The 57671-nt window shown below is 35.8% G+C and carries 42 protein-coding genes and 1 pseudogene (1 of these 43 running past the window's edge); 14 read left to right on the top strand and 29 right to left on the bottom strand.

Features of this window, described 5'->3' with window-relative positions; genetic code table 11:
* Positions 1-151 precede the first annotated feature (151 nt).
* The 5 genes from HGC4_RS07300 to HGC4_RS07320 all read right to left on the bottom strand — a co-directional run bounded on the left by HGC4_RS07300 (position 152) and on the right by HGC4_RS07320 (position 11062).
* Complete coding sequence (locus HGC4_RS07300; protein WP_050709470.1) at positions 152-2248, bottom strand: glycoside hydrolase family 97 protein; 2097 nt, start codon at positions 2246-2248, stop codon at positions 152-154.
* A gap of 175 nt (positions 2249-2423) precedes the next feature.
* Complete coding sequence (locus HGC4_RS07305; protein WP_050709471.1) at positions 2424-5159, bottom strand: alpha-amylase family glycosyl hydrolase; 2736 nt, start codon at positions 5157-5159, stop codon at positions 2424-2426.
* A gap of 112 nt (positions 5160-5271) precedes the next feature.
* Positions 5272-6414, bottom strand: coding sequence for a SusE domain-containing protein (locus tag HGC4_RS07310; RefSeq protein WP_050709472.1), 1143 nt, complete (start codon positions 6412-6414; stop codon positions 5272-5274).
* A 30-nt stretch (positions 6415-6444) separates the two neighbouring features.
* The gene (locus tag HGC4_RS07315; RefSeq protein ID WP_050709473.1) at positions 6445-8004 is read right to left on the bottom strand and encodes a RagB/SusD family nutrient uptake outer membrane protein; all 1560 of its coding nucleotides are present in this window, start codon (positions 8002-8004) and stop codon (positions 6445-6447) included.
* 13 nt (positions 8005-8017) lie between these two features.
* The gene (locus HGC4_RS07320) at positions 8018-11062 is read right to left on the bottom strand and encodes a SusC/RagA family TonB-linked outer membrane protein (protein ID WP_050709474.1); all 3045 of its coding nucleotides are present in this window, start codon (positions 11060-11062) and stop codon (positions 8018-8020) included.
* A gap of 505 nt (positions 11063-11567) precedes the next feature.
* Here HGC4_RS07320 and HGC4_RS07325 point away from each other — a divergent pair.
* Positions 11568-13823, top strand: a complete 2256-nt coding sequence (locus HGC4_RS07325; RefSeq protein ID WP_242047102.1) for a GH92 family glycosyl hydrolase — start codon at positions 11568-11570, stop codon at positions 13821-13823.
* A gap of 173 nt (positions 13824-13996) precedes the next feature.
* Here the strand turns inward: HGC4_RS07325 and HGC4_RS07330 are convergent, their stop codons facing one another.
* Together HGC4_RS07330 and HGC4_RS18620 are read right to left on the bottom strand one after the other, a co-directional pair.
* Positions 13997-14233 carry a YecH family metal-binding protein gene (locus HGC4_RS07330; RefSeq protein WP_050709476.1) on the bottom strand — a complete coding sequence of 79 codons (237 nt, stop codon included), beginning with the start codon at positions 14231-14233 and terminating at the stop codon, positions 13997-13999.
* Positions 14234-14828: 595 nt separating this feature from the next.
* Positions 14829-14966 carry a hypothetical protein gene (locus tag HGC4_RS18620; protein ID WP_157258176.1) on the bottom strand — a complete coding sequence of 46 codons (138 nt, stop codon included), beginning with the start codon at positions 14964-14966 and terminating at the stop codon, positions 14829-14831.
* Positions 14967-15368: 402 nt separating this feature from the next.
* Here HGC4_RS18620 and HGC4_RS07335 point away from each other — a divergent pair, with 402 nt between their 5' ends.
* Entirely contained in the window at positions 15369-15917 is a 549-nt protein-coding gene (locus HGC4_RS07335; protein ID WP_050709477.1) for a hypothetical protein, read from the top strand.
* A 162-nt stretch (positions 15918-16079) separates the two neighbouring features.
* Here HGC4_RS07335 and HGC4_RS07340 read toward each other — a convergent pair whose 3' ends face one another.
* The gene (locus HGC4_RS07340) at positions 16080-17048 is read right to left on the bottom strand and encodes a YihY/virulence factor BrkB family protein (protein ID WP_050709478.1); all 969 of its coding nucleotides are present in this window, start codon (positions 17046-17048) and stop codon (positions 16080-16082) included.
* Between the two features lie 206 nt (positions 17049-17254).
* Here HGC4_RS07340 and HGC4_RS07345 point away from each other — a divergent pair, with 206 nt between their 5' ends.
* Both HGC4_RS07345 and HGC4_RS07350 read left to right on the top strand, forming a co-directional pair.
* Entirely contained in the window at positions 17255-17551 is a 297-nt protein-coding gene (locus HGC4_RS07345; RefSeq protein ID WP_157258178.1) for a hypothetical protein, read from the top strand.
* 49 nt (positions 17552-17600) lie between these two features.
* A complete protein-coding gene (locus tag HGC4_RS07350) occupies positions 17601-17897 on the top strand; it encodes a hypothetical protein (RefSeq protein ID WP_050709480.1) in 297 nt (98 codons plus the stop codon).
* 226 nt (positions 17898-18123) lie between these two features.
* On the opposite strand, the gene HGC4_RS07355 is transcribed toward HGC4_RS07350, so the two are convergent.
* From HGC4_RS07355 to HGC4_RS18625, 3 genes are all read right to left on the bottom strand, one after another.
* On the bottom strand, positions 18124-18903 hold the full coding sequence (locus HGC4_RS07355; RefSeq protein ID WP_157258180.1) for a hypothetical protein: 780 nt from the start codon (positions 18901-18903) through the stop codon (positions 18124-18126).
* 1540 nt (positions 18904-20443) lie between these two features.
* A complete protein-coding gene (gene tyrS, locus HGC4_RS07370; protein WP_050709483.1) occupies positions 20444-21736 on the bottom strand; it encodes a tyrosine--tRNA ligase in 1293 nt (430 codons plus the stop codon).
* A gap of 660 nt (positions 21737-22396) precedes the next feature.
* Positions 22397-22642 carry a hypothetical protein gene (locus HGC4_RS18625; RefSeq protein ID WP_157258182.1) on the bottom strand — a complete coding sequence of 82 codons (246 nt, stop codon included), beginning with the start codon at positions 22640-22642 and terminating at the stop codon, positions 22397-22399.
* Between the two features lie 46 nt (positions 22643-22688).
* On the opposite strand from HGC4_RS18625, the gene HGC4_RS18630 reads away from it, so the two are divergent.
* Complete coding sequence (locus tag HGC4_RS18630; protein ID WP_157258184.1) at positions 22689-23162, top strand: hypothetical protein; 474 nt, start codon at positions 22689-22691, stop codon at positions 23160-23162.
* Between the two features lie 7 nt (positions 23163-23169).
* Entirely contained in the window at positions 23170-23946 is a 777-nt protein-coding gene (locus HGC4_RS07380; RefSeq protein WP_050709485.1) for a hypothetical protein, read from the top strand.
* 74 nt (positions 23947-24020) lie between these two features.
* On the opposite strand, the gene rplI is transcribed toward HGC4_RS07380, so the two are convergent.
* From rplI to rpsF, 3 genes are read right to left on the bottom strand one after another with little or no spacing between them, the layout of a single operon-like run.
* The gene (gene rplI / locus HGC4_RS07385) at positions 24021-24464 is read right to left on the bottom strand and encodes a 50S ribosomal protein L9 (protein WP_050709486.1); all 444 of its coding nucleotides are present in this window, start codon (positions 24462-24464) and stop codon (positions 24021-24023) included.
* Between the two features lie 22 nt (positions 24465-24486).
* On the bottom strand, positions 24487-24756 hold the full coding sequence (rpsR, locus tag HGC4_RS07390) for a 30S ribosomal protein S18 (protein ID WP_185099960.1): 270 nt from the start codon (positions 24754-24756) through the stop codon (positions 24487-24489).
* Entirely contained in the window at positions 24756-25103 is a 348-nt protein-coding gene (gene rpsF / locus HGC4_RS07395; protein WP_050709488.1) for a 30S ribosomal protein S6, read from the bottom strand. Before rpsF ends, rpsR begins: the two co-directional genes overlap by 1 nt.
* Positions 25104-25267: 164 nt before the next feature.
* Here rpsF and HGC4_RS07400 point away from each other — a divergent pair, with 164 nt between their 5' ends.
* Positions 25268-25732 (top strand): MarR family winged helix-turn-helix transcriptional regulator, encoded by a 465-nt coding sequence (locus tag HGC4_RS07400; protein ID WP_050709489.1) that lies wholly within the window; start codon positions 25268-25270, stop codon positions 25730-25732.
* Positions 25733-25820: 88 nt separating this feature from the next.
* Here HGC4_RS07400 and trxA read toward each other — a convergent pair whose 3' ends face one another.
* Positions 25821-26207 carry a thioredoxin gene (trxA, locus tag HGC4_RS07405; RefSeq protein WP_082204110.1) on the bottom strand — a complete coding sequence of 129 codons (387 nt, stop codon included), beginning with the start codon at positions 26205-26207 and terminating at the stop codon, positions 25821-25823.
* 109 nt (positions 26208-26316) lie between these two features.
* The gene (locus HGC4_RS07410) at positions 26317-26850 is read right to left on the bottom strand and encodes an RNA polymerase sigma factor (RefSeq protein ID WP_050709490.1); all 534 of its coding nucleotides are present in this window, start codon (positions 26848-26850) and stop codon (positions 26317-26319) included.
* A 361-nt stretch (positions 26851-27211) separates the two neighbouring features.
* Here HGC4_RS07410 and htpG point away from each other — a divergent pair, with 361 nt between their 5' ends.
* The 5 genes from htpG (at position 27212) to HGC4_RS07435 (ending at position 35004) form a co-directional block, all read left to right on the top strand.
* Positions 27212-29113 (top strand): molecular chaperone HtpG, encoded by a 1902-nt coding sequence (gene htpG / locus HGC4_RS07415; protein WP_050709491.1) that lies wholly within the window; start codon positions 27212-27214, stop codon positions 29111-29113.
* 551 nt (positions 29114-29664) lie between these two features.
* Positions 29665-31683 carry a protein-disulfide reductase DsbD family protein gene (locus HGC4_RS07420; RefSeq protein WP_050709492.1) on the top strand — a complete coding sequence of 673 codons (2019 nt, stop codon included), beginning with the start codon at positions 29665-29667 and terminating at the stop codon, positions 31681-31683.
* Positions 31684-31754: 71 nt separating this feature from the next.
* Complete coding sequence (gene mazG, locus HGC4_RS07425; RefSeq protein ID WP_050709493.1) at positions 31755-32540, top strand: nucleoside triphosphate pyrophosphohydrolase; 786 nt, start codon at positions 31755-31757, stop codon at positions 32538-32540.
* Positions 32541-32644: 104 nt separating this feature from the next.
* Positions 32645-33139 (top strand): dihydrofolate reductase, encoded by a 495-nt coding sequence (locus HGC4_RS07430; RefSeq protein ID WP_050709494.1) that lies wholly within the window; start codon positions 32645-32647, stop codon positions 33137-33139.
* Positions 33140-33555: 416 nt separating this feature from the next.
* Positions 33556-35004, top strand: a complete 1449-nt coding sequence (locus tag HGC4_RS07435; RefSeq protein WP_157258186.1) for an MBL fold metallo-hydrolase — start codon at positions 33556-33558, stop codon at positions 35002-35004.
* A gap of 46 nt (positions 35005-35050) precedes the next feature.
* Here the strand turns inward: HGC4_RS07435 and HGC4_RS07440 are convergent, their stop codons facing one another.
* The 8 genes and pseudogenes from HGC4_RS07440 to HGC4_RS07480 all read right to left on the bottom strand — a co-directional run bounded on the left by HGC4_RS07440 (position 35051) and on the right by HGC4_RS07480 (position 50369).
* Entirely contained in the window at positions 35051-36286 is a 1236-nt protein-coding gene (locus HGC4_RS07440; RefSeq protein ID WP_050709496.1) for a DUF5009 domain-containing protein, read from the bottom strand.
* 42 nt (positions 36287-36328) lie between these two features.
* A complete protein-coding gene (locus HGC4_RS07445) occupies positions 36329-37141 on the bottom strand; it encodes a ThuA domain-containing protein (RefSeq protein WP_050709497.1) in 813 nt (270 codons plus the stop codon).
* Between the two features lie 21 nt (positions 37142-37162).
* Positions 37163-38960: pseudogene (locus HGC4_RS19050) on the bottom strand (glycosyl hydrolase family 18 protein).
* 136 nt (positions 38961-39096) lie between these two features.
* Entirely contained in the window at positions 39097-41310 is a 2214-nt protein-coding gene (locus HGC4_RS07460; RefSeq protein ID WP_050709499.1) for a glycoside hydrolase family 3 C-terminal domain-containing protein, read from the bottom strand.
* A 59-nt stretch (positions 41311-41369) separates the two neighbouring features.
* Positions 41370-42626: a glycoside hydrolase family 5 protein gene (locus tag HGC4_RS07465; RefSeq protein WP_050709500.1), complete on the bottom strand. Its 1257-nt coding sequence runs from the start codon at positions 42624-42626 to the stop codon at positions 41370-41372.
* Positions 42627-42664: 38 nt separating this feature from the next.
* Positions 42665-44983 (bottom strand): alginate lyase family protein, encoded by a 2319-nt coding sequence (locus HGC4_RS07470; protein WP_050709501.1) that lies wholly within the window; start codon positions 44981-44983, stop codon positions 42665-42667.
* Positions 44984-45143: 160 nt separating this feature from the next.
* The gene (locus tag HGC4_RS07475; protein WP_050709502.1) at positions 45144-47144 is read right to left on the bottom strand and encodes a RagB/SusD family nutrient uptake outer membrane protein; all 2001 of its coding nucleotides are present in this window, start codon (positions 47142-47144) and stop codon (positions 45144-45146) included.
* A 12-nt stretch (positions 47145-47156) separates the two neighbouring features.
* The gene (locus HGC4_RS07480; RefSeq protein WP_050709503.1) at positions 47157-50369 is read right to left on the bottom strand and encodes a SusC/RagA family TonB-linked outer membrane protein; all 3213 of its coding nucleotides are present in this window, start codon (positions 50367-50369) and stop codon (positions 47157-47159) included.
* A gap of 411 nt (positions 50370-50780) precedes the next feature.
* Between HGC4_RS07480 and HGC4_RS07485 the strand changes: the two genes are divergently transcribed.
* Complete coding sequence (locus HGC4_RS07485) at positions 50781-52436, top strand: DUF6377 domain-containing protein (RefSeq protein WP_050709504.1); 1656 nt, start codon at positions 50781-50783, stop codon at positions 52434-52436.
* Positions 52437-52478: 42 nt separating this feature from the next.
* On the opposite strand, the gene HGC4_RS07490 is transcribed toward HGC4_RS07485, so the two are convergent.
* Entirely contained in the window at positions 52479-53183 is a 705-nt protein-coding gene (locus tag HGC4_RS07490) for an SAM-dependent methyltransferase (RefSeq protein WP_050709505.1), read from the bottom strand.
* A gap of 174 nt (positions 53184-53357) precedes the next feature.
* On the opposite strand from HGC4_RS07490, the gene HGC4_RS07495 reads away from it, so the two are divergent.
* Entirely contained in the window at positions 53358-54533 is a 1176-nt protein-coding gene (locus HGC4_RS07495) for an MFS transporter (RefSeq protein WP_050709506.1), read from the top strand.
* Between the two features lie 484 nt (positions 54534-55017).
* Here HGC4_RS07495 and HGC4_RS07500 read toward each other — a convergent pair whose 3' ends face one another.
* The 4 genes from HGC4_RS07500 to galK form a co-directional block, all read right to left on the bottom strand.
* Entirely contained in the window at positions 55018-55959 is a 942-nt protein-coding gene (locus HGC4_RS07500; protein ID WP_050709507.1) for a hydrogen peroxide-inducible genes activator, read from the bottom strand.
* Between the two features lie 138 nt (positions 55960-56097).
* Positions 56098-56766: a YggS family pyridoxal phosphate-dependent enzyme gene (locus HGC4_RS07505; RefSeq protein ID WP_050709508.1), complete on the bottom strand. Its 669-nt coding sequence runs from the start codon at positions 56764-56766 to the stop codon at positions 56098-56100.
* 2 nt (positions 56767-56768) lie between these two features.
* The gene (locus HGC4_RS07510; protein ID WP_050709509.1) at positions 56769-57233 is read right to left on the bottom strand and encodes a DUF4494 domain-containing protein; all 465 of its coding nucleotides are present in this window, start codon (positions 57231-57233) and stop codon (positions 56769-56771) included.
* A 356-nt stretch (positions 57234-57589) separates the two neighbouring features.
* Positions 57590-57671, bottom strand: the final stretch of a protein-coding gene (galK, locus tag HGC4_RS07515) for a galactokinase (protein WP_050709510.1). The gene runs 1061 nt beyond the window's last position; only the last 82 of its 1143 coding nucleotides appear in the window; its start codon lies beyond the right edge, outside the window; its stop codon occupies positions 57590-57592.

A 57671-nucleotide genomic window follows, 5' to 3' on the forward strand; every position in this document is an offset into this window, starting at 1 on the left:
GCATTATCAAGGCACTATTTCGCTATATATAAATGTTAATTAATATATTCTCGATAATTATGATCAGACTTGAAACTGAAAAAAGAGGAAGCATACGTAAACATATACTCCCTCCTTTACCATGAAAAAAAAGAACTATTTCCTAGATTGATTATTTTACACTAATAGCAATACCTCCACCTGGTGCAAGTCTTTGCTTTAGTTTTGTTTTATGAGTTACCGGAACGCTCTTGATAGTATAGCTTTGTGGGTTCTTTTCCCAATCAGCTTCTTTTCCATCAGCGTAGATAGTAGCTGTATATTTAGCACCTGCAGGTAGGAAGCTAAAGTCGATAACTGCCTCACGAGCATTTTCGTCTGTTACTCCACCAATAAACCATTCGTTTTTACCTTTTGCTTTACGAGCAATAGTTACGTAATCGCCTGGCTCAGCTTCAAGAATATATGTATTATCCCAATCTACTGCTACGTCTTTGATGAATTGGAATGCATCGGGAAAACGTTCGTAGTTTTCGGGTAAATCGGCAGCCATTTGAAGTGGACTGTAAATAGTCACATAATAAGCCAATTGTTTTACCAATGTAGTACGTACTCTATTGTGATTATCAGCACTGTAATAAGTAAAATCGGTTTGGAATATACCAGGAGTATAATCCATAGGACCACCCATCATACGTGTAAATGGTAGAATAGTTGTATGCTCAGGAGGTAATCCACCCATAGATTCAAATTCTGTTCCACGAGCCGACTCTTGAGCCAACCAGTTAGGATATGTACGATACAATCCCGTAGGACGTACTGCTTCGTGAGAATTCACCATCACCTTATATTTAGCAGCAAGTTTAGCTGTGTTTATATAGTGGTTTACCATAGCTTGTCCGTCATGATGCTCTCCTTTAGGTCTGATTCTGCTTACATAACCAGTTTTTACTGCATTGTAACCGTTGTCAGCCATAAACTGGAATGCATCTTGCTGATGACGTTCGTAGTTAGCTACCGAGCCTCCGGTTTCGTGGTGCATCATTACTTTCACACCTTTAGATGCTGCATAACGTTGCAATTCTTTTACATCAAAATCAGGATATGGGGTTACAAAATCGAATAAGTATTCTCTTACCGGATTAATCCAGTCTTCCCAACCAATATTCCATCCTTCAACTAATACCTGATCGAATCCGTTTGCTGCTGCAAAGTCAATATATTTTTTCACATTTGCAGTATTGGCTGCATGTCTGCCATTAGGAGTTAATTTAGCGAAATCGGTTACTCCCAATTTGATATTGGTTTCGTCAGAATATGCCCAAGAACCTCTTCCCGTAAACATTTGCCACCATACGCCGATATATTTTGTAGGTTTAATCCACGATACATCTTCGTAAGTACAAGGCTCATTTAAGTTTACAATTATTCTCGAAGAAAGAATATTACGTGCATCGTCACTCACTACAATTGTACGCCAAGGTGTTTGAGCAGGCGTATTCATATCTCCCTTGTTACCAAAAACATCGGGAACAAGATGTGCACTAAATGCTAATTTCTTATCATCTACATTCAGTTGCATAGCTGGATAATCTACCAACGCAGCTTCATGAATATTGATATACAAACCATTATCAGATTTCATCATCAAAGGAGTTTGCACTGCTAATGTTTTGATTGGGAACTGATCTAACACATGATGAGTTGCCTCTTTCATGGCACCTGCTATACCTGTAATTTTTGTAGTAGTATAGGTATATTCATTGGTATCGTAATCTCCTGGAATCCAAAAAGTTTTATTATCACCAGCCATATTGAACTCGGTCAACTCTTCTTTTATGACAAAAGTAAAGAGGTTCTCTTGCTTTGGAAATTCATATCTGAATCCTAAACCATCATTAAAGAGTCTGAATCTTAGATTAATCATTCGATTATCCTGAGTCAAATTCACAAACATTTCATTATAGTTGTTGCGGATTTCTTTTTGCTCGCCCCAAATAGGTTCCCAAGCGGTATCTTCCGAACTGTATTGAACATCTGCAACTTTAAAATTTTTATCGAGTTGCGCCGTACCCGATGCAATAGCAAATCCTAACTTACTTTCCTTGATAACATCTTTAGTTTTGTAAGTAAGTTTATAAGTTGGAACGCCTTGGTCTGTCAATTGAAAATTTAGAACCAGATTTCCATCCGGCGACTTTAGCTCCTGAGCTTGTATGATTCCACACAGGAAACATAAGCCAATAAGTAAAAGGGATTTTTTAAACATATCTATTATTTTTGATTTTGAGGTCTCAAGGTCTCAGACCTTTTTATTATTGTGAGTTAATCGTATTACAAAAAAAGCTTATTTAACTCTGATTAGCGTTGAGGAATAGTGCCTAACTAACAATAAAAGGTTGCAAACGTTTGCAACCTTCTATTTATATGAAGCAACCCTCCACTTATCTCTTGATAAACTTTTGAGAGACTATCTTATCTGCTAATTTTAGCTTTACAATATAAATACCTTTCGATAATGTTGATGTTCCGATAGATTCTGTATTTGTCTTCTTTAAAAGGGCACCCCCCGACAAATCATAAACAGTTATCGATTTTGCAGTACCATCTGTATATTCTATACGATCCTCAAGAATAGTGAGAAATTTATTATTCTCGTACATATCTTCTTCAATAGAAGCAACACTACCTTTATCCAGATAGAACTTATATTCTCCGGGATTTAGTGTTACCGAATAATTTGTTGACGGAATAGTTACCATTGCACCCGTAAAGGCATCATACCAGTCTCCACTGCGAGGTAATGTTACATTGGCAGTAGCACTCACTACATCAAAATTACCAACAACAAAAGCATTCATATCTGTACCTTTCCAAACTACATATTTTTGACTTCCAGCCAAAGAATGCTCTATGTTTGCAGATTCAAATACTTTATTCTCGGTTTTTAGATTGATCAGTTTCGAGTAAGTAGTATAAAGAGCTTTACGTTCCTTATCGTCTGCATACTCCCATCTAATAGGTTTTTCCGATACACGACAGTCGTTCGAAATAGTTGTACCATCGCTGCATGTATTAATAGAATAGTCATAACCCAACTCTCCAAATTGCCAGATCATTTTAGGCCCGGGCAAAGTTAGATAAAATGCCGCAGCCAATCCTGCACGCTCCAAAGCTGTAGATTGGTTCTTGATATTATAAGTTCCCGACGAGTTTCCATATGCCTTTGCTTTAAACACCATACGCTCTTCATCGTGACTTTCCATATAAGCAACTAAGTTCGATTTTGCCCAACCTCGTTTCGAATATAAGGCCCACGACAAATCTGACTTATTGTTTTCAGTGTATCCCATAACGGCCTCACAGTAGTTATTATTGATATTTCCCCAAAGCATAATATCGGCATCCGAAAGTACTTTTTCTTCCGAATTATCTGCTAAGTGTTCCATTATTACAATTGCATCCGAGTTACGTTTATAAATTTCAGAAGTCATTCGTTTCAAAATATCAATACGTGCCTGATCGTACACCCATCCGTCACCTTTGGTATTGGTGAATCCTTTTGTGAAATCGAATCGGAAACCATCTACCTGATATTCTTTCATCCAATAACTATTGATGCTATCAACTAAAGCCTTGGTTTGATCTGATTCGTGATTAAAGTCATACCCCCAACTGTAATCTGTATTTGGTGACTCTATATTATACCAAGGATTATCTGTCGAAGGACGGTTGTTTGCATTATCCCAATACATCTTCACGAATGGAGATTGACCATAAGAATGGTTCAATACCATATCTATAATTACAGCCATACCTCTACTGTGACATTCATCAACAAATGCTTTGAAGGCATCTTTTGTTCCATAATACTTATCTACTGCGAAATAAAACGATGGATTATATCCCCAGCTGCTGTTTCCTTCGAATTCGTTGATCGGCAATAATTCAATTGCATTTATTCCTAGTGATTGTAGATAGTCAAGCTTTTGCATAGTCGATTCAAAACTATGTTCTTTTGTAAAATCACGAATAAGAAGTTCATAAATTACGAGTTTCTCTTTTTCAGCCGGTGTGAAGTTTTTCGTTTTCCAAGTATATGGAGTTTGTCCTGTTTGCATTACAGAAATTATGCCTTCTGTTTTCCCCGTTGGATATGGTTTCAAATTAGGATATACAGTTGTCGGGATATATGAATCGTTCCAAGGATCGAGAACTTTATCAGTATACGGGTCTGCAATTTTCACCGTTCCATCAATCAAATACTGAAATGCATATTCTTTATTCTTTTCTAAATTTGAGACTGTTATCCACCAATAATCACCTGCTTTATTAAGCATATAATTATTATCGATCTTCCAATCATTGAAATCTCCAATCAAGTATACACTTTGCTTGTTAGGCGCATACAATACAACAGTCGCAGTATTATTATCTACATAGTTAACACCTGCTCTTGTATTTGCCGGAAGAGGCAAATTAACCTGATCTTTCTTTACATTTATATAAATACTATCCCTAACTGTTGATGGATTAATGCCCGCCTCAGCTATTAACCAAAAGGTCCCTTCTTTATCAAATTTATGAGTATAAGATATAGAGGTTACATTATCGGATTTAACCAATTGTGTATCATTCAAAAACAGTTTGAGTGTAGTTATCTCAGAACTTTTAGCTTTTATAGCTAACGAAGCATTCTTTTCTAATAATTGATCTCCAATAGGTGTTTCGAAACTTACTATTAAGCCTTTCTCATGTACATCAACTAATATGTCTTTGCCATTGTCTTTTCCTTCTTTTGATCCGTCAGCATTACGAAAAACAAAAGCGAGCTTAAGTATTTTCTCTCCTGCGGGAACTCCATAGTAAGAACGAATACCCGAAGGCATGCTCAATTTCCATTTATTACTTCCAAGTGCGCTTAATTTATATTTATCACTATTGTCGAGCCAATTAGGAGCATACTTCCAATCTGAACTGGATGCACTTTTATCAGTAATGACTCCTGTATGTGCATATACATCATTCCCCGTATAATTATTGAGAGCTGTTGTAGATGCATCGAAAATGATTTCTACGGCAACATCGTCCGTCAGAAAAGTAGGATTTGTTGTAATAATCTGCGCCTGTATCCATAGCGGGATAAACAAGAACAGAATAAAGTAGATAGATTTTTTCATGGTAATAATTATTAATAAGTAGTTTGTGGTCTTTCGCTTTAAATAAGGAAAGGAGCAAATAAACTCACTCCTTTCCTATTATACTATCTAACAAATTAAATCGATTGGCTTTTTATGGTAATCTATCCTCATCGATAATTACATAATGTTTAGTCAAGTCATTAAATGAGATGAAATACGTTGATTCTCTTGCAATTCCAATATTATCACCACTGTCACTTATTCCAAATGGCAGATTAGTTGAATTTCCACCCCAACTTACAGCCCAACCTTCATTGGCTCTGAACTTAATTTCAGCAGCAGTTAATTTGATTCCTTTAACTACCCAAACATGCGGTGTAATCTGAGTCATTGGAGTATCAGAATTCCAATCGCCAGCTGTAGCACTACCAATCACTCCTATTTTATCATAAGCAGTGGCTGTAGCTCCTTCGGCATAAGGTTTAAAACTGTATGTTAATGCTTTAAGATCAACAGAGAATGTATAATAACCACTTGTTGCAGGTGTCAGTATATTATCTTGACTATTTACAACCAAGCTTCCACCAGCTCCAGAGCCATAAGCTGTATTCCAGTCACCGGCTGTTATTACCACTTTCACTCCTGCACCTCCTTTGAAAAATCCGGTATAGGTATATTGACCTAGTGATACTTCTAAGTTAGTATTGCCAAAGAATACTTGTAGGTCACGACCTATAGCACCTGCACTATTATCCCATCCTACTAATCCATCTCCTACAATATATACAACAGGAGTATCTAGGGCTTTGTAAGGAATAACTCTCGCTTTAAACACGTTAGATGCAGATGATGGAACCACCACATTACCAACGCGAGTAATTACACGAAACTCTACATTTGCAATAGTATCTGCCGGCACACGGAAGCCATTCATCAGTACTTTATTCACGTCCTCCACCTTAAGTGAAGTAGTATAATCTGAAGATTCTGCATCAACAGTTACTCCGGGAACAGGAGTAAAAGTTCGCGCTTGCGAAAAATCATTTCCTGCCAAGTCCATCTGTACCACATAAGATACAGCTCCTACTAAAAGATCTGTTTGCTTATAAGCAGTCCAATCCAATGTTAATAAAACCTTCGATGCATTCACTTGCTCTAATACATAAAGCGTATCATTTGCAGGGTGTGTCAATACCGAAGCTTTGTATTGAGGAAGAACGGGATCTGTATCGTCGTTACATGAGACAAAAGCAAATATAACGGCCATTAAGAATAATATATTTTTTATTTTCATAATGCTTTTCTTTTTCTTTATTAGACAATCTTACTTATATAATTCATTTTGAACCAAAGCTGGGTTACCTGTAAGATGTTTTGTACTGATCGGAAGAAGATTGTATTTATCATCTATATCTCCTCCATTTTGCGATCCACCTTTCCAAGCCCAATTGTAACCTTTGGTAAATTTACCAAAACGAATCAAGTCAGTTCTTCTTTGTCCTTCCCAATACAACTCACGTCCTCTTTCGTTAAGTATATCTTGCAACGTAATAGATGTTGCAGCACTTAAACCTGTTCTTGGATGAGCGTGAACTTTATTATATGTAGTTAACGCATTTGTTGCATCACCCAATCTTAATTCCGCTTCAGCTTGTATAAGTATAACGTCAGCTAATCTGAATAAAGGAAAATCTGTATCCGCCCATTGGCCAGGACCATTTACATTTGTAGCTCCATCCCATCCTTTATTAGTAAATTTCATAACAGACCATCCTTTATTAAAGTTACCAAGATCGGTCATGTTCTGATCTCTGTCTGTTTTGAAGAATAGTGCTCGTTTATCATTATTAGCAAAAAGACTCGATAATTGTTGAGTTGCTCTATTTCCACTCCATGAAGCAGTGAAATCTAATAAACTAAGCATGTCACCACCAGTTGAAGATGCCATCACAAAAACGATCCCTCCCCAGTCTGTAGCTAGTTTATTATCATAAGGCAGCGTAAATATAATTTCTTTTGATCTGTCATTATCTGCACAGAAAAGATTTTGATATGTACCTTCCAACTGTAAGTTTGAATATGAAGTTACTTTCTTAGCATATGTCAAAGCATCATTCCAACGAGCTTTTCCTGTATAAACTTCTGCATTAATATACAATTTAGCTAAAACAGTTTGTAAAACCTGATTGGTTATCAACCCGTATGTTGATGCAGACTGATCTAATAACAAGCCACTTTTTTCAATATCAAGAAGTTCGCTCTCTATCCATTCAAACATACCCTCTCTACCTAATTGTTGAGGTATATATGTTACAGGATGATCTTCTGTAACCCAACCCGGGTTTCCATAAACATCTAGTAGGAAGTAATAATTCATTGCTCTCAAAACACGAACTTCGGCTCTCGAACGATCCAAATGATCTACCTCTACTCTTGGAACCTGAGTATTTTTCAAAAATTCATTTGCAAATACAATATTTAGCATACAACGTTGATAAAGCATATATCCGATGTAGTTATCAGGAGTCAAAAATGTTTGAGAGTAATTTCTTTCATCGATATCACTCCATGCACATTTAGCTTCATCAGAAGTAAGTTCTTGTATGTTGAAATAAGTTCTTAGGAATGTTGTTTTCCCCTGATCGGAAGAAGAAGGTATATCTCCATCTCCATCTGGTCCCGTTATACCCAGTTTACTAAAACCTGCATATACTTTTGCTATTAACATCGGATAGTTCGAAGCATCAGCATAAGGGTCTAGCTCAATATTGGGACCCTGTGGTACTGTATTCAAGTCATCTAGACACGAGGTAAATGATACTGCCAGAGCTATTGACAATATTGCATATAGTAGTTTTCTACTTTTTATTATTCTATCTTTCATAAGTCTTCAGTTATTAAAAATTCAGATTTAAACCCAGCATAAAGATCAATGGTCTTGGATAGAAATTATAATCTATACCATCATACACCTCAGGATCTAAACCTCTGTATTTAGTTATAACAATTGGGTTCTGAACAATTCCATACACTCTGGCTTTAGTTTGACCTCTAAACAAGTTATCAAATGTATATCCTAAAGTAATGTTATCGATTTTAAGGAATGACGCATTCTGCACATAATGGTCAGACAGAGCTTGTTTCGACATGAAATTAGTATTTAATGCTGATGTTGGTCTATTAGTAAGAAAAACACTATTCGCATAAATAGCTTCTAAGCTGATATCTGCACTATTGGCTTCGGTAGCATTATAAACATAATTACCAAAAGAAGCACGTCCGTTAAATGCGAAATCCCAGTTTTTATATAACCATTTCGAATTGAATCCCATAACTACGTCTGCAGCAGGTTTCTTATGGTAATATAAGTCAGACTCATCTATTACACCATCTCCATTTCTATCAACATATACACCTTCCAATGGTTTTCCATTGCTATCATATACTTGTTCGTATACATAATATGTTTTAGGAGCATATCCGGTTGCATAGATCTGAACTTCTTTTCCACCATCTCCACCTGAAGAACCTGTACTAATACCTACAAATCCAGGATCCTGAGTAGCTGTCAACTGTGTTATCTTACTTTTATTGTAAGCAACATTGAATCCTACTTGCCACTCAAAGTCTTTTGATACAATTGGACGACCATTGATAGCGAATTCAAAACCTTTATTTTCCATTGTTCCTATATTCTGAGGTAATCTCTCAGCTGGACTTGTTCCTGCAATTACCGGAGCCTCTCTATTCAATAGGTCTGTTGTTTCACGGAAGTATACATCTACAGCTCCACTGATTCGGTTATTTAAAAATCCATAATCAACCCCAAAGTTCCAAGTTGTAGTAGTTTCCCACTTAAGATCAGGATTATAACCATTTGGTCTCATTAGGTTAACCCAATTAGTTGATCCGTCAGGATTCAATCCCATTGGATAATAAGCTTGTCCTTTACCAATATTATAAGAAGGTGTTGAAGGATAGTAATAATCATCACCTAAATCTTGTTGGCCTGTTTTACCCCATCCCACACGTGCTTTAAGATCACTCAATACAGATATATCTCTTAAGAATGATTCTTCTTTCAGTTTCCAAGCTAATGCTACTGAAGGGAATACACTCCAACGATTGTCTTTGTTGAAACGAGATGATCCATCTCGACGAACTGTTGCTGTTAACAGATATTTATCATTGAATGTATAGTTTAAACGTCCGAAGAAAGATATCAGATAGTTTTCTTTGAAATCATAGTAGTTTACACCTGGATTCATCTCACCTAAACTAGAGTTATCTTCTTTTGAAACAAACCACAGTCCTTGATCGCTTGTTTTCTTATTATGTTGCCATGAGTAACCACCCATTACATCAATCTTACTCTTCAAAGAGGTCACATCTTTTATATATTGACCATAGAACTCCATCAGCTGATTGTTTCTGAAGTTTGTGAAATCTTTTCTCTGACCGCTTCTTTCATTGTTTTCACTATAAGAGGTAGGGTTGAATGGATCTTTAAAGTCTGTACCACCGGTGGTGGCAATATCCATACCTAAATTCAGGTTTAATCTTAAATCAGGGAAAAAGTGTAATTTATAATCAGCCTGAACATTACCTACGAAGTTACGAACATTAGCTCTGTTATTTTGCATTTCAAGCATAGCTACAGGATTCTTTCCTGCAATAGGAGCAAGAGCTCCTTTGCTGTCTGTCCAAGTGAAGAATCCACCCCATTGGCTCCCATTCATAACTGGCTGTGTAGGATCGAAGCTTACTGCCGAACCAATAGCACCTGTATCTGCAAAACGAGTATGAGAATACATTCCCTTACCGTTAATATTTAATTTTAAATGATCGTCAAATAAAGAAGGAGTTAAAGACACATTGGCTGTAACCCTTTCCATACCGGAAGTTCTAAGGATACCTTCTTCGTTGGTGTAACCTACTGAAGTACGGAATGGAACCGCTTTACCGATAGAACCATATACACTTATGTTTTGGTCGGTATTGAAACCTGTTTGAAATATTTCATCTTGCCAGTTGGTATTTGCTTTTCCAAGCTTAGCCATAACAACATCATATCTGTCATCACCTCTAAAACGAGACTCAACAAAGTTTCGGTACTCATTTGCACCCAAAACATCAACACTGTTTCTTCTAGTACTTAACGAGAAGTTACCATCGTATGTAACTCTTAACTTACCACCACTAGTTCCTTTCTTTGTTGTAATTAAAATAACACCATTAGAAGCTCGCGAACCATAAATAGCTGTTGCCGAAGCATCTTTTAGTACTGTAAATGTTTCGATGTCATTTGGGTTTAATAAACTAAGAGGGTTCGAAGATCCTGCAAGGTCATTACTCATAAATACTCCATCGATTATTATCAACGGATCATTAGTAGCTGTTAATGAAGAACCTCCACGAATACGGATAGTAGCTCCGTCACCTGGTCTACCTCCACCAGTTGTAACTGCTACCCCAGCAATTTTACCTTGTAACAGGTCTTGAGCTGTAGTTGCAAATCCGTGCTCTTTCTCGTCGATTTTAACAGCAACAACCGATCCTGTAGCATCATTCTTTTTCACGCTACCATAACCAATTACTACTACTTCACTCAACAATTCAGTATCATCTTGTAATACTATACTGATGTTTTTTTGATTTCCTACGGCAATCTCTTGTGGCTTGAACCCTATGTAAGAGATAACAAGAGTATTGCCTGCCGAGGCATTAATTTGAAAATTACCATCAAAATCTGTTACTGTACCGATTGTTGATCCTTTTACAACAACACTCGCTCCAATAATAGTTTCGCCCTGTGAATCTTTTACATTTCCGCGGATAGTTCCTGCGGAACCACTTTGGGCATACGTTGTTGATAACGACAATATTCCCATCAAGCAAAAGATGAACATTGACACACAACTTTTTCTTACCTTTTCTTTCATGTGCAAATTATTAAGATTAACATTAATATGTTATTAATTTCATGGATAAAGCCTGTTTTACTTTTTTAACTAGCCTAAATCATATTACAAATATGAGATGTAGCAGTTGTATTTTATCATTCAATAACAATAAAACAAGCTTTTTGTTATGCAAACGTTTGCACAAATTAGATTCCAGAACCGATAACTCTCTTATTCTTAAATATTCACACAAAAATTACAATTTAACATTTTTTAAACACATGTCAAAATAACAAGAAAAGGAGAGATTACACTATTCAATGATATAGGATAATAAAGGGATATATAGTCAATGCTTTTTTAATTTTTGAGGAATTATACTTAGATTTGCTATCTAAATGACACGAAACCTTCTATCTAATTATATAGCATAGAAATTATTTATAACAAAAGTCGGAGATTTTACTTAATCCTGAATTAAATGAAACAAAATCAAACTAAATAATAAATCATGAAGAAAATAAGTATTTACTTGTTTATCAGTATGTTTTGTATTTTAAGCATAAAAGCAGCAGATACAAAAAGCCCGGTTGATTATGTCAATCCTCTTGTAGGAACTCAATCAAAACATTCACTATCAAACGGAAACACCTATCCTGCAATTGCTATGCCTTGGGGCATGAATTTCTGGATGCCACAAACCGGAAAAATGGGTGACGGATGGTCATATAGTTACGATGCTGACAAAATCAGAGGTTTCAAGCAAACTCACCAACCGAGTCCATGGATCAACGATTATGGACAGTTCTCAATAATGCCCACAACAGGCAAAGCTATTTTTGATGAGAACGAAAGGGCAAGTTGGTTTTCTCACAAAGCAGAAGTTGCAAGTCCTCATTATTACAGAGTTTATCTAGCAGATTATGATGTAGTAACAGAAATGGCTCCAACTGAAAGAGCAGTTATGTTCCGATTTACATTCCCAGAGAATAATAAATCGTTTGTAACCATAGATGCCTTTGATAATGGGTCTTACGTTAAAGTAATTCCAGAGGAAAATAAAATAATTGGATATACTACAAAAAATAGCGGAGGAGTTCCTGATAATTTCAAGAATTACTTTGTTATTATTTTCGACAAGCCTTTTACATATGTATCAGCCGTAGCTGACCAAAAGATTCTTGAAAAACAAACTGAATCTAAAGCAAATCATGCAGGAGCTATTATTGGCTTCTCAACTAAAAAAGGAGAAAAAGTACACGCAAGAGTAGCATCTTCATTCATTAGTCCCGAACAAGCTGAACTTAATTTAAGAGAATTAGGTAATAATGATTTCGAGACAGTGAAAGCTAATGGCAAAAATACATGGAACGAAGTATTAGGTAAAATAGAGGTAGAAGATGATGATATTGACAATCTTCGTACTTTTTACTCATGTCTGTATCGTTCGGTTCTATTCCCAAGAAAATTTCATGAGGTAGATGCAGCAGGCAAAACTATGCATTATAGTCCATATAACGGAAAGGTATTACCCGGATATATGTTTACTGATACTGGTTTTTGGGATACTTTCCGATGCCTATTTCCATTCTTGAATCTTATGTATCCTTCTATTAATACACAAATGCAGGAAGGACTTGTAAACACTTACAAAGAAAGTGGTTTCTTACCCGAATGGGCAAGCCCTGGACATAGAGATTGCATGGTTGGAAACAACTCTGCGTCTGTTGTAGCCGATGCTTATCTGAAAGGTTTAAGAGGTTATGATATTGAGACTTTATACAAAGGTTTGTTGCATGGCACTGAGAATGTACATCCTGATGTAAGTTCTACCGGACGTTTAGGACACGAGTTTTACAACAAACTTGGTTATGTGCCTTACAATGTAGGTATCAGAGAAAGTGCTGCACGTACTTTAGAATATGCTTACAATGACTGGACTATCTACAAATTAGGAAAAGCGTTGAATCGTCCTGAGAAAGAACTTCAAGTTTTTGCAAAAAGAGCAATGAATTATAAAAACTTATTCGACCATTCATCTAAATTGATGAGAGGAAAGAACGAAGACGGAACTTTCCAATCACCATTCAATCCTTTGAAATGGGGAGATGCTTTCACCGAAGGAAATAGCTGGCATTACACATGGTCGGTATTCCACGATCCTCAAGGATTAATCGATTTGATGGGTGGTAAAAAGGAATTCAATATTATGATGGATTCTGTATTTATAATGCCTCCTTTATTTGATGATAGCTATTACGGAACAGTAATTCACGAAATACGCGAGATGCAGATTATGAACATGGGACAATATGCGCATGGCAACCAACCGATACAGCATATGGTATATATGTACAATTATTCGGGCGAACCTTGGAAAGCTCAGTTCTGGACTCGTGAGATTATGGATAAGCTTTATTTTGCAACTCCTGACGGATATTGCGGAGACGAAGATAATGGACAGACCTCAGCATGGTATGTATTCTCAGCTCTAGGATTTTATACAGTATGCCCAGGAACAGATCAATATGTCATTGGTTCACCGTTATTTAAAAGTGTAAAACTCAATTTGGAAAACGGAAAACAAGTTGTAATAAAAGCCGATAATAACAACAGAGACAACAGATACATATCTACTATGACTGTAAACGGACAGCCTTATAGCAAGAACTACGTAACGCATGAGCAATTGCAAAATGGTGCTGTTATAGAATATAAGATGTCACCAACACCTAATAAGCAAAGAGGAATCCAAGACAACGATTTCCCCTACTCTTTCTCTAAAGACAAAAAGTTCTAAGAAATATACATATACTGAAAGCCTCGAAATTTTAGATTTCGAGGCTTTTCTTTTTTTGTTCCAAAATAGAAAATAATAAACTCTCAAAAGAACAAACTATTCATATACAAAATACAGTTAAGTATAAGTTGAAAAACTTAAACCTAACTGTATTAATATGACAAGATGTATATTTAGTGATTACAAACTTTCGTTACATCTACCGTGAAGCCATCATTATCCACAGCCATAAATTTGCCCTTATTCTTTAGAAATTCAACAAGTTCATCTAAATCCATATTTTCTGCTGAACAAGCATAAAAGCGTTGCTCTTTCCCGAATTTCTGAATTATAGCTTCTTTCAACGAAGACTCTGTATAGCTGTTTCCTTCCATCATGTGAAGGACTTCATGTGCATGCAATTGTTCCATAAGAATATATCTTTAATTATTAGGTACAAATCTAAGAATTTAACAGGCAATAAACATGTAACAATTGTTACACTACAAGATCATAAATCAAGAAATGAAGAAGGCGGTTAACCCGCCCTTTATTATTTACTCTTTTTTTTAGCCTTATCTTCTTTTGACATCGGAGGATTAGCAGCAATTACTTTTTCTTTGACCTTCTTGGGCTTTTTAGCTTCTTTTCCTTCTTTTTTTGCCATAATACTATATTTTTTGGTGATAACGTAAATGTAAGGTATTATAAAGCCAGAAGAGCATTGATATGATTAATTAATTGAGTATTAAGTTAAAGATGTACAATAGAAGAGAAAGACCAGCCTAAATAGGCAAGAGGGAAACTATAACTTTTATAATTATAAATTCCCTCTCTACGTAACATTGAATTATCTCGTGTACGTATGATGAAAACGCCACAAAGCTATATAATGTTTTATGTATTATTTTTTATTAAGCATTAATAGAAAATTTTAATTAGAGAGACAAAAACAGATATTATACACCACTTTAATTACCTACAACAGAAAAAAGCCCGTAATTATACAAGCTCCCTTCAAGTTAGTTATTCATACTTTGCGATTACTGCTGATACACGTTCATATAAGTCATCAAAACTATACGTATAATCTTCAGAATCCATTAATCTTTTTACTCCTTTTAGAGTTTCCAATAATTCGATTTTGTCTTTTTCTAGTTTCATAATTATCTTGTTTTGATCTATCATGTAATTATAACACATTGATACTTCTAATTGTTTTTATAATAGATACTTAAAATATAAACGAAATGTTAAAATGGAGATAAAGACAATAATATAACGACAAATGACCTCCGCTAACAAATCACATTATCACAGAAAACTCTTCGTTTAAGGAACAATTATGAAGGTATCTACAAAACTTATGCGGAGAATGGAACAAAATCACCTCAAAAGTTGTTACAACCTAATCAATTTTACTTTTATTCTAAAATAAGATTTTTGTTATATCATTCTTTGAATCCCTATTTTATGGAGTTTATATAAATAGAAAAAATACAAAGTTCTTATTCGCTCTATCGATTAATATTCTTTTATAGTTTTATCAACATAAAAACTACAATTATGCAAAAGCTACTTACGTTTTTATTGCTGTCTGCCATATTTATTTCTTGTGGTAAGACTAAAACACATACCGAAGATATACAAGGCACAGCTATACCCAACGATACTATTGTGTATAAATACAAACTTGGAGACTCTTTTGAGAATGTAAACAAACATACTGAGTCATTGTTATCACATCAGGTATTAAAGCCTTTTACGGAGCTTACAATACGTCGTGCAGGAACTCAAGAAGATTTTAAAATAGAAGGATACCCATGTACCTTATTTGTAGGAAGCGACTCTATACCTTCAATTATGAGCTTAGTGTTTCATAATGACAGTTTATTGAGGCAAGAATTCTTTATGTATAACAGGTTCCCATACAAAGAGCTAATAAACTTATATGGATCGCCCAAAATTGTAAAAGGGTATCCAATTGAATCAAATAAAGATTTAACCACATTCTGGAGTATAGGAGACAAAGCAATATATGTAGCTGATAATGTTAAGAGTTACACTCTATATATAGAAAAGATAAGCAGTAAATTGCGTCTACTTCAAGAATAGGTCAATATACTAAATATAGAAAGACTGCTAATTCTTCAAAGCAAAAGATATTATTGGCTTTCAAAATTTACTCCTTATATTTTACCCACAAAAGAACAACCGTTACTCATTTCTACAAGTAGCGGTTGTTCTTTTATATGGCTGCATCATTAGTATCAGAATCTATGTTTTCTCTACTTCTATCTTATTTACAGACTCTACAGCTTTATCCTCTTCATGAATCTCTATAATTTTAGTTGTTACAGCAAACTCATCAGGAAAAATCTTTCCTCCCATTTCATTAGCCCACGCTTCCGTAAATTCGGCACCAATATATATAATGATAGCAGAATAATAAATCCATGTAATAAGAATGGCTATAAACGCTGCTGCTCCATATACAGTTCCTACATGGGCAATGCCTATATAAAGAGATATACCCCACTGTCCAACTATAAATAGTATTGTGGTTACGAGTGCACCAACAAAAACATCTTTACTTTTTATTTTGGCATCAGGCAATATTTTGAAGATTAATACAAATATAAAAGTTGTTACACTGATGTTTATAATTACACCCACTATCCTCACTAATGATTCGGCTACATCCGGATAATTAGACATAAACCTTCCGCTTAAATTGCTAATAACATTAGTAATAGTAAATGTTATTAATAAAATAAAAGCAAACACAAGAATTATAGAAAAAGAGAGTAACCTGTTCTGAATATATTTAAGCCAGCTTTTTTTAGGAATAGGTTTTATGCCCCAAATAGTATTTAAGGAACCTTGCATTTCGGCAAAAATAGCTGTCGCCCCAAAAATAGTAACTCCTAGCGTAACAATTGTAGCAAATGTAGAGGAATCTGTTTTTTCCGCATTTTGTATGATCGATTTAAGCTGTTCAACAGCCTCCATGCCCACAATTGGTTGTAGCTGAACATACAACTGACTGGCTAAGTCCATATTAAAAAACGTACCAATCGTAATTAGAAATGACAGAAAAGGTATCATTGAAAACAATGTGGCATAAGCCAACGAAGCACTCAATCGTGTAACATTATCATCCCCAAATCCTTGAATTGTTTCCTTTAGGATCTTTATAAGTACGGAAAAACTAATTTTTTTTTTATTTTTTGACTCATCCTCCATAGATATAGCTTTAATTATAGAAACAATATATTATTTGGTTTTGTTCGAACTCCCTATCTAAAAGAGATAGCATCTTGATCAATAGATTCCCTTTATCAATCTTTAAGGATCATTAAAGGCATCAATCCAATTAATAAACTTAACTTTAGGCTATAACCTAGTTGTTCTTGCAAACCATCTTATAAAAACAGTAATAAAAAACAAATATGTCAATTAATATAATGCCATCGGATAGTAGAATTGAAGAAGTAATAACTTTAATTCAAAATTGCATGAAGAATAAATCGATGAATAGATCCGTTAATATAGATGCTAAAGAAGGCTATGCTAAAGCATTAGAAATATTGATATCAAGAGAAAATAGTTTTGTAAAATCAGGAGCCGGAAAACTTAAATCTCTAAAAGGGCAATCTATTGCATATCATGCCATCAATTATATAAAGGGTGAATGTGATGAAAAAGTTTTACTATCAAACTTGGTTGAAGATACTAATCTCAAATAACTGAGATACGACTACAATATTAAGGGACTCTTTAATTCATCGTTACACTATGGACAGCCGATTAGAAAATATAGTTAACAAATTATCAAGGCAGAGAAATACGAATGATCCACTTGATATTATATCTTATGCGGTTAATCTCGAAACGGTATTGCAAAGGATACTTTTTCTTCGCTATTTGGATAACGATTCTATGACTGAGTTAGAAACCTTAGGTGTATCAATGATTGCATACATTAGTGAGTATAAAAATATAAAGAAAGAGGAAGCAAAAGATTTGATTGATTATAAATACATAACATCTGATGTAGTATTAGATGTGTTGAACTTTATTTTAGACAGATAAAGCAACTGATCGGTAGTAAAGTCTACCCCATTAAATATTCTAGGGCCTGAATATAATTAAAGCAATATATCTAAAATATGATACTAACCTTAATTCCTAAAGATAGTGTATTCTATATCTTATATATTTTGTGATATCAACTATTATTCTGAATAAACGTTCCTCTACAAGTTCAAAGCTAAATAAAATAGCACTTATGCATTATATAGCCAACAAGTGTAAATATTTAATCATTTACCTGATAAGGAACTCCGACAAAATCAATACTTATCATTCTTTCAGGAGATGATAAGAAACGATTTTCATTGTAATCGACAGAATCTAACAGTTTCTTTTGTAACTGTTTTAAATCGGCTGTTTGGTAGTCAAAACCGGGTTCGAAATAAAACTCGCGAGGGATAAAAGGCTCTTTTATCATCTGATAGGGATCGAAATCTTCATCTTCATTGAACTGGAAGACTCCCTTTTCATCTAAATCATCCTTTGGAACAGGAAATAACTCAGTAGATTGACCTATTATTGAATTGAACCAACTATCAAAGAAATCAGTATCATCTGAGACATAACGAGCCAATTCAATCATGTTTACTGCATTATAGTATATCGATGGATGATGAACATTATAGTTGAGCCTTATGTCATTATAGTAATAATTAATAAGCTCCATGGGTTCCTCTTCCTTAGATAGTTTTGATCCAACTGTTGAACCGACTTCTTCCTTTGTAGTATATTCTTTACTTATGAGGCTTATCCACAATGCTTGCAAGTATTCTTTTTGTAGGTTTGAATCTTTTTCCCGCCAACTTTCCAACCGCCATAGAATCCATTCGCAGGCAGCTATTGTCAGACCTGTTGCTGCTTTACAATTTAATTTTATCAGCTGATTATACAATCTAGGGTTACGTTGCTCCATAAATCGAATATCTATTCCCTGATACCATATGTATTTAAGCTTTGCGTTACCAAAGTTATGTTCAATAAATAATTGAGGTTTATCTAATTGCATAGTTATTTTTGCTTTTGGTTCGTATTTGTAGTGCATTTTCTAAACAAAAGTACGAATTTAACAAAAACAAAAGAGAAAAGAATATAGCAGACTTATATAACGAGCTAAAGAAAATCAAAATACAGACTATATTTTCACAGAAAAAAAGGCTATACATTTAGTCGACCCAAAGGATTTGAGAATATTCTAATTAACACAAGTCTGAATATAGACGGACTTATTGTAAACGAAGGAGAATCTACAGACTTGTACAGTTGGTTTCGTACTCCTGTTTTGTTTTGCGAATTCTTAGAAACAAACGAAGCAATATTCTACTTAGGTAAAGGAGATTCTAATTTATTCAATAAAGACGGCTTCTATTATTAATGTAACTTTCATCTTAACACCTAACAGAATAGAAAAACCTTAATAGCAAGCAAATAGCGATTGCTAAAATTACGAGTATTAATTGTTGTCGTGTTCAGTTAATCAGTTTATGGAAACCGAACAAAGATGAGATTTATTAGAATATAAACGGACGTGCTTTAGATTCCTTAAATGATTATGTAACCGAACTAAACAAAGAATAGAAGAAGTTAAATCCCAAATATAAGAACATATAAAATATAAAGAATCATGAGTACAACGACAATAGAGGTTATATATAGCTGAAATACAAGTTTCCTTACAAAGGGGCTTTCCTCCCTTTTTTCTTTAATATAATCTATAAAGTCGCTGATATGTTCTTTTAATTTACTCATGACGCAAATATAGCAAATACTCTTTGTTAATAACTCTCTACTATTAGTAGAATAAGACATATTATTACATATTAATTTCAAAATTATGGCAATATATATTGATTGGATTAATGGCTTCTATTATTGTCGGTTGCTCATCTCAAAGGAAAAACTTTGAGGATGAATGGATTAGCATGATCCAATATGATTATGAAAATCAGATTGAATATGTCTTCACTAATGATAAATATCAAGTAATTATAAATGGAGAAAATATAGAGTTACATTTTTCATATAAAATAAATGGTGATACGATAATTATAGATAGGGGTGAACATTAGATTCCAAGCGTAGGAGTTCAAAATAGATATATAAAAGAATCGTATTCCATATCTAAAGGAATAGACACTTATATTGGGCAATTTAATATTGAAAAAGTGAAATAATAGAAACGATTGGTTTGGCTGAAAAATATGCTAGAGAAAACGAATTGAGTTTTAATGCTACTTTAGATAACTTAGACGGGTATATAACCGAACTGAATAAATAGAACAACCAGAACAACCTTTTCTTAGTGTATCAATCTTTACAAACAAAATAACTCCCACCATAACTCTCCTAAAAAAAGAAACCGCTGTACATCTTATCGATGTACAGCGGTAATATTCTCTATTTGTTGTCTCACCAGGATTCGAACCTAGACAGGCAGTACCAAAAACTGCAGTGCTACCATTACACCATGAGACAAACATTTGCTTTTCAAAAGCGATACAAAAGTATATAATCAATTTGATATATGCAATACCTCATCGACATTTTTTTCATTTTGCAATCAGTAAATAGTAGTTTTTCTTGCCTTTTTGAGCCAAAATATATTTACCATCAATTAGATACGAATGATCAATAATTTCATCAGAATTTTCTAATTTATTTTTATTTATCATCACACCACCCGCTTGTACCATTTTACGCATCTCACCTTTCGATGGAAACACGGTAGTAACCTGCGTCAACAAATCAATAACAGCAATACCATCTTCTAATTCAACCTTGCTTACATCGAACTGAGGAACTCCTTCAAAAACCTGTAATAAAGTCTCCTCATCAAGAGTTTTAAGAGCATCTGCAGTAGAACCTCCAAACAAGATACCTGATGCGCTTACAGCAGCCTCATAATCTTCAACCGAGTGAACCATTATAGTTAGCTCTTCTGCTAATTTCTTCTGCAAAGGACGAAGATGTGGAGCTTCTTTCTGAGCATGAACCAAAGCTTCTATTTCCTCTTTAGACAAAGCTGTGAATATCTTTATATATTTGGCAGCATCGTCATCACTAACATTCAGCCAAAACTGATAGAATTTATAAGGTGAAGTATATCTACGATCTAACCAAACATTACCCGATTCGGTTTTACCAAATTTAGTACCATCTGCTTTAGTAATCAATGGACAAACAAGAGCAAAAGCCTCACCTCCCGTTTTACGACGAATAAGTTCTGTACCAGTAGTTATATTACCCCACTGATCGGATCCTCCCATTTGTATACGACATCCAAGTTCGCTATATAGGTGTAAGAAGTCATAACCTTGTAATAACTGATATGAAAATTCGGTAAATGACATTCCGTCAGCCGACTCTCCACTCAATCTTTTCTTTACTGAATCCTTCGCCATCATATAATTTACGGTAATGTGCTTACCTATATCGCGAATGAAATCCAGAAAAGTAAAGTCTTTCATCCAGTCATAATTATTAACAAGCAAAGCTTTGTTAGGCTTATCAGATTCGAAATCTAAAAATTTAGCCAACTGTTTTTTGATACTTTCTTGGTTGTGACGGAGAGTTTTCTCGTCCAACAGATTTCTCTCTTGTGATTTCATAGACGGATCTCCAATCATACCAGTTGCACCACCAATCAGAGCAATAGGACGATGTCCTGCACGCTGAAAGTGCTTTAATATCATCACCCCTACTAGGTGACCTATATGCAACGAATCGGCAGTCGGATCGATCCCTAAATAGCCTGAGGTTAATTCTTTTTGTAGCTGTTCTTCCGTACCCGGCATGATTTCCTGAATCATACCACGCCATCTTAATTCTTCAACAAAATTCATCTAATTAATTTATTGTTAAGGTCACAGACCCAATTATTATTCTCGCAAACTTTATTTTACACAGACATAAATATCTGCGTCAAAAATAAAGAAACAAATAGGGCTACAACCTTAAATGTTTTCGTTATCACAAAAGTACGACTTCTTTTTTGATTCTTTAGAAGCCTGAGCTAATAAAACAGTAACAGAACTACATGGAATACATTTTTAAGAGAAAAGGCTTGATTTCAAAAACATTTCCTATATTTGCCTCTGTAAAATAACTCTTTAAGTAAAAAAAGTGTATCATTTAACAAACATATCAGGCAATAACAATCTAAATTTTAACCATTTAGATTTGGCTATTCATGCTGAAATATGAGAGAGAGAGAGAGAGAGAGAGAGAGAGACTAACTAGCAGCCATGTTACTTATAGAAATATCTTAGGCGGAACTTTCCGTCTTTTCTTGTTCCTATTCTCCAAAAGACGAGAATTTCACAAGATACAACATTCCCCTAATAAATACAATTATAGTTTTGCCTATACACTTGTCCTTATAACTGATTTGTTTTTTTGTTGTCGTTCAAAATCAATTATAACTAGAGTTTATATACAGCACAACTATGTCCCGCAGTGGCGTGTAGAGATTACATGCCACTGCTTTTCATTTTTAAATCACACTAATTATTAATGATAACAACAATGAAGAAAAGCATTCTATTATTCATGGGACTATTTTCCATTGGGTTACTGCAAGCCCAAGTCGGAATAAACACCCGAACCCCACAAAACATATTCCATATCGATGCACAAAACAACACCAATGGCAACCTCAACACGAGCGACGACATCTCAGTAGACAAGTCTGGGAATATGGGAGTAGGAACAACAACCCCACAAAGGAAGCTGGAAATAATAAGTTCCACAGCAGGGGCTATTCGAATAGCAGACACAAGTCAGGGCACCACAAAGGTGCTCACTAGCAGCTCAAACGGATCTGCCACTTGGGTAAATATCATTGGAAGTTGGAATGCCTCTCTCACTGGGGGAAACCTCGCTTACACTACTGCACTAGGCACCAGAAAAATCAACTTCACAGGTGGAACTATATCCAAGCCTGGCACCGGAAGTATAAACATTACTAACGGAAGCATAACAGTTCCCTATGCAGGCACTTATAGACTTACATTATTTGGGACATCCTTAATGAATCGCGGTAATGGATATTTTATTGCCGGATATTACAATGTTAGAAAAAATGGATCATCTCTATGGGGCCCACATTCATTGGGATCAACCCTAATATCCAGCTCCCCATACGTCAGCTACTACTCATTTACATACCTTAATCAAAATGATGTGTTGGACATTTATAGTATGGAAAACACTGTAGGCTTCGCGAATGGCGTATCTAATTTAACCCTCTTTATAGAATTTGTAAAATAAAAAAGACATGACTAAACTAACATCTACATTTATTATATTGTTATTCTGCAATATATGCGCTGCCCAAATTGGGATAAACACAGAAAACCCCAAAGCTTTACTCCATATTGATGGAGCTTCAACCTCAGCTACAACAAACCCATCAACAGGCAGCATTACGGCTACTCAAACTGTCGATGACATAGTTGTAACAAATCAAGGAAACATAGGCATAGGAACTCTCAGTCCTGTTACGAAAGTGGATATTATTAGCCAATCCGCAGGAGGAGCTATAAGAATAGTGGATACCACGGAAGGTGTAGGAAAAATGCTCGTTTCGGACGCAAACGGAGTAGGCACTTGGGCATCCGTTATTGGTTCTTGGTATGCTCTATTAACCGGCAATTGGACTGTAACATATCAAACGACAACCACAATCCGACAATTAACCGGCTTCAGCAGCAGCTCTATCTCCAGCGCTCTACAAGGAAGCGTTAATATGTCTACTGGAACTATACAAGTTCCATACACAGGCAAATACAGAGTCACCATCGCAGGACACTGGGGTACAAACAGAGTCGGAAACAACCCCTATTTAGTAGCACCACACATATATGCAAATGGAGTTTCGATATGGAATGGCACCATTGTTGGATACAGCAATGGCTGGGGAATAAGTCCTACTTTTGTATCGATACTTAACCTCACAGCGGGAAGCAACATTACAGTACGCACCAACGAAACTGCTGCAAACAATGCAAACATGGTAGATCAATGCTCTCTCATCATTGAGTTCATACAATAAACTCATAATCTCACAACACAAAAGAGGCTGACCCTTATAGGATCAGCCTCTTCTTATTTTGTATCTAGAATTTCTTATTCAGAAACTACTTCGAAAGGAATTTCTACAGACACTTCTTTGTGAAGTTTAAGTAGAGCTTTATAAGAACCAACTTCTTTTACAGCTTCTTTTATAACGATTACCTTACGGTCAACATTATAACCTTTCTTTTCCAAAGCCTCAGCTATTTGGATATTAGTAACAGATCCGAAGATTGTTCCTGTTGAACTTGTTTTTGCACCGATAGATAGAGTTACTCCTTCAAGTTTCGCAGCAATTTCTTGAGCGTCTTGTTTGATTTTCTCTAATTTATGAGCACGTTGCTTCAAGTTTTCAGCCAACATCTTCTTAGCAGATACTGTCGCCATTACCGCTTTTCCTTGTGGCAAAAGGTAGTTACGTCCATAACCATCTTTTACAGTTACTACGTCATCTTTGTAACCAAGATTGGCAACGTCTTCTTTTAATATAACTTGCATATCTTTTTCCTCCTTTTTTTAATTATTTCATCATATCAGTTACGTAAGGAAGCAATGCCAAGTGACGAGATCTCTTAACAGCTTGTGCTATACGACGTTGAAACTTCAACGATGTTCCAGTAATACGACGAGGTAAAATTTTACCTTGCTCGTTTAAGAATTTTTTCAAGAACTCAGGATCTTTGTAATCGATATACTTGATACCATTCTTTTTGAAACGACAGTATTTCTTCTTTTTGACATCAACTGAAGGAGGAGTCAAATATCTGATTTCTGATTGTTGTGCCATGATTAATTTTCTTTTTTAGTTGATGATTTAAGATTTCTTCTTTTTTCAGCATACTGATGAGCGTACTTATCCTGACGGAAAGTTAAGAAACGAATAACTTTTTCGTCACGACGAAATTGTAGTTCTAACTTAGCAATAACCGAAGGGTCTGCATCAAACTCAACAAATGCGTAAAATCCTGTAGATTTCTTTTGAATAGGATAAGCTAATTTTTTTAGCCCCCAATTCTCCTCACTAACAATCGTAGCACCTTCCTCAGTCAGAATGCCTTTGAATTTTTCTACCGCTTCCTTCATCTGAACGTCAGACAAAACGGGAGTCAAAATGAAAACGGTTTCGTAATGATTCATAAATAATTTAATATAAACTTGTTAAACAATAAAGTTTTTCGAGCCGCAAAGGTAAGATAATATGCTCTAAAAACAAAATATGAAGTTAAATATTTTATCTAATCTAAAGATATTATACCTTTGCGAATACCTAGAAGTAATTTAATTGAGTAATAAGTTAAGATATGGATCACGAAAGCGAAAATAGCGAACTAATAGAACTAGAGTATATCTTTCCTATAATCAATGGAAAAGTTTCGATGGCTATTAATCGGAAAATGTATCGTAATTTCAGAAAGCACGGTTTGGATATTACTCCCGAGCAATGGACAGTACTTTCTTTCTTGTGGCGTCAGGATGGCGTTTCACAGCAAACCCTTTGTGATGCAACATTCAAAGACAAGCCGAGCATGACCCGATTAGTAGACAACCTCACTAAACTTGAATTAGTTGAACGCCGCTCAACCCCTACCGACCGTAGATCTAACCAAATCTATCTAACAGAAAAAGGAGCAAGTATAAAAGAGAAAGCCAACGAAGCAGTAAACGAAACCATGCAATACGCCTTTGCTGGAATAGATCAAGAGGGACTTAACCAAGCACGGTCCATTTTAAAAATAGTATTCAACAATATACAAGAATCTTTATAGGCCCTATGCAGCAATAACAGATACGACATAAAACAAAAAGGGAGGATAATTTGCATTATCCTCTCTTTTTGTTTTCTTCACCTTACTTTCACTTATAACTATTTAAAACCTTAAGTAATTCATCCTTCGTATATACACCTACTAATCGTTGCATCTCCTTACCATCCTTATAAATAAACATAGTAGGGATAGTCGAAACTCCTTTAGCTCGCGCAACAGCTTTATAATCATCAACATTTAGCTTACCAACCTTCACATCTGTTTCTTCTGCAACTTGCTTTAAAACAGGTTCCATTTTACGACAAGGACCACACCAAACTGCCCAATAATCAACCAGCACAAGTCCTTTTGATACTTCCTCATCATACGACTTAGAAGTAAGAGTAACTATTTTGTTTTTTGTATCTTTTTTATCTTGAGCCACAATAACTAGAGAAAATACAAACAAGAGAGATAATACAATACTTTTTTTCATTTCATTCAACTGATTTATATTGAGTAAAAAGAGTCACATTGATTACTCAAATGCGACTCTCATGTTATGGTCTAAAGAAAATAATTATTCTTAGCTATAAGAATTTAACTTATTCTCTGTCTTGAAATTTATAATCTTTCAACATTTCCTGTAATCTCTTTCGAGCAAAGAAGATACGACTCTTAACAGTTCCGATGGGTAAAGTCAGAGTTTGAGCGATTTCTTCGTATTTGTAACCTGAAACGTGCATAGTAAATGGTACTTTATATTCGTCAGAGAAACTGTTAATTGATTTTGTTATCTCTGCAATAGTATATGCACCCTCCGGGGTATCAAATCCCGAATCCTGTGGCAAATTAAGATGATATAGATTTTCTGTTTGATCTACAACTGTTTGCGTACGAACGATTCTTCTGTAGTTATTTACAAATATGTTATGCATAATTGTAAACACCCATCCTTTGAAGTTTACGTTTTCATAATACTTTTCTTTATTATCTAAAGCACGAAGAGTTGTTTCTTGCAGCAAATCCTTAGCTTCTTCTCTGTTTGTTGTTAGAGTCAAAGCAAAATTCATCATATTGTTTTGAAGTGCGATTAGTTTGCCTTCGAAGCCATTTGCGTTGTTTTCATCATTTTTCATAACCTTATCTTTTCTAGTGTTAAAGAAAGAACAATCCTTTATATTATAATAAAATACTTGGATAATCCTACACCACAAATATACAATCTTTTTACACGTTTAAAAATAAAATAAAGTTTTTTTCATTCAACAAATGTTAACTCCACTCACACAAACAACACAACCAACTGTATATCAACAACAATTACGGTGACACAATAAAGATAAAGTTAGTTAAATAAGGCATAAACTTAATCTATCAACAAATTTGGAAAATAGAAATTAATCATAAACATTTGACAAAATGACAGTCTTTTCGAGTATGGCATCCTTTTTGGTTTAACCTTCGAGAGAATCATAACAAAATATAAAATATAACATCATGGAAGAAAGAAAAGGTCATATTGGGGTTACCACAGACAACATATTCCCCATTATCAAGAAATTTTTGTACAGCGATCACGAAATCTTTTTAAGAGAGCTCGTTTCTAACGCAGTAGACGCCACACAAAAGCTTAAAACACTATCATCTTTAGGTGAATTTAAAGGTGAGTTGGGAGATACAGCAGTAAGAGTATTATTAGATAAAGAAAATGGTACAATTACCATCTCTGACCGAGGTATAGGTATGACAGAAGAGGAGATCAATAAATACATCAATCAGATTGCTCTATCTTCAGCCAACGAATTTTTAGATAAGTATAAAAATGATGCCAATGCAATCATAGGTCACTTCGGACTAGGTTTCTATTCAGCATTCATGGTTTCTAAACAAGTTGAAATTGTGACTCTTTCTCACAAAGAAGGTTCTGAAACTGTAAAATGGAGCTGTGATGGTACTCCTGAGTTCACCATAAGCAAAGCTGACAAAACCGAAAGAGGTACAGATATTATATTATATATAGACGACGAAAATAAGAACTTCCTTGAACAAGGCGAAATAGATAAGTTACTTAAAAAGTATTGTCGTTTCTTACCTGTACCTATTGTATTTGGTAAGAAAACTGAATGGAAAGACGGCAAATCGGTAGAAACAGAGGAAGACAATGTTATTAATGACACAACTCCTTTGTGGACTCGCAAGCCTGCTGACTTAAAAGACGAAGATTACAAGAAATTTTATCAGGACTTGTACCCTTTTACTGATGAACCCTTGTTCTGGATACATCTTAATGTAGATTACCCGTTCAAATTGACAGGAGTACTTTATTTCCCTAAATTGAAGAGTAATGTAGATCCTCACAAGAATAAGATACAGCTATATTCTAATCAGGTATTTATTACTGATTCGGTAGAAGGTATCGTTCCTGAATTCCTTACATTGATGCATGGAGTTATAGACTCTCCGGATATTCCTCTGAATGTTTCGAGATCTTACCTTCAAAGCGACCACAATGTGAAGAAAATCTCGTCACACATTACTAAAAAGGTAGCCGATCGCCTAGAAGATATATTCAAAAACGACCGCCCTCAGTTCGAAGAGAAATGGGATGATCTTAAAGTATTCATCGAATATGGTATGCTTACCGATGAGAAATTCTACGATCGTGCTCAGAAATTCTGCTTATTAAAGAATACTGATGGTAACATCTTCACATTCGAAGAATATAAAACTCTTATTTCAGGAAATCAAACAGACAAAGAAGGTACACTGATCTATCTGTACACAAACAACAGAGAGGAGCAATACTCATATATCAATGCAGCAAAAGATCATGGTTACGATGTTCTTTTACTTGACGGACAACTAGACGTGCATTTAGCAGGAATGCTGGAAAGCAAATTTGAGAAGAGCCGCTTTGTACGTGTTGACAGTGATATAGTTGACAATCTGATTAAGAAAGAAGACATTGCTGATGCAGACTTGACTGATAAACAAAAAGAAGAATTGAATGAGACTTTCAAATCTCAATTACCTAAAATAGAAAAAGTAGAATTTACGTTCGATTATAAACCATTGAACGAAAACATTCAACCAATTCAGATTACACAAAACGAGTATACTCGTCGTATGAAAGAAATGGCTGCTATGCAAACAGGAATGTCGTTCTACGGAGAAATGCCCGACAATTTTACAATGGTTATAAACACCAACCACCCATTAGTAAAACAAATTATTACTGATGTAGATGGTAAAGATGCCGAAGCTGTTGGTAAATATGCCTCCGAAAATCCTATTATCAAGCAATTGGTCGACTTGGCACTACTTTCAAACAACATGTTGAAGGGTGAGAGCCTAAGCAATTTCATCAAACGTAGTACTGAACTGATTGCAGGTAAATAAGGTCACAGACCTTCTTTTAATACAGAGTTACATATTATAAAAAATAGGATACTCTATAATAATAATGAAAGCTGGTCGAGTATATCGATCAGCTTTTTTTATATATCATCATTCAGACTAATAAGTAATTCAATAATACTCTTTTATCTATAAATCAAAATAAAGTATTATATGACAAACCATAATACAAATGAGAATAAAGGAGCAAAAACAAAAGTTCCTCTCTTACCACCAACAAAGAAAATAAAACACTCACAAACAAACAATTAACAAAACAAACAGAGATACAAACAATGTGTACTTTAGAATTAAACAGTAAACATAAACGTCTCTTTTTTTGAACAACTATGCCCAATACAATAAAAGAAAGAAACAATAAACACAAAGACATTGTTTGAAGTACTTGTGCTATACATTTTCTCAAAAAAATACAAATAACAAGGAGGATATCTTAATCAATATAAAAATTGATAAACGGGGAATCATCCTATACACATTTTGTTAACTTTGTATCTCTTAATTTTAAACAAAAAAGTAGATAGATAAAACATATGAAAAAAGGAATATTAGTTCTAGTATTTATATTGTCTTTCTTTTCGGGAAAGCTATTAGCAGACGGACCTGTGTCCTGGAAAATGAGTATAGCAGATAAAGGCAATGGCGAAATAGAATTAGTAGCCAACGCAACTGTTGCCCCAGGATGGCACCTGTACGATACACAAATACCCGATGGAGGACCTTTCCCTACATCAATATCTATTGATGAAATAAAGGGAGCCGTAGCAGTGGGCACATTCCACGCTGTGAACTCTAAATTACATAAAGATTTTGATAAAGTCTTTGAAATGGAAATTGGCTACTATGAAAAGACAGCCACTTTCGTTCAGAAATTCAAAATAACTGACAAAAGTAAATTTGTACTAAAAGGAGATATCAGAGCACAAGCTTGTAACGATAGAGAGTGTACACCTCCAATCCCTATTGATTTTAGCTTTACTTCGGGAAATTTACCTGCAAGTGTAACAGTATCAACTGATGCTAAAGATGTTCAAGCAACTACATCTGAATCAACAGATACTATCACCACAGCAAACACCGACAGTATTTCGCAAGCTCAAACAACAGACTCTCAAAACAGCGATCTTTGGACACCTGTTATAGAAGAGGTTAAAGCTTTTGGTGCAGCAGGTGATACTTCTAACAGATCGCTTCTGTATATTTTCGGTGCTGGATTTATCGGAGGGCTTATTGCCTTAATGACTCCTTGCGTATGGCCTATGATACCTATGACTGTAAGTTTCTTCTTGAAAAGAAATAAGAAAAACAGAGGCAAGGCTATTAAAGATGCCATTATATATGGTCTGTCTATTATCGTAATATATGTATTGCTAGGATTATTAGTTACCGCAATATTTGGAGCTAGTGCCTTGAATGACTTGTCTACAAGTGCATTATTCAACCTCATATTCTTTGGATTACTTGTATTCTTTGCAATATCGTTTCTCGGTGCATTCGAGCTGGTGCTACCTGCCTCTTGGACTAACAAGATAGATAGCAAAGCCGATTCTACAACGGGAATCATTAGTATATTCTTCATGGCATTTACACTTGCCTTAGTATCATTCTCTTGTACCGGGCCTATCATCGGCACATTACTTGTTGATGCTGCCAGTTCGGGCGATGTTATAGCACCTGCAGTAGGTATGTTTGCATTTGCATTTGCATTATCCATACCATTTGCCTTGTTTGCTATTTTTCCTTCTTTACTAGAGAGCATGCCTAAATCGGGAGGATGGCTCAACTCGGTTAAAGTAGTTTTAGGATTCCTTGAACTTGCTTTAGCTCTTAAATTTCTATCGGTTGCAGATCTTGCCTACAAATGGGGGATTCTCGATCGTGAAGTATTCTTAGTATTATGGATCATCATTTTCGCATTGCTAGGTTTATACCTATTAGGCAAACTGAAATTTGCACACGATAGCGATCTCAAATATGTATCTGTACCCAGATTATTCATGGCAATTATATCGCTTTCTTTTGCCCTTTATCTTGTTCCGGGACTTTGGGGAGCACCACTAAAATCTGTAAGTGCATTTGCCCCACCATTGTTCACACAAGATTTCAATCTGTATGACGGAGCCGTTCATGCTAAGTTTGACGATTATGAGGCTGGAATGGAATATGCAAAGAAAAACAACAAACCTGTTATGATTGACTTCTCAGGATTCGGTTGTGTAAATTGCCGTAAAATGGAAGCATCGGTTTGGACAGATCCTCGTGTAAAACATTCTTTGGAAAACGACTATGTATTGATTACATTGATGGTGGATGACAAAGAAAAACTACCCGAAGTGATAGAGGTTCAGGAAAATGGTAAAACCACTAAACTGAAAACTATCGGCGACAAATGGAGTTATTTGCAAAGACATAAATTTGGAACTAATTCTCAACCTTACTATGTATTGCTTGACAATGCAGGTACGCCTATCGGTCCATCTTATGCATACGACGAAGATGTAGATAAATACTTAAACTTCTTGAAAATAGGAGTCGACAATTATAAAAAATAAGGTCATAAACCTTTTACTATAATTTAAAATAGCAGATCTAGAATCTGCTATTTTCTTTCATAAACATTACGATGAATACAAGAGAGCAAAAAATGGAAGCTTTTGGACGTTTACTCGACATTATGGATGAGTTGCGTGTAAAATGCCCTTGGGATGTGAAACAAACAAACGAAAGTCTCAGAACAAACACAATAGAAGAAACCTACGAATTGTGCGAGGCAATCATTAAAGACGATAATCAGGAGATTAAAAAAGAACTGGGCGATGTTCTGCTTCATATTGTCTTCTACTCTAAAATAGGTGAAGAGAAAGGCGAATTTGATGTTGCCGACGTATGTAATTCTCTTTGTGATAAACTTATTTACCGCCATCCACACGTATTTGGAGACGATGCTGCTAAAACAGCAGGCGAAGTTGAGCAATCGTGGGAGCAATTGAAGCTGAAAGAAAAAGGAGGTAACAAAACAGTACTCGAAGGAGTTCCTGCCTCACTACCTTCAATAGCTAAAGCACACCGCATACAAGATAAAGCTCGTAATGCAGGTTTCGACTGGGAACAGAAAGAAGATGTATGGACAAAGGTAAAAGAAGAGATTAACGAATTCGAAACCGAAATAAGCTCTATGGATGCCCATAAAATGGAAGCCGAATTTGGAGACTTATTCTTCAGCCTCATAAATGCAGCCCGTCTATATAAAGTAAATCCTGATAATGCATTGGAGCGTACCAATCAGAAATTTATTTACAGATTCAATCATATAGAGCAGGGAGCCAAAAGGCTAGGCAAGAATCTAAAAGATATGACTCTTGAAGAAATGGATATTCTTTGGAACGAAGCTAAAAACATAGTCCTATAAATAAGGTTGTAGACCTTTTTATTGCTTTAGCTGAGCTAACAACCAGAGACAGTTAGGGTGATAAAATATCGCATTAAATATTTAACATTACTAAATTCCAGATTATGGCTATCATATCTATCATAGTAGCAATAGACGAAAAAAACGCTATTGGGAAAGACAATCAACTACTGTGTCATTTACCTAATGATCTTAAATACTTCAAAAGTGTAACACAAGGTCATACAGTAATTATGGGGAGAAACACTTATGAATCTCTACCCAATGGGGCATTACCCAATCGCAGAAATATAGTATTAAGCCGAAACAAAGATCTACAACTTGATAGATGTGAAATGTCCTCATCTTTAGAAGATGCGATAGCTTTATGCGACAGCGAAACTGAGGTCTTTATAATAGGAGGGGCAACTGTATATGCCAAAGCCATAGATTTAGCAGACAAGCTTTACATCACTTACATTCACCATCAATTTGAGGGTACTGATGCATTCTTTCCAAAAGTAGATAAGAATAAATGGATAGAAAGTTCACGCATTGAAAATGACGCTGATGAGAAGAACAAATATGCTCATACTTTTGTTGTATACAATAAGATTTAAGGATCAACAGCATAGCTAAAAAATGAAGGAGGCTATATCAATAATTGATAATTACCTCCTTCTCATAGCATTAAATATATTTCATTAATACACACTAGGTGTATTATCTACATTAACCGATAAAGACACAAACTCACACAAAAGACAGATTTACGACTTTAAATAAATCATTTTGAGCTACAAATATAGAGTTATTAAACCACAAAGTCAAAATAAAATCAAATAAACTATAAAAAAGAAATATTCAAGAACTTCTTTTTTTATAAAACTATTGCTGTTTCTACATTGTTTTATATTTGTAACGAATAATCTTACTCATTAAGGTCTCAGATCTTTTTATTTTTTGGCTAATAAATCCACTGTAAGAAGTTATAGCATAAAATATTTAGTATTACTAAATTACTCAAATTCATCCCATGAAATATATAATATACTTATTAATAACACTTTGTGGCTCTACGCTAAACATTCATGCTCAGGGAAATCTAAACAAATCTTGGACAAAGCAAAACAGACTACTGAGAAATAAAGTTCTCACATTCTCATTCACAGAGTCTAGAAATGAATTAAGGCATAGCTACCAGCCATGGGATCAAACAAATTACCAGATCAAAGGTGATGTGTGGATTACTCTCCAAAGTTTATACAAAAAAGAAAACATGTTTATTAATGGTAAACCTGCTTCATCATTATTACAGTACGATCAAAACACGATGCTATTCTCCGATTATGGAAGCGATACTCTAGCAACAATTACTAAAGATGAGCATCGCAAACAACTATATCAGTCAGCAAGATACACTCCTACCCTTTTACTCGAATATTTTTACAATAGAAAAACCAAACTAGAATCGAATACTGATTCTATTTACAACACATATCTGGAGGTAATAAATGAAGCTCGAATAAGACTCTTTATAAACAAAACTACAGACTTGGTCGATAAAATAGATATACTAGAGAATGATGATTTCTTTGGTAATATTAATTCGACTTTCGAATATCGTAATTACATAAATCACCAGACATTATTTATACCGAAAGAGATTTTGATCTCTAAGATAAATGGAAAGTTAAGAGACTCTATTTCTATAAACTCATTCAAAATCGAAAATAAGCTACCTGTATTACTTACAGTTCCTCTCAAATACACTCTCAAAGAAAGTCTCCACGACAATACATCTATAAGCTTAGAGAAATATAACGACCACATCTACTTTTTATATTTAGAACATACCGATAGTAAAAGTTTAGTAGTAGAATTTAAAGATTTCTTATTGGTTGCAGAAGCTCCCCTGAATAGTAAAAACGGAGAGATGATTATTAACGAGATAAAGAAAGCGTTCCCTGATAAACCAATTAAGTTTTTTGCTTTTGGGCACCACCATCCTCATTATCTGGGAGGTGTAAGACCATTTATACATGAAGGTGCAAATATTCTATCATCAATGGGCGATTTCGATTATCTCACCTATTTGACTAGAAACTCTCGGACGCTTAAGCCTGACAGCTTAGAATTAGACCGAAAAAGACTCAATGTAAATATTCTAGGAGAAAGCAGAACAATTACCGATGATAATTATTCGATGCAAGTTATCAATATAGGAGAAGACTCACATCACACTAAAGATTATATTATATTCTATTTCCCTAAAGAGAAGATTATTTTTGAAGGGAATTTAGTTTGGATACCTAGCAACGGCAGAGCAACAGACAAGGTAAGCAGCAGACAGAAAGGGCTGTATGAAGCCATACAGAAGTTGAATCTCAATGTAGACACTATTTTTCAATCATGGCCTATCAAAGAATTCAGCTATAAATCTAAAATATCCTTTAGAGAATTAGAAGAGTCAGTTAAGGAATGATTATATGATGGAAAGGAGTCATAAAAACAACTCCCTTCCCAAAGCATTATATCTTTAATTTGATATGTATCTTGCCTAATAAATAAGTACACCCAATCACCAAGAAAGAAAATACAATAGAGTTGAGTACACCCATCGTACCCACTTTAGCCCATTGGGGTAAACTAATATTTACCAAAGCAAAAATACTATACAAAATATAGGGTATTAAGTAGCAAGTAAGGGTAGCGGTTCCGGCAGGCTCTATAAACTTGAACCAACCAGTAAGATCTTTTTTGTCGAGCCAATATAGAAAGAAATAAGCCCCGACACCAATAGCTAAACAATAAAATACCCAACTAGGTGTCTCGCTGAGTTTCGAGATAATCCAATATTGATGTGAGACAAATCCTGCAATACAAAATAGTAAACTCGCTGCAATCCCTCCAAGAATCCATTGAGAAGGCTTCTCATTTATTTTTTCGGCATACTTCACTCCTATAACAGAAAGCAACATACCACCCATAGTAAATGCAGGCAGTGCGCCATTACCAACATGTAATATGCTTAATATTTGATTGAAGAAATTACCACTAGGCAAATTTAGAATAGCTATTCCCTCTCTCGTTGTAGAGAGCAATATACAAATGAGAACAAATAGCAACCAAGCACCGAACAGATATTTTAATCTGTCGCGACTAAATAAGTATATGAATGCACACAAAAAATATGTCCAACCAATAAGTCCTAAGATTCCCCACCAACGAGCAGAAAATACACCTTCGTCATTATCCCTAAATATAATTGCCAGAATTAGTAGAATGATCATTCCTAAGATTTTCAAACCTGCGTATAAGTTTCGAACAGACTCTTTCTCCGTCCTTCTATATATATTCCATATAAGGAAAAAGCCTGCAACCATAAGTAAACGGTAAACAGGAAGAGACAAACCTGTGGAAGAAGAAACACCACTTTCGGTATTAACAATAAACACGCCCATGATCAGAAGTGCAGCAGTACGACTAAGTATATGAGCAACTGTACTCACCCCTGTTTCGCCTTTCGAAAAACGTCTTTCGATGGCAAAAGGGATAGACATCCCTACTGAAAACAGAAAACAAGGGAAAACAATATCTGCCAAGCCCAACATATCTTCGCCTAAAGCAGCATGCCCCAACCATGCAGGAACATCGCTCACAGTCCATAAATCGTTCACAAAAATCATCAATAGCATAGTTACTGCCCTAAGCATATCTATCGCATGATTTCGTTGAGAAAAATCATTCACTCCATTTTTTATCATAACCAATTGTTGCTATTATATATAAATAGATCTATGACCTCCTTACTTAAAAGGGTCACCTTTTTTATTCGAACTTAACACCCATTTGAAAGCATTGATGAATAATAGCTTCTGAGTAGCATCAGTAAATTCATCATCACCATGCCCCATATTGAGATATATCATTCTATATTTTTTATTAGTCCACACAATAGGCCAATCACCATGAGTAACTACATCTTTTATACCTAATGGATAATTGTCTTCCGAAATACTTACTAATACTTCAACATCTTTATTCAACCTCGGACTTGGAAACCATTGATACCATTCGCTCTCAGGAGCAATAAACGAAACGGGTAAATTCTTAGTCACAGCATGAGAGGGATTGTCCATCTCCAATTTTACAGGTTGTGGAGGCCAGTTGTTACAATAGAAAACTCCACCACCCAGAAATTGAACAAACCACGGCCAATTGGTATTCTTGTCGTTATATGCCGACACATGAAAACCCATCCAGCCACCGCCATTCTCCATATACTTTTCGAAAGCTGCTCGCTGTTCTTCAGATTCGGGATACCCATTGAGCATAATTACAATATCGTATTCTTTAAGTTTCTCATAAGTATATCCAGAAAAAGTATCGGTTACATCCAATATAAAGCCATCGCCATAGTTGAGTCGCTTAAAAAAACTGAGTCCTTCTTTGGCAAAATCAACATGTGCCTCTTCGGCATTAGTAGTCCAATACACCAAAGCCTTGAATCGTGGCTTAGATGCGTAATTACCGGGATAATTATCTGGAATCTGCGCATGTAAGCATAAGCTCAGAATAAAGAGAGATAAGGTAAGAATAATCACCTTTGTATTTTTCATAATCAATATTTATATCATTATTTATTCAGATGCCCATAACAAGGCATTGCGAAACATAGTCGTGAAGTCTTCGGATGCAAATAGCGAATTGCTATGTCCAATTAGAAAATAAACATTTCGGGCTTTTACTTTTTCGTTGATCCATATTACAGGATGATCGCCCATCTTAATATCCGATTTCGGCTGGTAAGTAGATTCATCCACATGCGCCAATACCTTTACATTACGGCGAGGATTGACATCGAAAGTATACCACTCATCATTAGGTATCAGAAAAGAATCGTGTACCCCTTTCATAATTGGATGTTCTCTATCCTCCACTCTTACTGTTGCCGAAGCCAGAGGAGCAATGTAGTTTTTAAACTTAATACCTCCCAAGAAGTCAGAAAACCATTGCCATAAAGGATAGCCATCGAATTCGCCCAAAAGAGAAGCATGATGAAAGCCAACCCAGCCTCCTCGTCCATTTTCAATATAGTCAACAAAAGCTGTTTCAGCTTCCTTTGTCCATGTATAGGGTGGAAAATCGAGTTGCAAAAACACTTGGTATTCCGACAAATATTCTTTAGTAATATTCTGAGTATTATTAATCTCGGTAAATTCGAAATTGAGCTCCACACTCTCCTCACTCAACCAACTGAGTGCAGCATCAGTAAAACCTCCATGCTGTCCTCCCCTTTCGGTTAGCACCAATACTTTGAAGGTTTCCTTTTCAGCAGAGCTTCCTTCCGAGGCATTCATCTCAAAAACAGCAAGTAAGCAAATAGACAAAACAATAAAAACAATACGAATATTCATAATCATTTTATTATTTATCCATTACACCTCTATATACAGCCTTACGTAATGTACCATCAGCATCGTCTCCTGCATATTCCCAATACATAGCACCTCGTAACCCCATCTCTTTAATATAATTGCATTTGAGTTTTATCGACTGCTCATTTTCGTATCCACAGATAAAAGCTCCCGCACTATCCGAAATATAAGGAGCTTGGGCTTGTGCATCCCATTGCCTGATATAATTGTCGTCTAGTTTTATTATTTTCTTATAGTCTATAAAGTCTGCAAAATCTTTTGTGCCACGTCCATAAAAAGGAATACCTAACACCAATTGGTCGGGAGACATACCCGCAGCTATATGAGCTTGTACAGCCTCATCTGCCGATTGACGTACATTTTCTGATTTATAGAGGGCTGAATGATGCCAAGGAGCGCTACCCATATCGTATGACATGATATTAACAAAATCAAGAGACTTACTTACCGATCTGAAATCAATATATTTACCATTAGCAGCAGTGGCTATTGTTAACAATTTGTTATCCCCTATGGCAGCCCGAATATCTCTCATCAATAAAGTGAAGTTTTCAGTATCATCGGGAGAGGACGATATACCACCCACACTCGATGTAGGATATTCCCAATCGATATCTATTCCATCGAGTTGGAACTGAGAGACTACACGTTGACAATCTTTAGCAAAAGATTTGCGTTTAGCTTCATCCGCTGCCATTTCGCTAAACCGTCCACTACCCCATCCTCCTATTGAAAGCAGGATATTCAACGACTTATTTTCCTTTTTCAGAGCTACTATCTCTTTCAATCGATTTTCATTATCAATTCTGACCCCATCAAAAGTATCGGAGACGTGCCCAAAAGCATAATTGATATGTGTGATATAGTGAGGATCGGGCATATCTTCTGTCCACGAAGTGACATAGGCAATAACCACTTTAGGTGGATTGGCTTGAAGATACGGACTACTCGAAATATAACATAACAAGCATAAAATAAATAATGTAAAGTGTCTTTTCATGTTCTTTGTGCTTTTGGTTTCAATATAAAGATATATAAAATATAAGTTCGAAGTCTAAAAATTGATAAATGACAACAGGATTCAAGCATAATTTCCTGAATCCTGTCATACTAGTAAATTAAATAAAAAGCGGAAATTATTTCAAACTAAATGAAATCTTACTTTTAATATCGGTTGACGATGCTCCAATCAGAGCCTCAAAATCGCCATTCTCGGCAACCCAATCGTGCTTATCAGCATCAAAAAAGCTCAATGCTTCTTTATCGATGGTAAAGGATACTGTTTTCTCTTCACCCGCTTTTAAGAATACTTTCTCAAATCCCTTCAATTCCTTTACCGGACGTGGTAAAGACGATTTAAGATCGCTAATATACAATTGCACTATTTCGGCACCATCGCGACTACCCGTATTCTTCACGTTTACACTCAGTGTTACTTGGTCGTTTATGCCCATTTCTTTCTTATCACCAGAAACTTTCCCGTAAGCAAAGGTGCTATAACTAAGTCCATGACCAAACGAAAATAAAGGTTTTATCTTTTCTTTATCAGCCCAACGGTATCCCACAAAAATGCCTTCTCGGTAAGTAACCTCATTGTCTACTCCTGGATATTCTTTCAGCGCATGAGCTCCATTATCCTCCAGTTTCACCGGAAAAGTAAAAGGTAATTTACCCGATGGATTAACGTCTCCCACAAGTACCGAAGCAATAGCATTGCCTGCTTCTGTACCCAAATACCATACCTGAACAATAGATGCCACTTCATTCACCCAAGGCATGGCAACCGCATTGCCCGAAACATTTACGACTACTATATTTTTGTTCACTTTAGCCAGTTCTGAGATTATTTTGTCTTGTTCGTAAGGCAAGCCTAACCCCAGACGATCATCTCCTTCGCTATCTTGGTGTTTATTTTTGTTTAACCCACCAACAAACAAAACAATATCTGCTTCTTTAGCCGCACTTAAAGCCTCATCCAATAGTTCTTGAAAACTACGATTATCGAAAGTATCTCCAGCACTTAATCCATCTTGCCTCTGTCCTTTTTCGCCTACATAACCTCTGGCATAGATAACTTCGGCTTGAGAACCTACTCTGGCTTTGATACCATCTAAAGGAGATATTTCATATTTCGCTTTTAACGAAGAACTTCCACCTCCTACGGTCATCGCTTTTATAGCATTTTCGCCTATTATGGCTATCTTTTTTGTTTTACTCAAATCGATAGGAAGTACATTATTTTTGTTTTGCAACAACACAATACCCTCTTCAGCAATTTTCTTTCCAGCCAAAGCATGCTCCTGAGTTCCGAAAGAACCCGAAGGGCGATTTGCACTCATATTGGTACGAAAAACCATACGCAGAATATTGCGAACCTTTTTGTCGACTTCTTCTTCCTTCACCTCTCCCGATTTTAATAGCTTGAGAAAGGGTTGAGCCAAATAATAATTATCATAAGCATTACTAGCTCCTTCACTAAGTCCATTAGTCCATGTTCCAAACTCCATATCAAGCCCATGATAGATAGCTTCTTTGGTATTTGACACACCACCCCAATCAGAAACTACAACTCCATCGAATTTCCATTCATCTCTCAGAATATCATTCAAAAGATACTGATTATGACATGCCCATTGTCCTTTGTATTTGTTATATGCTCCCATTATCGCCCATGCTTTACCCTCTTGCACAGCGGCTTTGAAAGCAGGCAGATAAATTTCGTACAATGTACGATCATCTACATTAACATTCACAGTATGACGATCTACCTCCTGATTATTCAGAGCAAAGTGTTTTACACAAGCCGCAACACCATTCGATTGAACTCCCTGTATATAAGGCACAACCATTTTAGATGCCAAAAACGGGTCTTCACCCATATATTCGAAGTTACGACCATTGAGTGGCGTACGATAGATATTAACACCGGGAGCTAATAGTATATTCTTGTTACGATAGCGAGCTTCTTCACCTATTACCTTTCCATAAAGTACTGACATCTCAGGACTCCATGTTGCAGCTAAACAAGTTAGTGCCGGAAAGGCGATACAAGAATCGTTAGTCCATCCTGCTTGATTCCACTGATCCCAAAACACTTCGGCTCTTATTCCGTGTGGTCCATCGGATGTCCAATTCTCAGGAATACCCAATCGGGGAACTCCTGCCGAACTAAACTTAGATTGTGCATGACACATTGCAACCTTTTCTTCTAAAGTCATGCGAGACAGTGCATCTTCTACTCTTTTCTCTATATCGGCATTCGGGTCGAGATACACAGGTTTCTGCTGTGCTAGCAATGAACAGCAGAGCAGTAGTGCACCTGCCAATATTGTGCTTTTGATTATCTTCATCGTCTATATATATTTAAGGTTATTAACTGTTTAACTGCATAATATCCGATTTACAAATATTATTCAGGCTTCAACCCCAATGCTTTGATGTAATCTTTTTGAATTACGTTATTTTTGAATTTACTGTTTTCAACAAACCCTTGCATTGCTTTCCACGACTCATTCTGATCAGGACGAGCATCACGAATCTCTTTGTATGTGCCACGCACTGCTTCCGAAAAAGCCACAACCTTATCCCATCCGGCAGGAGGAGTAATACCCACAAACGACGATCCATCGATTTTCTTGTAAGGCCAGAATGTCCAACCAATATTGTTTTCTTCCATTACCTTGCAGAATGATGCCATCCACTCGTTGGTATTATGACCTATCTCGCCCATATACATAGGTAGATTAACACTGTCTCTGAATTGAATTATAGATTGGATAGCTTCTTTGGTAGGCTCTCCACCATAACGATGGCAGGTATACATAATCTTATCATCGAATTTAGAATCTGTAAAAGGCTTGAAGTTCCCATTCCATTGCGAACCGCCCAACAAAATAATGTGATTGGTGTCTACTGTACGAATTGCAGCAACCACTTTTTTGTATAGAGGCTCCAATTTTGCATTCAACTCTTCCATATTAGGAAAGTAAGGAGCAATAGGCTCATTAACCAATTCGTATCCTAAAATGATTGGCTCATTTTTGTAATAATCGGCAATACGAGTCCATATTTCAAAAAATTGTTTTTGTGATGCTTCACTCTCTAACAGCCAAGGATAACCGAAACTATCGTCAATATTATCACCGGTTTGTCCTCCGGGAGCATCGTGCATATCAAGAATCAAATACAAATTGGTTTTCTTACACCAGCTAATTAGCGTATCTATACGGGCAAACCCATCTTGCTGACCTGTGATACCCATATAATCTTCATCGGTAAATAACTTGTAATGAAACGGTAAACGGATAGTATTTGCTCCGGTAGATGCTATAAACTCAATATCATCTAATGTGATATAATTATTCTTGAATTCTGTCCAAAACTCTTTAGCCAAATCAGGTCCAACAAGTTCACTAAACATCTGATTCATTCGTCCTGGAGAATTGGTCTTGTTAAAACCAAACATATATCCCTCAGGATTCATCCAATTACCCAGATTGGTTCCTTTTATAAACAATTTCTCACCATTAGGCATTATTAAATCCTGTCCGCTCACCCTTACAAAAGCTTCGGCAGGCAAGTCTTGCTTTGTGGCTTCAGTTTTACAACTCACAAAGAGTATTGCAAACAACACGCAACAACAAAAATTAAGGCTAATTCTCTTCATTTAATTTTAGGTATTATGGTTTTACTTAAAAGATTTCATTACAAAGCGAGATTATTTCTTCTCAATAATGCCTCCAGAAAATAATAGTCAGCATAATTAATCGGCACATCTATTTCGCTGTTTCCAGGAAGATGCCCTGTTGAGTGTAATAATAAGAAGCCTTGAGTTGTGTTCTCCTCAGCTCGGTATTTCTCAATTAAACTCGCCAGCATTTGATCAGCCCAAGCTATATATTGTTCTTTATTTTCGGGACTATATCCTGCTAATTCATACAATGCAGATGCAATTATACATGCTGCCGAAGCATCTTTAGGTGCATTAGGTATTGAAGGATCATTAAAATCCCAAAAGGGAACCATATCAGCAGGTAAAGTAGGATTAGTGAAAACGAAGTGAGTGATACCTTTAGCTTGATCCAAAAATTCGGAATCTTGCGTATAACGATACGACATTACATAACCATACAAAGCCCATGCCTGGCCTCTTGCCCATGCCGAAGGATCGGAATACCCCTGAAAAGTTTGTTTCTTAATAGCTTCACCACTAATGGTATCGTAGTCAATAACGTGATAAGAAGAGAAGTCGTCTCTGAAATGATTCTTCAATGTGGTTTTTGCATGAGCAATTGCTATGTTGCTATATGTAGGATCATTAGTCAATTTAGATACTTCGAATAATAATTCCAAGTTCATCATATTATCTATAATCACCGGATATTGCCATACCTGACGATTCCAATCCCATGAACGAATAGCACCCACCTTACTATTGAAGCGTTTCGATAATGTTTTTGCCGATTGAATCACCACCTCTCTGTAATCATTATTATTAGTCAGTTTGTATCCATTACCAAAAGAGTTATACATTTTAAAGCCAACATCGTGCGATGTATTGTCGTATTTCTCTTCTTCTATCAACATACTGAATTTATCAGCCTCATTTTTCCATTTCGGGTCATTTGTATATTGATATACAAACCACAACGAACCGGGAAAGAACCCCGAACACCAATCACGAGGGTTTACCATGTGCAAACTTCCATCTTTATTGATAGAACGAGGTATTACCTGATTGCCTTTAACCGAAAGCATAGCTTCATCTACACACTTAAGAGCATAATCGAACTGTGTTGTTGTAAAATCAAACATCGCTTTAATTGGATCTTCTCCTCCATAGAGCAATAGATTTCTGTCCGATAGATTCAATTGCTTATATTTATTATATAATTGCAAATAATCTTTTCGAGAAGGATCGCTCGACGCAATACGATAAAGATCGTTGCACAAATTAGCCTTTGAATCTTCCCATCCACTTATCTGCTGATAAGGCCACACAGATACTTCTTTACCTAAAAATGAAGCTAAATAATCTACTGCACCATAAATACTTCTTCCGTCAGCAGACACTGCACTATATAAATCTCTATTTACTTTTTTAGCAGTGGCTGCCAAATCTATCATATGACTTAGGTTATACTGCGAATAATGAAATGCTAAGGTTCTCCACAACTCATTCGGCTGTTTTCCATCAGGTTCTATCTGAGTGTAAATTCTTTTGGCAGGAAATGCATCTATAACCTTTTCTGCTTCTTTGTTTTTTCCTGCAAAAAGCAAATAAGTAGCCAATTGAGCATCGTATGCTGTACTATGATTATTTTTCGCTGCGTCTTCTTTTTTACCCTGTGGACTTGTTTGCAACCATTTAGCAAAAGTGGCAAACCACAATTTCAACCCTTCCTCATCTTGAGAGGTATAAGCTGATGATCCCTTAAGCAATTCTACACTACTCAACATCGACACAAAAGAATAAGAATCTATTAACCCTTCGGGACGCCCTTTGGAGCCATCTCTTCCGGGTATAAACTGAGAATAATTAAGATTAGGATTCATTTTTGTGTCCTTATTCAAGAACCAAGCACGAAGCAATTCTACTGCTTTATCAGCATAACGCTGGTCGTCGCTATAAAAATAAGCCAAAGATAGTGTATTGACTGCCGAACACATTTCACCTAAACGATTACGGTCATACTTATCCAAATCGGGGTTCGATTGTCCATCTTTAAACACATACGGCAAATTGTCTTGCGCATCAGGATTAGGCCACCAATAGCGGCTCAAGCTTACATAATCGTGTTTATTACCACTTGGAGGTAATATCTCCTTGAATGTTACAGAATATACGCCGCCTTGCAATTCTTTTTCTGCCTGGTGGAGTATATTTTGATAAGCATTTGCATAAGTGAATGTATGCTTGTTACTCTTTATTTCGTTCAGTTTATTAATATCCCATAGCCATTGTGCATATATTGGCGAAAAGGAAATAAACAAGACAAGTATCAGTATAGATATTTTTTTCATAGATCAATCAACAACGTTTCCAACTAAAAAAGATTTAAGGTTTTGAAGCCTTAGATCTTTTCCTTTTTTTCTATTCTGTATATCTTGATTGGATAAAGATTCTTTACTTTTAGTTCTCTACCCAATCAAGATTGACAGATTTAATTTAGTTTCTAATTTATTATTTCAGTGCACCTTCATTGGCAACTGTCGGCCATCCCGGATTTTGATAAATAGGAGATGTAGATATCGTTTGACCATCATTTGCCGTTAACAAGAAATGCTTGATAGCAATAGGCGACAAGTAGTGTGCCTCCGTAAAAAACAATCCTTTATAATACAAATTGGCTGTTGATACCTGATAAGGACGAGTGTATAAACTCAACGTTGGGGACGACACTGTATTCTTCTTGTCATCAACTCCATAAATCAGTTTAGACTGATCGTATTTATCCTTCATCGAACCCCACAATTTGCAACCTTCTATTTGAAAACCGTTCAACTGATCCATTGCTCTCCAACGAAGCAGGTCATCGTAGCGTACACCTTCTCCGATAAACTCACATCTGCGTTCACGTCTGATATTATACAGAGTTCTATCTATCATTTTTCCGTGAGAATATACACCCCAGTCATTCAACATCTCTTTGTTGAGATCGGTAGCTGCAATAGTTTTAGAATAATCGGCATCTACACCTGCACGTGTACGAATAGCACGCCAATAGCTATCGGCTTTACTATCGAGCTTACCATTTCTCTCATAATAAGCTTCCATATAAATAAGATAAGCTTCGGCTGCTCTAAAAATAATGGGAGCAGTAGCATCTTTGTTCAATTCTTGATTCTTGAAGTCGTGAGAGAAACCTTTTCCGATTAAATAACCGGTAGATGTAGAATATTTCACATCATTAGAATAGATCATTGGAGCCTGATCAAACTTCTCAATATTGATGGTATTGATAAAGGTTTTTACTTCACCCGGTGCTTTCATAAATAATTTCCAACGCCAGTCTCTGTTTACTTTCGTGTCCTGAATATAATCGTCGCCTGCATAGTTACTGCCCGAAGCATATACAGGAAGACCATTTTCCATAAGAAACGACTGTTCCATCTGATGAGTATAACCCCGTGCATAGCCGTAGTAGATATGGTGATTGTAATCTGAACCGACATTAATATCTGCATTGTAAGGGCGATACATCAACACCTCACCATACGAACTCGGATTGGTAGACGAGAACATATCGTAATATTGATTCACTGCCTGAGATGTAGACTCTCTAAGCACTTTGTTGTTTGTAACCAAAGGAATAGCATCTGCTACCTGCCCTGCCGCACTTATTGCTTGATCTAAGAAAAACTTGATCTCGGCATCTGCACTACCACTAGGGAACTGATAACCTTTGTTATAATCTTTATCAGCTCCCGGCCATCCGCTACCCAGAGGTACTAATGGTGTTCCTGCATGATATTTTTCCCAAGTACCTTCGAATAAGGCAACTCTTGCCTTCATCACCAAAGCCGCATTTTTAGTAATACGTACTTTACCGCCTACAGGACTATTATTTAGTAATTCAATCGCTTTATCTAAATCGCTCAATATAAATCGGGCTACTTCATTACGTGGTCTACGTTTCGATATTTCAACTAAGATACTTTGATCATCGGGATAAGTTTTATCCAGAATAGGAAAGTCTCCCAGCTTACGTAATCGGTAATAATACTGATAAGCCCGGAGGAAATATCCCTCACCAATGTAATGCTTGATATTAGTAGCATCGCCCGATATTTTGCCAGCTTCGAAATTTGCCACTGCATTTTCCAAATAATAATTGAGTGGGTAGATGCGTCCGAAATCCCAGTCACCATCATTCGCAGGAGTTTTCCACTGACCCGGTAAATAACGATTGTTCGATTCACGGGTTGTTGCATTATCGGTTCCCATATCTGCTCCATACAGTGCATTTATTGTAGGGAAATAGCTATCTGCCGATTCGCCCGGTCCGTTGAGGTAATATCTAATGGTATAGGCTGCCAATTGACTCTCTTCTAACAAATACTTTTCGGGAGATACAGACGATGGCGGTGTTATATCCAAATAGTCATTACAACTGAGCAATGCCATGAAGGAGCAACCCAACAATATTCTCTTTGTAGTTTTTATATATTTATTATTTTTCATCGTTTCATTACATTAAAAGTTAACACTCAGACCAAATGAATAAGTCTTAGATAGAGGATAAACAGTACTGTTTGCTTGACTATTGTCTTGAATTCCGATACCTACGGTTTCGGGATCCATTGTGCCTGACAAACTGGTTATAGTCAGCAAGTTTTCTCCTGAGAAAAACACTCTTAAGTTTTGAAGTTTCAGTGCATTTGTCAATTTCTTCTGGAAAGTATATCCTAATTGAAGATTCTTCAATCGCCCATAAGCAGCATTTTGCAAATAGCGAGTTTGCACCTTGTTATTTTTAGTATTGAATATTGGACGAGGATAGTACGAGTTTAGATTCTCACCCAGAGGATTGTCTGATGTACGGAAATAATCAAGATGATCCTTGAATGAAGTAGACCACCATTCGCCATCTGTTACACCCCAAAATGTCATATTATTATCACCAGGCCAGTAATCACGTTTAAGCACACCTTGCCAAAACATTTGTACATCAACCCCTTTCCAGGCCGCATTCACATTAAAGCCAAATAAGTAGCGAGGCGTATTGTTTCCTATCTTTTTCATATCCCCCATATCATTGAGCGTATAGCTTCCATTGCTTATTTTGCCATCACCATTCAAATCTACATACATAATATCTCCGGCTGTCCACTGACTACCCAATCCATCCTGACCTCCGTTTGGCATCGTAGCCAAGTGTGCTTTCATTTCTTCGTCAGTCTTAGCTATACCCAAAGTAGTATAACCATATATATTGCCTATCCATTCACCCTCGAGGTATGTACCTAAATTTCCGGTAGGGTTACCATAGCGTAACACTTTACTTCGTGCATCAGATAAATTCAAACGTACACCATAGCTAAAATCTTGAATTCGATCACGCCATTCTACTTGCAACTCCCATCCCGTAGTTTTCAAGTCTGTATTATTGGTACGAGGAACATCTGTACCCAAGCTGGCAGGAAGCTCGATACCTGGACCTAACATATCTTCGGTCTTACGTACGAAATAATCAAACGAACCGGTCAATCGTCCATTGAGAGAAGAAATATCAAAACCAAAGTTGGTTGTTTTCACCTTCTCCCATGTCAATGTAGATGTTACTAGCTTAGGAGCATTTGCTGTATTAGGTTTAGCTCCATTGATCAACCAGTTACCATTAGCCGAATTAACATCTATGATTCGGTAAGTAGGATACAAACTGTTTGTATTTTGATTAGCCAAAGACCCATAAGACATTCTAAATTTAAAAGTCTCTATTTTGTTTGCTAAAGGTTTCCAGAAATCTTCACGAGCCATATTCCATCCCAAAGAGAAAGAAGGAGTCAGAATCCATCGATCCTCTGAACGGAAACGAGACGAACCATCGTATCTCAAATTTCCTTCGAAAAGATAACGACCATCGAAGTCATAATTTACACGGCTGAAAAAACCTGCATTCGCCCATTCTTCGTAAGCTCCCGAAATTCCAAAATTAGATACATTGTTAGTTGTCAAATTCAAGACAGGCATATCTGTCGAAATCATATCAGAGCGTTGTGCTGTTGCATTTCTGTACTTTTGCTGCTCACTCTGAAAACCTCCTGTTACAGCAAAACCATGCTTATCTAAATTGAAGTGATAGTTCGAATAAATATTCGGATTCAGGAAAGTAGACTTGTATGAATACTCCGATACTGCATTTTGGCTATATCCTGTCATAGTAGCCGCATATGTTTTCTCCGGATCATCAGCATAGTGAGAATACACTATTTTGTGATCCCAGTGATTCCAATTATTATCAATCTTCACATTCATCTCGCCGATGATGTTCCAGTTCTTGATTGGAGTAAATGTAAGACGTCCTTGTTGAACCAATCCATCATTCTGATCCTTGTGTCTACCTCCGTCTTTCAATGCACCTATATAATTGATATCCGACATGTAGTAACCATTAGGGTCATAAACCGGACGAACCGGACGAGTACGACGCAACACATTATTATAGAAATCGTTGTACATTACTGCCGGACGAGAATAGTCGGCACGTACATAACGAGTCATATAATCAAGTTGTACATATTTGGTTAACTGTGACGATATTTTAGCAGTCAAGTTGTAACGTTTATAGTTATCAGTACCATAACGCATAAACCCACTTTGATCTAAATAATTAGCAGACAGATAATAGGTCAGTTTATCAGATCCTCCACTTACGCTGGCATTGTGTTCCTGAGAAGGAGCCCATTCACGAAAATATTCTTGCAGCCAATCCACATTGCCCCATGTAAAATCATAATCCCATTTGCCATTACCTTGAGCTTTAGCAACATCATTAGGTGCCAATTTACCTTCATAATAATCTTTTACCTTTTGTTTATACTCCTCAGTATAATAGTGTGTATTATTCTTATTATACATTGCATCATCGTAGAAATTTACATACTCCCACGAACTCATCATCTTAGGTAACTTTATTGGAGTATTAAATCGAAAACTATTGTTATAGTTGATCACAGCACGCCCCGATTTACCTTTCTTGGTTGTAATAAGTATCACACCAAAAGGCGCTCTTGATCCATAAATAGAAGCTGCCGCCGCATCTTTTAATACCGATATATTATCTATATCCTGCGGATTGATAGTATTAATATCGCCTTCCATTCCATCAATCAAAATCAATGGTGAGCCACTCGAAAAGTCGCCGATAGTACCCGATCCACGTATATTGATCGATTTACTGGCATTAAGTTCCCCACCCTTTCCTGCATTCGAGATATTAAGCCCGGGGACTACACCTTGCAGAGCCATGGTAGCAGAGGAAACAGGTCGAGATTCAAAATCTTTGGCAGAAGCTGTACCTACTGCTCCCGTCAGGTTTACTTTCTTCTGTACACCAAATCCTACAACTACTACTTCATTTAGAGCTTGAGTGTCTTCACCCAATGCGATTCGCATGTTAGCAGTTGCTTTTACCTCTTGTTTCTCGTAACCAATATACGAGGCAACAAGAGTACTGCCCAAGGGGGCTTCTAAAGTAAAGTTTCCGTCAATATCAGAGATCGTACCATTGGTCATCCCTTTCTGTACGATAGCCACGCCAATCAAGGGTTCATGCGAAGAGGCATCCACAACAATTCCTTTGATGGATGTATTCTGAGCAAAAGCTTCTAAAAACAAAAGCATTGTGAACATGGTAAGGAGGGTCTTTCGACTCCTCAGGAAGATTTTCTTTCTGTTCTTTTTCATGAATATTTAGTCTTAAAGTTAAACATCGCGGACAGCCAAATTGAGGACTGTTTCCGTTTTCATTTGATTAGTAATAGACTTATTAATTAGATTATCGATTAAATGAAAGCCATAGAAAAGGGACTAAGGTTGAGCTACAAAAATATTGGCTATGAGAACAGAAATTTCATCCAATTATTTAAAAAGTGAATCCTTAAAACAGGCAACACACTACTAATCAACAAGAAACGACTATTAATATTTGCGAAAAAGTGGACATTAGGTGGTTAACAGTAGACTATTAATGACATATAAGAAGGCTTAAACAAGCAATTCTATATAAATCTGTCAAATTAGAAATAAACGATATAAGTGAGGTTTCTGTAAAATACATATCTTTGATCAATAAACCTGCTATCCACATACACTCACATGAAAAAAATCCTATGCATCTCCGGTCTCCTATTTCTACTGACCCCTACTCTGTCAGCCAAAATAGACTTAGACTCATTATTCAATGAACTTGATAGCAAAATCAAGCACAACGATATTTATATTGAATTGAAAGATCTTAGGATAGATGATTTGAAAGCTGAAAAAAAGAAAACGAATAATACCCCACAACAACTCTATGCCATCAATCAATCGCTATATAAGGAATATAAATCTTATATCTCCGACTCTGCAATTTCTTACCTAAATCGAAATTTAGATATAGCCTATTCGCTCAAAGACCAGTATAAAATAAACGAAACATCAATTACACTCAGCAATTTATTTGTTGCCTTAGGAATGTATCTGGAAGCTAGCAAACTAATGGGTGACGTCAAGAAAGAGTATTTCGATAACCAGCAGCGGATAGAATACTATTCTACTTATCGTTATCTGTATTCGGGATTGAGGTTATATTCGCAAAATATGCGAAACAAAGATGAATATTGGAAAATGTCGCATGCATACATGGATACTCTGTTTATGATAGCTCCCCCAAACTCGGAAGAATACTTGCGGATAAAAGAAACAAAACTACGAGAAAACGGAAAAATTGCAGAAGCACTCGAAATAAATGACCGAAGATTGGAGTTAACAAAAATAGGTACAACCGACTATGCCTTTGTTACGTTTCACCGTTCACTCTTATACCGACAAATAAAAGATCTTGATTCCGAAAAGAAGTATCTTATCTTATCTGCAATATCCGATATTCAGTCAGCCATAAAAGACAATGCCTCCATACCCATTCTTGCTAATATGCTGATGCAAGAAGGCGATGTAGATAGAGCATACGCTTATGTGCGTTTTTCTCTAGAGAATATTAATGATTATAATACACGGGTGAGAAGTTCTGAAATATTAAATATTCAAACGATTATTGACAAGGCATATCAGCAAAAAAATGAAGAACAAAAACAAAAACTTCGCTTCTTTCTCATAGTTATAAGTCTTCTTTCTGTGCTCCTTATTATATCAATATGCTATGTATATAAACAGATGAGAAAGGGAGTAACAATAAGCAAACGACTCAAAGAATCTAATTTGGCGCTCAACACCCTCAATCAAAAGTTACACAACATCAATATAGAGTTGCAGCAAACCAATTCGGATGTATCGGAAGCCAATCAGATTAAAGAAGAGTATATTGGATATTTCTTGGGCGAATGTCTCAAATATATAGACAAATTAGATGCCTTTAGAAAGATGGTTAATAAGAAAATTCAAGACAAGCAGGTCGAAAATCTATATAAGCTAACTAAGGACAACATTCTGAAAGAAGAAGAGCTGAAAGAATTATTTACCAATTTTGACACTATATTTTTACATTTGTTTCCCGACTTTATCGAAAAGTTTAATTCTCTGCTTCTCGATGAAGAACATATTATTCTCAAGAAAGACGAGGTACTCAATACCGAATTCCGTATATATGCACTCATTCGACTAGGTATCAACGATAGTAACAAAATAGCCAGCTTCTTGGGATATTCGGTCAATACCATTTATAATTACAGAGCCAAAGTGAAAAACAAGGCTAAAATCGCGAGAGAAGACTTCGAATGGGCTGTTCGCCGAATAGGTACTTTCAGAAAATAAACAATTGATTACATCCTCTCTGAAAATAAAGAAGCAGAATCTTTATTTATAAATAAGAAAAATACAAGGTTTCTTATTCATATCAGGCAAACGTTTTGCCCACTCTTTAATAGATAAGGTTTTGATATACTCATCCTCACAAGTAATATTCATCGCAATGCAAAGTTTGGTTGATGGAGTACAATTTTTCATAAGATCTTCAACCATCTTAAGATTTCGATAAGGAGTCTCTATAAATATTTGTGTTTGATGCTCGCTATATATACGCTGCTCAAGTTGCTTTATTTTTTTAGCACGTTCAGTTCCATCAATCGGTAAATATCCATGAAAAGCAAAACTTTGTCCATTAAAACCAGAAGCCATTAATGACATCAAGATGGAAGAAGGTCCCACCAATGGAATCACTTTAATATTTTTTCGTTGAGCAATTGCAACAATATCCGCTCCGGGATCTGCAATAGCAGGACAACCTGCTTCGGAAATTACTCCCACCGAATTACCATTAGCAATGGGTTGCAGATAACTTTCGATCTGCTCTAAATTAGTATGCTTATTCAATTCATAAAATGTAAGATCATCTATATTTATAGAAGAATCTGTTTTTTTAAGGAAACGGCGTGCCGAACGTATATTCTCTACAATAAAATACTTTATAGGAAGAATCTGCTCTCTATTATAATCAGGCAAAACCTGCTCAATAGAAGTTTCGCCTAATGGCACAGGAATAAGTATAAGTGATGCTTGCATTTTCTGAAATTGATATTGTAAACAAAAATAAGTCTTTTTCTTGATAGAGACAAAATATCAGCATTTTACCTCTCATAAACTCTCACATTTTTCGAGAAAAGATTATAACTTCGTGAAGTAAAACAGAAACAAATATTTTGTTGATTATTATTCTCTGACAATAAAGAATAAAGTATGGAATCGTCTTCTAAACCCAGACTTTGGACTCTAAGCTACCTAAATGTCTGTATAGCTAATTTTCTGATGGCATGCTCCTTTAATTTATTAATGCCTTCTATACCTCTGTACATAACCGAACATTTAGGAGTACCCCAAACTAAAACTGGAATTGTGCTTGCATCTTACGCAATTGCCATTCTTATGATCAGACCTTTTTCGGGCTACTTGGTAGATTTATATCCTCGAAAGAAAATACTGCTGATAAGTTTCATCTGTTATGTAGCTATCTTCTTCGGATACTTTTATGCAGTTACCATATTTGTGTTTGTAATCGTAAGATTCTTTCATGGTATTACTTGGGGATTGTCAACAGTCTCATCGAGCACCTTAGCAATTGATATAGTTCCGTCAGAGCGAAGAGCCGAAGGTATTGGATACTTTGGCACTTTCATGAACGTAGCTATGGCGATAGGTCCTTTCATTGCAATACATATATATCAGAACTACAGTTTTCAAGCCCTCCTATATTGCGCCATCTTCATGGGGATATTGGGAATAATAGCGGTATCATTCATTAAAGCACCCGAACGTCCCAAATTAGAACGAGAGAAGATATCTTTCGACCGCTTCTTTTTACTTCCTGCCTGGCCCATATTTCTGAATCAATTGCTACCGAGTTTCGCCTGGGGTACTATCGGACCGTTCGTAGCTCAATACGGGAAGCAAATAAACATCCCCAATGCTGGTATCTTCTTCTTATTCTGGGCTGGAGGAATAATACTCTCCCGAATATTCTCAGGACGAATGGTAGACAAAGGACATATCCATTTAGTGAATACTTCGGCAATGGCTATAGTTGCTATCGCATTTTTGGCTTTTGCCCTAATTCATAATATCGTTGCTTTTTGTGTATCGGGGTTATTCATCGGAATAGGTTTTGGGATGATGTTTCCAGCACTCCAAACGCTCTATATTAACATGGCAGAAAACAATCAGAGAGGAACAGCTAATTCTACTTATCTAGTAGGCTTCGATTTAGGTTTAGCATTGGGCATGTTAGTAGGTGGATATATATCCGGAATCTACTCTTTTGAGGTACTTTTCTTAGTTGCATCAGGACTTTGCTTCTTTAGCATCATTGTCTATCAATCGATATCCAAAAGATTATACGACAAAAAGAAATTAAGATAAAACATATAACAATCAACTAATTACAAATATCATCAAAACAAAACATATAGATATCTATAAATCTATAATTTACAAAGACAATCAATTAATCCAGACAAACAGATTACTAGATTTTTCGTTTTCACAAATAGGTAAAATGATAGTAAAATACAACTCTAAAACATCTAAAAAGAGAATTTAAAAGCATACTTATTCTAGCTAAAGAAACAGCAAAAACACCCAAATACAGGCACATTAGGACATCATTTAAGCCTCATAAAACCTATAACTTAAGACTTAATTAGAGCCAATAAAACAAGACTAAATAAGCAAAATACACCCTACGCTTATCTCTCCGAGAATCGCATATTTAAACCAAACATGGAACGATATTCGAAAAAGAGGAATTACAAAAGGCATCCAATAGAAGGAGATTCAAAACATTTTATACAAATAAAAAAGGAGATCAAATTGATCTCCTTTTTTAATATTCATATATTGTAGATTAAATATCTACAACAAATTTTCTTAATTCGTCATTTAATAATGCGGGAGGTACTGAATTCTTAACCTCATCTATAATGATACCAAGAACTCGCTCACGCAAGAATTCTTTACGTGTAACCAAGCTAATTTCACGCACCGGAGATATACCTTTCAATGGGCGGATATTTTGCTTTTGTTTCTCATTCAATTGCTCAATAGCCATCTCAGGAATAATAGTTAAACCACTATTATTATCCACAATGTTTATCAATGTACTGATGCTACCCGCTTCGTACGTAAACAATGAGTGAGAGCTTTTACGTTTACGCAAGTTACAAATACGCAATATTTGACTACGGAAACAGTGTACTTCTTCTAACAACCAAAGGCGGTTGATATTAAGATCATCCTCCTCAAGCTCTTTTTTAGCGTACAACGATGTCTCACGAGGCGATACATATGCATAGAATCGTTCGTAATAGATAGGATGCTCCTTTATCTTATCATTCTTCAATGGTGTAGCTAAAATAGCTCCATCTAACGATCCGTTAAGAAGCGCATCTATAATCTGACCCGTTGTAGTTTCCTCTATAAAGAGTTCTATATCGTATCCGTTTTCTTCGTGTCTTAGCATTAATTTAGGAAGTAGATAAGGTGCAATGGTAGGAATAATTCCCAACTTAAACACTCCTTTTACAATCCCTTTTTCCTCTTGTATTATTTCTTTAACCTGCTTTACTTGCGACACAATAACACGAGCCTGATTAATTATCTGAGTCCCGATAGGTGTCGGTTGTACAGGTAATTGACTACGGTCGAAGATTTTCACCCCCAACTCGTCTTCAAGTTTCTGTATCATCATACTCAATGTGGGTTGCGTTACAAATGACGCCTCGGCAGCCTTTGCAAAATGACGATGATTGTCAACCGCAATAATGTATTCCAACTGTTGTATGTTCATAAGCGATAAAATAAAAGACCATTATTAAACTAATGGGTTATTATCAATTTAAGGGCAGCAAATATTACTGCAATATTATTTTTAATCATAACATGCTTCGGTTTATTTACTTACCTAAGCAATAAAAGGCATTGTACCTTAATATTCTCGTTCTCCAAAGATAGATGTTCCCACTCTGATTATAGTAGAACCCTCTTCGATGGCAATCTTATAATCATGAGACATTCCCATAGATATTTCGCAGAAACAAGAATCATCCTTAAAATACTGATGCTTAAGCTCCTCAAAAAACGTTTTTAACGATCTGAATTCCTGCCTAATCTGATTTTCATCATCAGTATTGGTTGCCATTCCCATTACACCTGCAATTTGAATATTCTTCAAAGTTTTCCAATTCTCATTTGCTAACAAATCTCTACATTCTTCAAAAGTAAAACCATATTTGGTATCTTCTTTAGCAATGTATATTTCGAGCAAACAATTTATCTTTCGATCAACTTTAGATGCGTATTTATCAATTTCTGATAATACTTTCCAACTATCGATACTCTGAATTGTATGAATATAAGGCACTACAGTCTTTATCTTGTTAGTCTGTAAATGTCCTATCAAATGCCATTCTATATCTTCTGGTAAGACCTCTTGCTTACTGCTAAGCTCTTGCACCCTACTCTCTCCAAAGACACGCTGTCCAGCATCATAAGCCTTCTCTAAAGCTTCTTTAGGATGAAACTTAGATACAGCTACCAATTTTACACCTTCCGGCAATAAAGATCTAACAGCATCTAAATTTGCACTTATACTCATAGTTACTCTTCTTTCAGATATTCTATTTTAGTCTTTTCGGCTGTTTCATAAGGGAAAACATCCATAATCATAGTTTCGTTGATTGATGCAATAACATAGTCAGCCATTGTACCTTCCATTCCCTTTTCGATAACTCCTAAGGCCTCTTTCAGATCACAAGCCTGAGCTAACATACTCACTGCTGTTTTCTTTTCAGTTCCGCTCTTTTCATCTAAAGTGATAAAGTATATCTTCGTTTTGAAGTAACGATCTCCATTTTCATTAAAGAACAATTCTGCTAATTTTGCTCTCTTGATATCAGCAATTGTAAAATCTCCGGAAATATATGGCTTCAACTCTTCTATAATACGAGCTTCGGCTTCCGTAAACGACAAAGCATCTACTAAATAAGGTTCGGTAACTTTTTTAAGAGTTCCATTTTCCATTGTCTTATCGTAAGATACTTTGCACTCAAACCAGTTATGCATAGGACTATTTATTTATAATTAATCAGTTCAAGGTCTCAGACCTTTTATTGTTTTGATAAGTACAAGCACATTTGATAATTACCACTCTGAAACAGAGCTATAAATACTACATGTAGCCTATATTTTGAAAAGCTCTTTATGAAAAACTTTTTTCAGACATAAAGAGCTTTGTTTAGAAAACAAAAGTAGCAATTATTTAAATAAGTCAAACCTCAATTATAAATAAAATTTATCGACTATCGGTAAAGGCTGATAAGTAATACAGAATATCGATTACAATATTTTGTAATTATAACCTCCTATTGTTATTGCACTTACCAAAACAATAAAGATTTAGAACTTAAGCTTAGTATTATTTATAATTTTCGGGCACCATCTTTAATAATGACATCGTACACTTTAGGCTTGATCTTGAACTTTTGCTCATAGCTTTCGGTA

This window comes from Dysgonomonas sp. HGC4 (genome assembly GCF_001261715.1).
GTDB lineage: Bacteria > Bacteroidota > Bacteroidia > Bacteroidales > Dysgonomonadaceae > Dysgonomonas_A.

What these genes read in the sequence shown, in the direction of transcription:
- HGC4_RS07500 (WP_050709507.1), bottom strand. Translation starts at nt 55,959, where the DNA reads ATGAACATACAACAGTTGGAATACATTATTGCGGTTGACAATCATCGT.
- HGC4_RS07410 (WP_050709490.1), bottom strand. Translation starts at nt 26,850, where the DNA reads ATGAAAAATGATGAAAACAACGCAAATGGCTTCGAAGGCAAACTAATC.
- HGC4_RS07510 (WP_050709509.1), bottom strand. Translation starts at nt 57,233, where the DNA reads ATGCATAACTGGTTTGAGTGCAAAGTATCTTACGATAAGACAATGGAA.
- htpG (WP_050709491.1), top strand. Translation starts at nt 27,212, where the DNA reads ATGGAAGAAAGAAAAGGTCATATTGGGGTTACCACAGACAACATATTC.
- HGC4_RS07430 (WP_050709494.1), top strand. Translation starts at nt 32,645, where the DNA reads ATGGCTATCATATCTATCATAGTAGCAATAGACGAAAAAAACGCTATT.
- HGC4_RS07485 (WP_050709504.1), top strand. Translation starts at nt 50,781, where the DNA reads ATGAAAAAAATCCTATGCATCTCCGGTCTCCTATTTCTACTGACCCCT.
- HGC4_RS07480 (WP_050709503.1), bottom strand. Translation starts at nt 50,369, where the DNA reads ATGAAAAAGAACAGAAAGAAAATCTTCCTGAGGAGTCGAAAGACCCTC.
- HGC4_RS07305 (WP_050709471.1), bottom strand. Translation starts at nt 5,159, where the DNA reads ATGAAAAAATCTATCTACTTTATTCTGTTCTTGTTTATCCCGCTATGG.
- HGC4_RS07335 (WP_050709477.1), top strand. Translation starts at nt 15,369, where the DNA reads ATGCAAAAGCTACTTACGTTTTTATTGCTGTCTGCCATATTTATTTCT.
- HGC4_RS07435 (WP_157258186.1), top strand. Translation starts at nt 33,556, where the DNA reads ATGAAATATATAATATACTTATTAATAACACTTTGTGGCTCTACGCTA.
- HGC4_RS07505 (WP_050709508.1), bottom strand. Translation starts at nt 56,766, where the DNA reads ATGAGTATAAGTGCAAATTTAGATGCTGTTAGATCTTTATTGCCGGAA.
- HGC4_RS07460 (WP_050709499.1), bottom strand. Translation starts at nt 41,310, where the DNA reads ATGAAGATAATCAAAAGCACAATATTGGCAGGTGCACTACTGCTCTGC.
- HGC4_RS07490 (WP_050709505.1), bottom strand. Translation starts at nt 53,183, where the DNA reads ATGCAAGCATCACTTATACTTATTCCTGTGCCATTAGGCGAAACTTCT.
- HGC4_RS07340 (WP_050709478.1), bottom strand. Translation starts at nt 17,048, where the DNA reads ATGGAGGATGAGTCAAAAAATAAAAAAAAAATTAGTTTTTCCGTACTT.
- rplI (WP_050709486.1), bottom strand. Translation starts at nt 24,464, where the DNA reads ATGCAAGTTATATTAAAAGAAGACGTTGCCAATCTTGGTTACAAAGAT.
- HGC4_RS07355 (WP_157258180.1), bottom strand. Translation starts at nt 18,903, where the DNA reads ATGCAATTAGATAAACCTCAATTATTTATTGAACATAACTTTGGTAAC.
- HGC4_RS07465 (WP_050709500.1), bottom strand. Translation starts at nt 42,626, where the DNA reads ATGAAGAGAATTAGCCTTAATTTTTGTTGTTGCGTGTTGTTTGCAATA.
- HGC4_RS07320 (WP_050709474.1), bottom strand. Translation starts at nt 11,062, where the DNA reads ATGAAAGAAAAGGTAAGAAAAAGTTGTGTGTCAATGTTCATCTTTTGC.
- HGC4_RS07420 (WP_050709492.1), top strand. Translation starts at nt 29,665, where the DNA reads ATGAAAAAAGGAATATTAGTTCTAGTATTTATATTGTCTTTCTTTTCG.
- HGC4_RS18620 (WP_157258176.1), bottom strand. Translation starts at nt 14,966, where the DNA reads ATGAAACTAGAAAAAGACAAAATCGAATTATTGGAAACTCTAAAAGGA.
- HGC4_RS07345 (WP_157258178.1), top strand. Translation starts at nt 17,255, where the DNA reads ATGTCAATTAATATAATGCCATCGGATAGTAGAATTGAAGAAGTAATA.
- HGC4_RS07475 (WP_050709502.1), bottom strand. Translation starts at nt 47,144, where the DNA reads ATGAAAAATAATAAATATATAAAAACTACAAAGAGAATATTGTTGGGT.
- HGC4_RS07330 (WP_050709476.1), bottom strand. Translation starts at nt 14,233, where the DNA reads ATGGAACAATTGCATGCACATGAAGTCCTTCACATGATGGAAGGAAAC.
- HGC4_RS07495 (WP_050709506.1), top strand. Translation starts at nt 53,358, where the DNA reads ATGGAATCGTCTTCTAAACCCAGACTTTGGACTCTAAGCTACCTAAAT.
- HGC4_RS07325 (WP_242047102.1), top strand. Translation starts at nt 11,568, where the DNA reads ATGTTTTGTATTTTAAGCATAAAAGCAGCAGATACAAAAAGCCCGGTT.
- HGC4_RS07440 (WP_050709496.1), bottom strand. Translation starts at nt 36,286, where the DNA reads ATGATAAAAAATGGAGTGAATGATTTTTCTCAACGAAATCATGCGATA.
- tyrS (WP_050709483.1), bottom strand. Translation starts at nt 21,736, where the DNA reads ATGAATTTTGTTGAAGAATTAAGATGGCGTGGTATGATTCAGGAAATC.
- HGC4_RS07315 (WP_050709473.1), bottom strand. Translation starts at nt 8,004, where the DNA reads ATGAAAGATAGAATAATAAAAAGTAGAAAACTACTATATGCAATATTG.
- HGC4_RS07470 (WP_050709501.1), bottom strand. Translation starts at nt 44,983, where the DNA reads ATGAAAAAAATATCTATACTGATACTTGTCTTGTTTATTTCCTTTTCG.
- rpsF (WP_050709488.1), bottom strand. Translation starts at nt 25,103, where the DNA reads ATGAATCATTACGAAACCGTTTTCATTTTGACTCCCGTTTTGTCTGAC.
- HGC4_RS07300 (WP_050709470.1), bottom strand. Translation starts at nt 2,248, where the DNA reads ATGTTTAAAAAATCCCTTTTACTTATTGGCTTATGTTTCCTGTGTGGA.
- HGC4_RS07380 (WP_050709485.1), top strand. Translation starts at nt 23,170, where the DNA reads ATGACTAAACTAACATCTACATTTATTATATTGTTATTCTGCAATATA.
- HGC4_RS07445 (WP_050709497.1), bottom strand. Translation starts at nt 37,141, where the DNA reads ATGAAAAATACAAAGGTGATTATTCTTACCTTATCTCTCTTTATTCTG.
- HGC4_RS07350 (WP_050709480.1), top strand. Translation starts at nt 17,601, where the DNA reads ATGGACAGCCGATTAGAAAATATAGTTAACAAATTATCAAGGCAGAGA.
- HGC4_RS07310 (WP_050709472.1), bottom strand. Translation starts at nt 6,414, where the DNA reads ATGAAAATAAAAAATATATTATTCTTAATGGCCGTTATATTTGCTTTT.
- trxA (WP_082204110.1), bottom strand. Translation starts at nt 26,207, where the DNA reads ATGAAAAAAAGTATTGTATTATCTCTCTTGTTTGTATTTTCTCTAGTT.
- HGC4_RS07400 (WP_050709489.1), top strand. Translation starts at nt 25,268, where the DNA reads ATGGATCACGAAAGCGAAAATAGCGAACTAATAGAACTAGAGTATATC.
- mazG (WP_050709493.1), top strand. Translation starts at nt 31,755, where the DNA reads ATGAATACAAGAGAGCAAAAAATGGAAGCTTTTGGACGTTTACTCGAC.